Raw genomic sequence first — 56613 nt, forward strand, 5'->3', positions numbered from 1 at the left:
CACCATCGACCACACCGCCCCCGCCAACCCGACCGTCCGCTCCTCCCACTTCCCGCCGCCCGGCCCTGACGGCGCCGAGTGGAGCCTGAACCCCGCCAGCACCCCCGACCAGTGGATCGAAATCCTCGGCAACGGCACGGCTGCCGCGGACATCCGCGAGTACCAGTGGAGCCTGAACCACCCCACCTATGAGAACAAGGTGGGGCCGTGGCAGAACGACCTGGCCTCCATCAAGCTGCAGGTCGACACCGCCGGTCCGAACGTCCTGTACGTCCGGACGGTCAACAAGGCAGGCAACATCTCGGTGCCGACCGAGTACCTCTTCTACGTCCAGGCCCGCCCCGGCACCGACACCCCCGGTGACGTCACCGGTGACGGCTCGCCTGACCTGCTGGCCATCGACGCCGCCGGAAACCTGCGTACCTACGCGGGTGACAAGGTGGGTGACACCGACGCCTACATCCCGGGCGCCGTGGAGAACGGCAAGGTGGTCGCCCCCGGGTACTGGAAGGACCCGACGAGCGGCAAGGCCGCGCTGATCGGGCACGCCACCGACTGGCATCCGGGCGACGGTCTGACCGACCTCATCGCGGTGATGCCCGACGGGAAGATGTACATCTACCCGGGCACCGGCACCGGCCAGTTCGACGTCGGCCGCCGCCAGGAGATGCAGCTCCCGCTGTCCGCGCCCGATCCGGCCACGTTCCGGCAGATCGTGGTCACCGAGGACATCGACGGCGACGGACTCGGCGACCTGTTCGCCCTGGACGCCGATGGCTTCTGGGCGTTCTCCGGCTACACCGGATCCAGCTTCGCCTCCTACCGCAAGATGGCCACCGGCTGGGCCGCCCGCGACATCGTCGGCGTCCGCGACGTCTCCGGCGACAAGATCCCCGACCTCCTCTTCCGCGACAACGCCAACGCCAACCGCGGCCTGGCCCTGCGCAAGGGCAAGGCCGGCACCAACGGCGGAGCCGACCTCACCTCGCTCCAGTTCGCGGCGAACGCCGAAGGCTGCGTCGACTACACCTACGCCACCACCGGCTGGAGCAGGACCGACATCCCCAGGATCCTCGGTACCGCCGACGCGACCGGTGACGGGATCCCCGACATCTGGGGTGTGAACTCCGTGGGGTTCGAGTACCTCTTCGCCGGCGGCGCCACGACGGCCGGCGGCCCCACGGGCCGCGACGAGGACGGCTGGAACACCTTCCTCACCATCGGCTGACCCGCACACGGGAAAACCCGGAAACAGCGGCGCCCCGCCCCGGCCCACAGGCCGGAGCGGGGCGCCGCCCGCGTACCGCGCGGCGGACCAGGGCGGGTCCTACCGGCGCCTCATGTCGGCCACGCGGGCCCGTTCTCCCGCCTGCTGCTCGTGGAGGGCCGCCGCGGACGAACCGGCGCTGCGGAGCTGCGCCGTCGGGCCGCCCCGCCGCTGGACGGGCAGCGGGGACTCCCGGCGCGGACGGCGCCCTGCCATCCCCTCGCCGGAGCCGGAGCCGGCGCCGGAGGCACCCGTCCCGCCCGCCACGGTGATCTGTACGCCCTGGTCCGCCAGCGCCTGCAACTCCGTACCGGCCCGGTCGTCGTGCGGCGGCGGCTCGTCCGTCACCAGCCGCGTGATCACGTCCGTCGGCACGGTCTGGAACATGGTGTCCGTCCCGAGCTTCGTGTGGTCGGCCAGGACCACCACCTCCGCGGCCGCCTGTACCAGCGCCCGGTCCACGCTCGCGGAGAGCATGTTGGACGTGGACAGCCCGCGCTCGGCGGTGAGACCGCTGCCGGACAGGAAGGCCCGCGAGACCCGCAGCCCCTGGAGGGACTGCTCGGCACCGCTGCCGACCAGCGCGTAGTTGGACCCGCGCAGCGTTCCGCCGGTCATCACCACCTCCACCCGGTTCGCATGGGCCAGCGCCTGCGCGACGAGCAGCGAGTTGGTGACGACGGTGAGTCCGGGCACCCGGGCGAGCCGGCGGGCCAGCTCCTGGGTCGTGGTGCCGGCGCCGACGACGATGGCTTCGCCTTCTTCGACGAGACCGGCCGCGACATCGGCGATGGCGGTCTTCTCCGCCGTCGCGAGATGGGACTTTTGCGGAAAGCCGGACTCCCGCGTGAACCCGCCCGGCAATACCGCACCGCCGTGTCGGCGGTCGAGGAGTCCTTCTGCCTCCAGTGCCCGCACGTCCCGCCGTACGGTCACTTCGGAGGTCTGGACGACGCGGGCGAGCTCCCGGAGCGATACCGCTCCGTTGGCCCGCACCATTTCGAGGATCAATTGGCGACGTTCTGCAGCGAACACGAAACTGACAGTAACCCCAACGACCGTCTGCTTTCAGCTCTTTGCGCCGGAATTCCGAAGTTGTCCATACCGTGTGCCAACTAGTGGTATACGCGGTCGGCCCGTCGCGCACTTGCTCCACGACGGGCCGAAGGTCCGCTCCAAAACCCTTGCGCACAAGGGTCGTTATCGGTACTTACGCCTCGCCCGCGGCCTTCCGCGTGTGCAGCTGGCGGGCGACCTCCGCGATCGAACCCGACAGCGAGGGGTACACGGTGAACGCGTTTGCGATCTGCTCGACCGTCAAGTTGTTGTCCACGGCGATCGAGATCGGGTGGATGAGCTCGCTCGCGCGCGGCGAGACGACGACGCCGCCGACGACGATCCCGGTGCCGGGGCGGCAGAACATCTTCACGAAGCCGTCCCGGATGCCCTGCATCTTGGCGCGCGGGTTGCGCAGCAGGGGGAGCTTGACGACCCGGGCGTCGATCTTGCCGGAGTCCACGTCGGCCTGGGTGTAGCCGACGGTGGCGATCTCGGGGTCGGTGAAGACGTTCGAGGAGACCGTCTTCAGGTTCAGCGGGGCCACCGCGTCGCCGAGGAAGTGGTACATCGCGATGCGGCCCTGCATGGCGGCCACGGACGCCAGCGCGAAGATCCCGGTCACGTCGCCGGCCGCGTACACGCCGGGCGAGGAGGTACGGGAGACCTTGTCGGTCCAGATGTGCCCGGACTCCTTGAGCTTGACCCCGGACTCCTCCAGGTTCATGCCGGTGGTGTTGGGCACCGCGCCGACCGCCATCAGGCAGTGCGTGCCCGTGATGACCCGGCCGTCCGAGAGGGTGACCTCGACCCGGTCGCCCACCCGCTTGGCGGACTCGGCGCGGGAGCGCCCGATGACGTTCATGCCGCGGCGGCGGAAGACGTCCTCCAGTACGGCGGCGGCGTCCGGGTCCTCGCCGGGCAGCACCCGGTCGCGGGAGGACACGAGCGTCACCCGGGAGCCGAGGGCCTGGTACGCGCCGGCGAACTCGGCGCCGGTCACGCCGGAGCCGACCACGATGAGCTCCTCGGGGAGCTCTTCGAGGTCGTAGACCTGGGTCCAGTTCAGGATCCGCTCGCCGTCGGGCATCGCGTCGGGGATCTCGCGGGGGTGCCCGCCGGTCGCGATGAGCACGGCGTCGGCGGTCAGGATCGTCTCGCTGCCGTCGGCGGCGGTGACGATGACGTCCCGCGTGCCGTCGATGCCCTGCGGGCCGCCGAGCTTGCCGCGGCCCCGTACGACGCGGGCGCCGGCCCGGGTGACGGAGGCGGTGATGTCGTGCGACTGGGCGAGCGCGAGGCGCTTGACGCGCCGGTTCACCTTGCCGAGGTCCACGCCGACGACGCGCGCGGCGTGCTCGATGTGGGGGGTGTCGTCCGCGACGACGATCCCGAGCTCCTCGTACGACGAGTCGAAGGTCGTCATGACCTCGGCGGTCGCGATGAGGGTCTTGGAGGGTACGCAGTCGGTGAGCACCGACGCGCCGCCCAGACCGTCGCAGTCGACGACGGTCACCTCCGCGCCGAGCTGGGCCCCCACGAGGGCCGCCTCATACCCGCCTGGTCCGCCGCCGATGATCACGATCCGGGTCACGAAAACTCCGCCTCACGTCTACCCGGCCGGCTGCCGCCCCGGCCGGGGCTTCCGGGGGGTCTCCCCGGGGGATGCATTCCGTGCCCCATTGTCCCGCACGCATCAAGGTGCTTCACGCCCGGTCCGCCATCCGGGCGGGAGCCGGGGCAGGGCCCCTGGCCAAGGGCCGTGCGGGGTCGGGGAAAGGTCCGGGAACGCGGCCGGGGCCGCCCCTCCCGTACTCTCGACCCCATGTCGCTCTACGCCGCGTACGCCGGCAACCTCGACCCGCGGCTGATGACGCGCCGCGCTCCGCATTCGCCGCTGCGCGGCACGGGCTGGATCAACGACTGGCGGCTGACCTTCGGCGGCGAGCAGATGGGCTGGGAGGGCGCGCTGGCGACGATCGTCGAAGCGCCCCGCCACCAGGTCTTCGTCGCGCTGTACGACGTCGCTCCGCTGGACGAGGACTCCTTGGACCGGTGGGAGGGTGTCGGGCTCGACATCTACCGCCGCATGCGGGTGCGCGTGCACACGCTGGACGGCGAGGAGGCGGCCTGGATGTACGTCCTGAACGGCTACGAGGGCGGCCTGCCCTCCGCGCGCTACCTGGGCGAGCTCGCCGACGCGGCCGAGTCCGCGGGCGCCCCGCACGACTACGTGATGGAACTGCGCAAGCGGCCCTGCTAGCCGGCGCGCGTCCGGCCCCGCCGGCGGTCCCCCGGGCCGCGGCGCCCGGGCCCCCACGGCCATCCGGGACAATTCGTGGGAAACGACAAGGCAACGATCCGAACACCGTGAGCTGCGCCATCTACGCGCGTAGGCCATCACCGGCTACGCTCTTCTGCGTGAACGCATCTGTTACCGACCCCTTCGCCGCCGCCGACGCCGCAGCCGCCCGCCTCCGTGAGCTGACCGGCGCCGAGACCCACGATGTCGCCCTCGTGATGGGCTCCGGCTGGGCCCCCGCCGCAGAGGCGCTCGGTGCGCCCGAGGCCGAGTTCCCGGTCACCGACCTGCCCGGATTCCCGCCGCCCGCCGTCGAGGGCCACGGCGGCAAGATCCGCTCGTACAAGATCGGCGACAAGCGCGCGCTGCTCTTCCTCGGCCGGACCCACTACTACGAGGGCCGCGGCGTCGCCGCCGTCGCCCACGGCGTGCGCACCGCCGTCGCCGCCGGCTGCAAGACCGTCGTCCTGACCAACGGCTGCGGCGGTCTGCGCGAGGGCATGAAGCCCGGCCAGCCCGTCCTGATCAGCGACCACCTCAACCTGACGGCCACCTCGCCGATCGTCGGCGCGAACTTCGTGGACCTCACCGACCTGTACTCGCCGCGCCTGCGCGCGATGTGCAAGGAGATCGACGAGACCCTCGAAGAGGGCGTCTACGTGCAGTTCCCCGGCCCGCACTACGAGACCCCGGCCGAGATCAACATGATCCGCGTCATGGGCGCCGACCTGGTCGGCATGTCCACCGTGCTGGAGGCCATCGCCGCCCGTGAGGCCGGCGCCGAGGTGCTCGGCATCTCCCTGGTCACCAACCTGGCGGCGGGCATCTCCGGCGAGCCGCTGAACCACGAAGAGGTCCTCCAGGCCGGCCGCGACTCGGCCGCCCGCATGGGCACGCTGCTGACCCAGGTCCTCGCCCGGATCTGATCGAGCGACCCGACCGACCGACGAGAGGTAGTGCAGGACGTGCAGGACGATCTGATCGCACGGGCCCAGGCCTGGCTGGCCGAGGACCCGGACCCGGAGACGGCGGACGAGCTCGCGAAGCTCATCGGAGCCGGTGACACGACCGAGCTCGCGGACCGCTTCTCCGGCATGCTCCAGTTCGGCACCGCAGGGCTCCGCGGCGAGCTGGGCGCGGGCCCGATGCGGATGAACCGCAATGTGGTCATCCGGGCCGCGGCCGGCCTCGCGGCCTACCTCAAGGCCCAGGGGCACGCCGGCGGCCTGGTCGTCGTCGGCTACGACGCCCGCTACAAGTCGGCGGACTTCGCCCGCGACACCGCCGCCGTGATGATCGGTGCCGGGCTGCGCGCGGCCGTCCTGCCCCGCCCGCTGCCGACGCCCGTCCTCGCGTACGCCATACGGCATCTGGGTGCCGTCGCCGGCGTCGAGGTGACCGCGAGCCACAACCCGCCCCGGGACAACGGCTACAAGGTCTACCTCGGCGACGGTTCGCAGATCGTCTCCCCGGCGGACGCTCAGATCGCCGCGGAGATCGACGCGATCGCCGCGCTGGCCGACGTGCCGCGACCGGACAGCGGCTGGCAGGACCTCGGCGACGAGGTCCTGGAGGCCTACCTGGAGCGTACGGACGCCGTCCTGACCCCCGGTTCCCCCCGGGGCGTGCGGACCGTCTACACGGCCATGCACGGCGTCGGCAAGGATGTCGTCCTGGCCGCCTTCGCCCGCGCCGGCTTCCCCGCCCCGGTCCTCGTGGCCGAGCAGGCGGAGCCGGACCCGGCCTTCCCGACCGTGGCCTTCCCCAACCCGGAAGAGCCCGGCGCGATGGACCTGGCCTTCGCGACGGCCGCCCGGGCGAACCCGGACATCGTCATCGCGAACGACCCGGACGCCGACCGCTGCGCGGTGGCCGTCCCGGACGACGCGTCCGCCACCGGCTGGCGGATGCTGCGCGGCGACGAGGTCGGCGCGCTGCTCGCCGCCCACCTGGTGCACAAGGGCGCGCAGGGCGTCTTCGCGGAGTCCATCGTCTCCTCCAGCCTCCTGGGCCGGATCGCGGAGGCGGCGGGCGTCGGCTACGAGGAGACCCTCACCGGCTTCAAGTGGATCTCCCGGGTCGAGGGCCTGCGCTACGGGTACGAGGAGGCGCTCGGCTACTGCGTGGACCCCGAGGGCGTCCGCGACAAGGACGGCGTCACGGCCGCCCTGCTCGTCGCCGAACTGGCCTCGGAGCTCAAGGAGCAGGGCCGGACCCTGACCGACCTGCTGGACGACCTGGCGATGGCCCACGGGCTGCACGCCACGGACCAGCTGTCGGTCCGCGTGCAGGACCTGTCGGTCATCGCCTCGGCGATGGCGGCGCTGCGCGCGGAGCCCCCGGTCTCGCTGGCGGGCCTGCGGGTCGCCTCGGCGGAGGACCTGAACCAGGGCACGGCGACCCTCCCGCCCACGGACGGGCTGCGCTACTACCTGGAGGGCGACTACAAGGCCCGGGTGATCGTCCGCCCGTCCGGCACCGAGCCGAAGCTCAAGTGCTACCTGGAGGTCGTCGTCCCGGTGGCTGAGCCCTCCGACCTGCTCCCGGCCCGCGCCCGCGGCCAGGAGGTCCTCGACGCGATCAAGAAGGACCTCGCGGCGGCGGCGGGCATCTAGTGCTGTGGCTCATGTGAAAGGCCCCGGACCCATGGGTCCGGGGCCTTTCACGTCGCGGGCGGACGGCCGCCGCTCAGCTCTTCGTCGGTACGGGCGTGGGCGCTCCCGTCGTCGTCCCGGGCCGCACCACGTCGCCCAGCGTCGGGACCGCCTCCGGCCGCGAGCGGACGGCGTCGCTGCACTCCCAGGCCCTCGGCGGATCCGAGTCGGGCCCGCCCAGCACCACCGGCCCGGGCCCCGCGGACAGCGCGTCGCTCTCCGAGAGCGTGCACACGATCTGCGACAACGCCACCGGCGGCAGGTCCTCGGGCTTGCGGCTGAGCCGTACCGTGCCCGCCGGATCGCCCGGCCGCGGCGCCCCCGCCGTCAGCCCGGCCGGGACCTCGGTCGTGAAGCCCGCCTCCCGCTCCTCCGCCGACGGCTCGCGCTGCAGCGCCTCCAGCAGGGCCTGGCCCACCAGCACCACCGCGTCCCGGGACGGCTTCTTCTCCGGGATCGGCACCAGTCGCTCGACCCCCACCAGCTGGGCCCCGCAGACCATTTCCACCGTGGCCCGGATGCCCTGCACCCCGCTCGGCCCCGTCGGCGTCGACGGCGGTTTCTTGCACGACACCCGCGAGGGCGCCGCGCCCACGTCCACCGGAACGGTGGTCGCCCGGATCCCGCACCCCGGCAGGGCGCCCAGGGCGAACAGGCCAAGGGCCGCCAGTACGGCCGCGCTACGCCTCGTCACCGGCGATCACCTTCCCCACGTCCACCGGCAGCCGCAGTGTGAACAGCGCACCGCCCTCCGGCCCGTTCTCCGCGGTGATGTCCCCGCCGTGGATGTGCGCGTTCTCCATCGCGATGGACAGGCCCAGACCGCTGCCGTCCGACTTGGGCCGCGACGCGCTCGCCTTGTAGAACCGGTCGAAGACGTGCGGCAGCACGTCCTCGGGGATGCCCGGCCCGTTGTCCCGTACCGCCATGACCAGCCACTCCCCCTCCACCCGGATGGAGACGCGTACCGGCGACCCGCCGTGCTTGAGCGCGTTGCCGATCAGGTTGGCCAGGATCACGTCGAGGCGCCGGGGGTCGAGGCGCGCCACGATCCCGCGCTCCGCGTCGAGTTCGACCGCGTCGAGCCAAGCCCGCGCGTCGATGCACGCCGTCACCTGGTCGGCGACGTCCACGTCGTCCAGCACGAGGCGTGCCGTCCCCGCGTCGAAGCGGGTGACCTCCATCAGGTTCTCCACCAGGTTGTTCAGCCGCCTGGTCTCGCTGACGACCAGTGCCACCGCCGGTGCGATCATCGGATCGAGGTCGTCGACCTCTTCCTCCAGCACCTCGGCGACCGCCGTCAACGCCGTCAGCGGCGTGCGCAGTTCGTGGGACATGTCCGCGACGAACCGCCGGCTGGACTCCTCCCGCGCGCTCATGTCGGCGACCTTCTTCTCCAGCGCCTCCGCCGTCTTGTTGAAGGTGTGCGCCAGATCGGCGAGTTCGTCCGTCCCCGACACCTCGAGCCGGTGGTCCAGCTCCCCCTCGCCGAGCCGCCGAGCCGCGTCGCCGAGCCGCTGCACGGGCCGGAGCACCGTACGGGCCGCGGCCTGCGCGAGCAGCGCGGACCCGAGCAGCGCGAGCCCGGTGGCGATGGTCAGCGACCAGGCCAGGGCGTTGAGGTCGTCGCGCTCCTGGGCGAGGGACTTGTACATGTAGCCCGTCGGCCCGCCGCCCACGATCCGGGTGCCGCCGACCAGGTACGGGTTGCCGTGCGGCTTCGTCCGCTGCCAGTACATGTGGTACTCGGCGTCGTTGGCCGATGTCGTCTTCTGCCGGTCGTCGATCGCGTGCTGCAGCGACTTCGGTACGTCGGCCAGCGAGAAGGCGTCGGGGCCCGCCGCGCCGGCCACCTTGCGGCCGTCCTTCAGCTCGTCCACCAGCAGCACGCTGTAGCCGGGGCTGCTGCCCGCCATCATCTCGGCGGCGTGCTGCAGCTCGTCCTGCGTCGGGTCGGCGGGGAGCGCCGCGGCCCGGTTCTGCATCTCCTGCCGGAAGTCGCCGAGGGCGGCGTCCTGGGTCCGGGTCAGGACGGCCTCGCGGTTGAGCCAGTACGCGATCCCCGACGCGGAGACCGCGGCCGTCAGGGCGACCAGCGCGAACACGACGAGGAGCCGCAGCCGCAGGCTGGTCCAGCGCCGGCCCGCGAACAGGGCTTTGATCACTGAGGGGAGTCCAGTCGGTAGCCGACGCCCCGGACCGTACGGATCAGGGTGGGCGACGAGGGCACTTCCTCCACCTTGGCGCGCAGCCTCTGCACGCAGGCGTCCACCAGGCGCGAGTCGCCGAGGTAGTCGTGCTCCCAGACGAGCCTCAGCAATTGCTGGCGGGAGAGCGCCTGGCCGGGCCGGCGGCTGAGCTCCAGGAGCAGCCGCAGCTCGGTCGGGGTGAGTTGGAGGTCCTCGCCGTTCTTGGTCACCGTCATGGCGGACCGGTCGATGACCAGCGAGCCGAAGACGGCCGAGTCGGTGGACTCGCGCTCGCCACGGCGCAGCACGGCCCGGATGCGGGCGTCGAGCACCCGCCCCTGGACGGGCTTGACGACGTAGTCGTCGGCTCCCGACTCCAGGCCGACCACCACGTCGATGTCGTCGTTGCGCGCGGTCAGCAGGATGATCGGCAGCTGGTCGGTGCGGCGGATGCGCCGGCACACCTCGAAGCCGTCGATCCCGGGCAGCATCACGTCCAGCACGATGAGGTCCGGCCGCTGCTCGCGCAGCAGCTTCAGGCCGTCCTCGCCCGTCGCCGCGGTGGCCACACGGTGGCCCTGGCGGGACAGGGAGAGTTCGAGGGCCGTGCGGATGGCGTCGTCGTCCTCGATGAGCAACAGGAAGGGCACGGGCTCATTCTGTCCCATCGCCCAGCGGGACTTCGACCGCCCTGCGCCCCCAATCCCGAGCGGGGGTCCGGCGGGGTCCGGCGGGGAGGTCGCGGGGGCCCGGGGCGCGCCCCGGGCGGAAGCCTGTGACAGGCCTGTGACAGTCGAAGGACACCCCGGTTATGTCGGGCAGGCAGTCTTCTAGCAACGAACAGACAGACTCCACGACGGGGGGCGCGAGATGAGCACGCTGCACAGCACCACGACCAGCGCGGTTGTCACGCGGCTGCACGATGTGAACCGCCGGACGGCCGTCCGTACGACGACGGCCCCGTCCCGGCGGCCGGCGCACGTGGTGGCCATCGACGCGAAGACCTACGAGCGCCCCTCCGTTCCCACGCAGCGCACGGCGAACCCGTCCTGCGACTCCGAGGCCGAGTTCACGGCGTACGTCCAGGAGCGCCGGGCCGCCCTCTACGCGACGGCCTTCCACCTCACCGGCGACCGCTACGAGGCCGAGGACCTGCTGCAGACCGCGCTGTTCTCCACGTACCGCGCCTGGGACCGCATCAGCGACAAGGCCGCCGTCGGCGGCTACCTGCGGCGCACCATGACGAACCTGCACATCAGCGCCTGGCGTCGGCGCAAGCTGAACGAGTACCCGACGGAAGAGCTGCCGGAGACGGCCTCGGACACGGACGCGATGGGCGGTACGGAGCTGCGCGCGGTGCTGTGGCAGGCGCTCACCCGCATCCCGGAACCGCAGCGCACGATGCTGGTCCTGCGCTACTACGAGGGCCGCACGGACCCGGAGATCGCGGAGATCCTGGGCATCAGCGTCGGCACGGTGAAGTCGAGCATCTGGCGCTCGCTGCGCCGGATGCGCGAGGACGACGCCCTGAGCTTCGGCCGCAACGAGTCGGAGTCCTTCGAGGACCTCGTCGCGTAGTCCCTGCCGGGGCGCGAGCACACGGATCGAACAGACCAAGGGGCCAGGGGGCCCGTCCTACGGGGGTGGGACGGGGGTCACGGGGGCGAAAGGCGGGATCAAGCGGCCGGGGGTCCGCTTGATCCCGCCTTTTGGCGTGCTCCACGTCGTCCGGGGCGCCTGCCGGGGCCCGAAACGGCCTACCGCAGGGTGGTGGCGGCGGCCCGGTGCCGGCCGGCCGCCGCGGCGGCGAGCCGCCCGAGGGCCTCGTCACGGCCACACGCGTGTGCGCCCAGCGCGGTGTGGCGGGCCACGATGCCCCGCTCGGCGCGCATCAGCCGCCATCCCCGCCGCAGCAGGAAGAGCACCGACTTGCGGCCCTCGCGCAGGTCGCGGGCGAGACGGCGGCGGAAGGTGGTGCTCGGCCGCCCGCGCAGGCAGATCGCGTCCGCCAGCAGCCCCAGCTCCTGACACCGCTCCGCGACGTCCGCCGCGAAGATCCCCTCGGCTATGAACAGCGGCGTCCGGGAGATGTCCAGCGCCTCCGTCCCGGTCCGCGAGGACGTGGCGATGTCGTAGACGGGAACCTCGGTCCGGCCGGCGGCGCAGAGCTGCGCGATCGCGGCCACGGCCGACTCCGCGTCCCAGGACAGCGGGGAGTCCCAGTCGATGTCGGCACTTCCCTCGACCAGCGGAAGGGAGGGGTCGTCGCCGTCCTTGTAGAAGTCGTCCAGTCGCAGCACGGGCAGCCCGGAACGGGCCGCCAGCGACGACTTGCCGGACCCCGAGGGTCCGGTCAGCAGCACGACACGCGTAGGCAAAGGAGAGGAACAGCTCACAGGACATCAGTGTGAACCATTACCTCGCGTAGGGGACCTACCCAGAGGCCCGTTGGTATCCAGGATCACACCTCCACTACGCTGCGTGCGCACGCGACTACGACCACAGGCGGGAATCCATGGCACGTCACGCAGCCCCCAAAGCACCCCACCCCAAGGCGCTGCGCACCGCAGGCCTGACGCTCTCGATGGCGGGCGCCGCGCTCGCGATGGCCGCCGGCGGCGCCCAGGCCGGTGAGCTGTCGGTTCCGGCGGCCCTGGCCGGGGTGGCCGATCCGATCGCGAACCTCAAGGTGAATCCGCTGGCCAACACCGGTGTGGACCCGCTGGACAACGGCATCGCCACGAAGGTCGCGGACTTCCCGTCGGTCGGCACGGGCATGCTCACGGGCAGCCTGACCCGCGGCTCGTCGATCGGCGAGCTGCCCACCGCGGCGGCGTCCTCGCTGCTCGGTCCGCTGCTGCCGGGCGGCGTGAAGTAGCGCGGGGGGCGTTCAGGGCACGAAGCGGCCCCGGCAGCGCGGGGGACACTGCCGGGGCCGGTCTTCGGAAGGGCTGGGCCTCGTACGGGTCTAGTACGAGGACCCGCCCGCGCCCAGCGACCCGGTCGGGTGCCAGACGGTCTTGGTCTCCAGGAAGGGCGTCATGCGCGCCGTGCCCGGGTCGGCGCTCCAGTCGTCCACAGGCTGTGGACGCAGGACGCGCTTGAGGTTGTCCGCCGCCGCGATCTCCAGCTCCTTGGCCAGCGCCACGTCGGCGCCCGCCAGGTCGATCGCGTTGACGTCCTGGTGGGACGCCAGGTGCGGGCCCATCTCGGCGGCCTTGCCGGACAGGATGTTGATCACGCCGCCGGGCAGGTCGGAGGTGGCCAGCACCTCGCCGAGGGAGAGCGCCGGGAGCGGCGCCTTCTCGGAGGCGATCACGACCACCGTGTTGCCGGTGGCGATCACCGGGGCGATCACCGAGACCAGGCCGAGGAACGAGGAGTCCTGCGGGGCGACGACCGTGACGACACCGGTCGGCTCGGGGGTGGAGAGGTTGAAGAACGGGCCCGCGACCGGGTTGGCCCCGCCCACGATCTGGCCGATCTTGTCGGTCCAGCCCGCGTACCAGACCCAGCGGTCGATCGCCGCGTCGACGATCGCGGCGGCCTTGGACTTCGACAGGCCTTCCGCCTCGCCGACCTCGCGGACGAACTGGTCGCGGCGGCCCTCCAGCATCTCGGCGACGCGGTAGAGGATCTGGCCGCGGTTGTACGCCGTCGCGCCCGACCAGCCGCCGAAGGCCTTGCGGGCCGCGACGACCGCGTCACGGGCGTCCTTGCGGGAGGACAGCGGGGCGTTGGCCAGCCACTTGCCCTTCGAGTCACTCACCTCGTACACCCGGCCGCTCTCGGAGCGGGGGAACTTGCCCCCGACGTACAGCTTGTAGGTCTTGAAGACGCTCAGACGCGTCGAAGGAGACTCAACGGTTCCCATTAGCGCTCACCCTTCGGGTTCGACGGGGCGAGGTAGCCCTCCAGGCCGTGACGGCCGCCTTCGCGCCCGAAGCCCGATTCCTTGTAGCCGCCGAAGGGCGAGGCCGGGTCGAACTTGTTGAACGTGTTGGCCCAGACGACACCGGCGCGGAGCTTGTTCGCGACCGCGAGGATGCGCGAGCCCTTCTCCGTCCAGATGCCGGCGGACAGGCCGTACTGGCTGTTGTTGGCCTTGGCGACGGCCTCGTCGGGCGTACGGAAGGTCAGCACGGACAGCACCGGGCCGAAGATCTCGTCGCGGGCGACGGTGTGCGCCTGCGAGACGTTCGTGAAGAGCGTCGGGGCGAACCAGTAGCCGGAGGACGGCAGGTCGCAGGGCGCGGTCCAGCGCTCGGCGCCCTCGGCCTCGCCGGTCGCCGCGAGCGCGGTGATCCGGGCGAGCTGCTCGGCGGAGTTGATCGCGCCGATGTCGGTGTTCTTGTCGAGCGGATCGCCCAGGCGCAGCGTGGACAGGCGGCGCTTGAGCGAGCCGATCAGCTCGTCGTGGACCGATTCCTGGACCAGGAGTCGCGAGCCCGCGCAGCAGACCTGGCCCTGGTTGAAGAAGATGCCGCTGACGATGCCTTCGACGGCCTGGTCGAGGGGGGCGTCGTCGAAGACGATGTTGGCGCCCTTGCCGCCCAGCTCCAGGGTGACCTTCTTGTCGGTACCGGCGACCTGGCGCGCGATGGCCTTGCCGACGGCGGTGGAGCCGGTGAAGGCGACCTTGTTCACGTCCGGGTGCTCGACGAGGGCCGCGCCCGCGTCTCCGTACCCGGTGAGGATGTTGACGACGCCCTTGGGGAGGCCCGCCTGGCGGCAGATGTCCGCGAAGAAGAGCGCGGACAGCGGGGTCGTCTCGGCCGGCTTCAGCACGACCGTGTTGCCGGTGGCGAGCGCCGGGGCGATCTTCCACGCGAGCATCATCAGCGGGAAGTTCCAGGGGATGACCTGGGCGGCCACGCCGAGGGGGCGCGGGTTCGCGCCGTAGCCGGCGTGGTCGAGCTTGTCGGCCCAGCCCGCGTAGTAGAAGAAGTGCGCGGCGACGAGCGGGAGGTCCGCGTCGCGGGTCTCCCGGATCGGCTTGCCGTTGTCGAGGGTCTCCAGGACGGCCAGCTCACGGCTGCGCTCCTGGATGATCCGGGCGATGCGGAAGAGGTACTTGGCGCGCTCGGAGCCGGGCAGCGCGGACCACTTCTCGAAGGCCTTGCGGGCGGCCTTGACGGCGCGGTCCACATCGGCGGCGCCGGCCTGCGCGATCTCGGCGAGGACCTCCTCGGAGGCCGGGGAGACGGTCTTGAATACCTTGCCGTCCGCCGCTTCGGTGAACTCGCCGTCGATGAACAGCCCGTAGGAGGGGGCGATGTCGACGACGGAACGCGACTCCAGGGCGGGCGCGTACTCGAATACAGATGCCATGGTGATCAGTCCACCGTCACGTAGTCGGGACCGGAGTAGCGGCCGGTGCTCAGCTTCTGGCGCTGCATCAACAGGTCGTTGAGCAGGCTGGAGGCTCCGAAGCGGAACCAGTGGTTGCTCAGCCAGTCCTCGCCCGCGGTCTCGTTGACCAGGACCAGGAACTTGATCGCGTCCTTGGTGGTCCGGATGCCGCCCGCCGGCTTCACGCCGATCTGGATTCCAGTCTGCGCCTTGAAGTCGCGGACGGCTTCGAGCATGAGGAGCGTGTTCGCGGGGGTCGCGTTGACGCCGACCTTGCCGGTGGACGTCTTGATGAAGTCGGCCCCGGCCATCATGCCGATCCAGGAGGCGCGGCGGATGTTGTCGTACGTGGACAGCTCGCCGGTCTCGAAGATCACCTTGAGGCGGGCCGCGCTGCCGTCGGGGCGGACGCAGGCCTCCTTGACCGAGCGGATCAGCTCGTAGGTGTCGAGGTAGCGGCCGGCGAGGAAGGCGCCACGGTCGATGACCATGTCGATCTCGTCGGCGCCGGCCGCCACGGCGTCGGCCGTGTCGGCGAGCTTGACGGGCAGGGCCGCGCGGCCGGCCGGGAAGGCGGTGGCGACGGAGGCGACCTTGACGTCGGCGCCGTTCAGGGCGGCCTTGGCGGTGGCCACCATGTCCGGGTACACGCAGACGGCGGCCGTCATGGGCGTGGTGCGGTCGGTCGGATCGGGGTGCACGGCCTTGGCGGAGAGCGCCCGGACCTTGCCCGGGGTATCCGCGCCTTCCAGCGTCGTCAGGTCGATCATCGAGATGGCGAGGTCGATGGCGTACGCCTTGGCCGTCGTCTTGATCGAGCGGGTGCCGAGGGAGGCCGCGCGGGCCTCCAGGCCGACAGCGTCGACGCCGGGCAGCCCGTGCAGGAAGCGGCGCAGCGCACTGTCGGACGTCGTCACGTCAGCGAATGCGGTGAGGGTGGTGGGCATGGTCACCACATGAGCATATCTACGCGCGTAGCGGCCTGTCACCCCCCCTACCCGAATCCACCGAAATCACAGGGGGTGGGAGAAGGCGTCGGTGCTGGTGGGCGCTGTTACCTGACCATGACAGGAATCCCACGTTCCGGCCGATCATGATCCGTAGATTTCTCATCAGCAGCCCCGCAGACCTGACCGGACGAAACCCCGACAGCGACATCGCGGCATGCGGCTCTCCTCCCCTTCCGAGACAATGCTCCAAGGAGTCGTTATGCGTACCGCCCTCCGTACCTCGATCGCCACCGCCGCCCTCGCCGGGGCGCTCCTGGCGCCTGCCGCGACCGCGTTCGCCGCACCCGCCGCCGCTTCCTCCGTGCCGGCCGTGACGTCCGTGTCGGCGTCCGCGAACACGTCGGACAACGACCGCTACGACGGTGAGACCGTCCTCGTCGGCGAGGGCCGGATCGCGGTGCTGCGCAACAAGTCCGAGGGCCCCGAGGCCTGGATCCGCGCCGTCGCCGCGGACTGGAAGCCCGGCGACGGCTGGGCGGGCCGCGTGCTCGCGAAGCTGGACCTCGCGCACCCCCGCGCCGTCGTCGAGGGCGTCCAGTACGACCTGAAGAAGGTCGAGGTCGGACCGGACAAGGACCGCTACCTCCTCAACGTCTACGTGCTGGGCGAGGGCGCCTCGAACGGCTGGTACCTGCTGCCGAAGGCCGCGCCGGCCACCAAGCCGTCCGCCAAGCCCTCCGCGAAGCCGAGCGTCGCGCCCTCCGCCAAGCCCTCCGCCAAGCCCTCCGCCAAGCCGAGCGCCGCGCCCACCGCCGACGTGAAGCCGCAGACGGCCGTCGTCCCCAAGGGCCCGGTCGCCGCGGGCGCCGAGCTCGCCGGCGAGGAGACCGCCGACACCACCGCCACCACCGCGGCCGCCGGCGCCGGGCTCGTCGCGATATTCGCCGGGCTCGGTACGGCCCTGATGGTCCGCGCCCGCCGCGCCCGCGACCACGGCTGATCCCCGCCCTGCGGGCAGCGAACGCGGGGGGCGCAGTGGGCTCCCGGGCTCTCCCGACTCCCCGTCCGTCCCGTTTCCTTCGGCGGGCCACCTTCGCGGTGGCCCGCCGAAGGCCGTCCCCGTCCCGTCCCGTCCCCGTCCCCGTCCCCGGAGCATCCACATGGCCCACCGCGTACGCCGCCCCCTGCTCGCCGCCGCCCTCCTCGGCCCGCTCGCCCTGGCGTCCCTGACCGGCTGCGGCGGCGCCGCCCCCGAGGCCGCCGCGCCGCCGTACGTCGCCGAGACCTCCGCCGCCCCGGCCCCGGCAACCGCTTCGGCGCCGGCCGCCGCCACGCCCGTAGCGCCCCTGCCCGCCTCGGAGCCGGTCCGCGTACGGATCGCCTCGGCCGGCGTGGACGCCTCCCCGGTGCTGAAGCTGGGGCTGGCAGCCGACGGCTCGGTGCAGGTGCCCTCCGTGGCGGACGGGGACAAGATCGGCTGGTACGACAAAGGCGTCACGCCCGGCGAGACCGGTCCGGCCGTGCTGATCGGCCACTTCGACACCGCTCGCGGCCCGGCCGTCCTGCGCGACGTCTCCCGCGTCCACACAGGCGACCAGATCACGGTGACCCGCGCGGACGGCACCGACGCGGTCTTCCGGGTGCGCGAGCTGGAGCAGGTCGACAAGGGGCACTTCCCCACCGCGAAGGTGTACGGGGACACCGCGCGCCCCGAGCTGCGCGTGATCACCTGCGGCGGCGAGATCGCGGACGGCCACCGCCCCGACAACATCATCTTGTATGCCGATCTCGTGGGCTGATCCACCCGACTCGGCACAGTGAGGCAGAATCGGCGCATGAGCAGCGAGCAGCCCACTGACGAGCCGGCGTACGCAGACCGTGTCTACCGCTCACCCATGGCCACCGTCACGGGCGTGCTGATGCTCGCACTGCTCGCGTGGCTGTGCGGGGACGCCGTCGTACGCGGCGGCGGGAACGCTCCGTGGATCGGCCTCGCCGCCGCGCTGTTCCTGGTACCGCTCGTCGTGGCGTTCACGATCCGGCCGGCCGTCTTCGCCAACGCCGACCGGTTGCGCGTGCGGAACCCGTTCCGGGTCATCGAGCTTCCCTGGGGCGCCGTCGACTCCGTGCGCGCCACGTTCTCGACCGAGGTGCGGGCTGAGGGCGCGAAGTACCAGCTGTGGTCGGTGCCCGTCTCCCTGCGGGATCGCAAGCGGGCGAACCGGGCCCAGCAGGGCCGGCCCAGCAGGCTCGGCGGGCTCCTGGGCCGGAGCATGACCGCGCCCGGGCAGGGCGGGACGCAGCCGGACGAGGTGCGCCGGGCCGCGGCGGACCAGACCGTGGACGAACTGCGCGAACTGCGCGAGCGCGGGGCCTCGCGGGCCGGCGCCCAGGGCAGCGTGAAGGTCACCTGGTCCTACGAGATCATCGCGCCCGCCGTGGTCGGCGCGCTGATCCTGATCGTGCTGCTCGCCACGGGCTGACCGGCGCTTTCCCCGGAACCACGGGCACCGCACGGCGCGTCCCCACAGGTGTGCACCGTCTCAAGGGCAGCGGCAACGCCGCTCATCTCCTGCGGATCCGGCTTCTCGCCAGGGTCCTGCTGGCCGCTCACCTCCTCCTCGTCGGCTGGCTGATGCTGCGCCCACTGGACGTGCCCTGGGCGGCCGCGGCCAATCTGACTCCGCTGGAGGGGATCCGGGCGGACCTCTCCGCCGGACCCCTGGAAGCCGCCCGGCGGATCGGCGGGGGGCTGGCCCTGCTGGCCCCGCTCGGGGTGCTGCTGCCGCTGATCGGCGGACGGTTGGAACTGTCGCCGCTGGCCGCCTGGTCCTCTTTGGCCCGGACCGCCGCCGTGGGCGCGCTGGTGTCGGTCGGCGTGGAGATGTTCCAGACCGCGGTCCCGGGGCAGGTGGTCGACGTGGATTCGGTGCTGCTGAACACCCTCGGCGTGATGCTCGCGCACGTGACCGTCGTACCGGCGCTGCGGGGCCGGCTGCGGCGGTCCCAGGCGGCTTCCGCTTCCGCGAGGGGCGCCGGGACCGCTTCCCCCGGCGGTTCCCAGGTCGGCTCTCAGGTCGGTTCTCAGGGGGCGACCCCGAGAATTCCCAGGGTCGGGCTCGGCCCCTGGACCGACGTTCTCTCCGCGATTCAGCGGGAGTATTGAGACATCGCGGGAAAACTTCCCGCGACAAAGACTGAGGAGAGACCATGAGCGCCCTTGCCCGCCCCCGTGACGGACGATGGATCGGCGGAGTCTGTGCCGGTCTGGCGCGTCGATTCGGAATATCCGCGAACACGATGCGCGCCATCTTCGTCGTCTCGTGCCTGCTCCCCGGACCGCAGTTCCTGATCTACCTGGCGCTGTGGGTGCTCCTGCCGAACGACAAGACGAGCGCGTCCGGCACCGCCGGCTGGTAGTCGGACGGGCACGGCGTTCGGCGGGGTCCACGTTCGGCGGGGTCCACGTTCAGCGGGCGGCGCGGACCTTCTGGAGCTGCTTGTCCGTGACCTCGTGCGGGACCTGGGGCGTCTGCCGGCTGCCCGTCACGTTGAGGGCCATGAGGCGCACGACGGAATCGCCCTGGCGTACGACGACCAGGTGCACCTGTGCGGTGACACCTTCGGCGGACGCCGTGGTGGTCCAGCTGACGCTTTCGTCGCCGTCCGTCTTGTAGTCGGCCGCCTTCACGTCGCGGTAGATGCCGCTCTGCTTCTCGACGGTGGCGGTGAAGCCCATGCCGCAGACGGCGACGGCGTCCCTGAGCCGGTTGATCAGCGCCTTGGCGTCGGACTCGGCGTAGGAGCTGACGGAAGCGGAGACGGCGAGGCCCATCTGCTTCTGGGAGCCGACGCCCCGGTTGACCGTCTCGCGCGCCGCCGGGTCGGGCTCATCCCCCATGACGTCGGCGAGCGGCTGGCAGGCCTTGCGGTCGGACTGGGGCTGGCCGTCGGGAGCGGCGGGGTTCTTGCCGTCCGCGGAGATCTGATAGCCCGCCAGGTCGCCCTGTTCCAGGGCGGAGCGCTCCAGCCTGCTGCCGGCCCGCTTGGGCGCGGCGGAGGACCCCGGGGATCCGGGGGAGCCCGCCGCTCCCGAGGAGCCGGCCGACGCGGTCTGGCCGGGTGCGCTCGCGGAGCCCTTCGGGTCCGGGGACTTGCCGGGCGCGGGGGTGTGCGTACTGCTGCAGCCCACTGCCGCGAACAGCAGGGCGGGGAGCAGCGCGGCCGTGGCCGTTCGTGTCTTCATGCGCATGATCGAGACCTCATACCCCATGAGTCGGCGGGCAGTTGGCGGTGATCCTGGCACATGCCGCGACGCGGCACACACCTGCTCGAAGAGGTGTGCACCGCGCGGGCGTGCGTACGAATCGCGTACGGATCGCGTACGGATCGCGTACGGATCGCGTACGGATCGCGTACGGATCGCGTACGGATCGCGTACGGATCGCGTACGGATCCGTCGGGGGGCCGGGAGCGGATCAGGCGCCGAGGCCGCTGGTCGGCAGACCGCCGAGCAGACCGGTCACCGTGCCGAGCGCGGCGGCCGGGTCGGTCGCCTGCGGGGCCTGCTGGCCGTCCTCGGCGCTCACGTGCTGCTGGCTGGTGAGGCCCTGGACGGCGCCCAGCGCGTCACCGAGGCCGACGGCGGGGACGGAGGCCGAGGCGGTCCCGGCGGCGACGGCGGCGAAGGCGGCACCGAGAGCGGCGACACCGAGGGTCTTGGCAGCTGACTGCTTCATGAAGGATTCGTCCTTGCGACGGGGAAATGAGCGGCTCCGCAAAAAACTAGTCACTTCAAACCCCCGGCCGCAAACATCATTAAATACGAGAAAGCGCCCGGGAATTGCTCCTCCCGGGCGCTTTCAGGCCGTCACGCCATGGCCTATGTCGATACGGAACCGCTGGTGGAAGCGGTCTGACGGAACAGCCATTCCGACTTCAGCTCCGCGTAGCCCGGCTTGATCACGTCGTTGATCATGGCCAGTCGTTCATCGAAAGGAATGAACGCGGACTTCATCGCATTGACGGTGAACCACTGCATGTCCTCGAGCGAGTAGCCGAAGGTGTCGACCAGGTGCTCGAATTCGCGGCTCATGCTGGTGCCGCTCATCAGCCGGTTGTCGGTGTTGACGGTCAGCCTGAAGTGCAGCTTCCGCAGCAGGCCGATCGGGTGCTCGGCGTACGAGGCGGCCGCGGCCGTCTGCAGGTTCGAGGTCGGGCACATCTCCAGGGGGATGCGCTTGTCCCGGACGTAGGACGCCAGGCGCCCCAGCGTCACGGAGCCGTCCTCGGCGACCTCGATGTCATCGATGATCTTCACGCCGTGCCCGAGCCGGTCGGCGCCGCACCACTGCAGCGCCTGCCAGATCGACGGCAGGCCGAAGGCCTCGCCCGCGTGGATGGTGAAGTGGTTGTTCTCGCGCTTGAGGTACTCGAAGGCGTCGAGGTGGCGGGTGGGAGGGAACCCGGCCTCGGCGCCGGCGATGTCGAAGCCGACCACGCCGTTGTCGCGGTAGCGGTTGGCCAGCTCCGCGATCTCCAGCGCGCGGGCGGCGTGCCGCATGGCGGTCAGCAGCGCGCCTACGCGGATGCGGTTGCCGTTGGTCCGTGCGCGGCGCTCGCCCTCGCGGAAGCCCTCGTTGACGGCCTCGACGACCTCTTCGAGGGTCAGGCCGGCTTCGAGGTGCTGCTCGGGCGCGTAGCGGATCTCGGCGTACACGACGCCGTCCTCGGCTAGGTCCTGGGCGCACTCGGAGGCCACCCGGAAGAGGGCCTCCTTCGTCTGCATGACGGCGCAGGTGTGCGCGAACGTCTCCAGGTAGCGCGGGAGGGAGCCGGAGTCGGCGGCTTCGCGGAACCAGATGCCGAGCTTGTCGGCCTCGGTCTCGGGAAGGTTCTCGTAGCCGACCTTGTGGGCCAGCTCGATGATGGTCCCGGGGCGCAGTCCACCGTCGAGGTGGTCGTGCAGGAGCACCTTCGGGGAGCGGCGGATCTGATCCGGAGTGGGCAGGTTGGGGGTCTCGCTCGTCATCTGCGCACTCTAGCTCCTACGCGCGTAGAGCGGTGAGACGGTGCCCGGACCCGATATGTAACAGTGACCGCGCGGACGGGTGGCGTACACCTCGGCGTCTGAGACTGTTCCGTCATGGCACAGCATGCGCCGTCGGCGCGCGGGGCCCGCCTGGGGCGGGCGGCAGGCGCGACCGGCTCGGTCTCTACGGTCAGTGGTGTGGTGCTCCTGCTTCCCGGAGCGTCCAGATTGTCCCCCGGTCCGGTACGTCCGCTCGCGCGGGCGCTGGCCCGCGCGGGAGTGGCGGACGGGCTGGTCACGCACCAGGTCGTCCACGGCGAGGGCAGCCGGGAGGCGGACGCCGAGTGGGCGGCGGACGAGGTGGTCCGCCGGTACGGGGACGTGCCGGTGTGCCTGGCCGGATACGACGCGGGAGGCCGGGCGGCGCTCGCCGCCGCGGGCCACGACGCCGTCAACTCCGTGCTGGCACTGGCCCCTTCGTTGACGTACCAGTCCGCCACGGACTCCCCTGAACCGGTGAAACAGCTGGCGGGCCGCCAGGTGTTGATCGTGCACGGCACCAACGACGCGCACAGCGACCCGGAGCTGTCGTTCCGGCTGGCGACGCGGGCGAAGAAGGCCAACCGCACGACGTGCCGCTTCGAGGTGCACTCGGACGGGCACGGGCTGCGCGAGCACCAGGCGGAAGTCGTCGCACTGTCCGTGGACTTCGTCCTGGGCTCGGTGTTCTCCGGCCGCTACTCCCGCCCGGTCACCGACGCGCTGGCGGCTCCGCCGCCGCTGGGCCTGCGGATGCCGCTGGCCTCAGGGTACGGACGGTCGCTGCGCGGCTGAGTGCGCTCCGGCCCTGGTGGTCCGGCTCCGGTGTTCCGGCTCTGATGTTCCGGCTCTGATGTTCCGGCTCCGGTGTTCCGGCTCTGGTGTTCCGGTGGTCGCGCGGGTCGTCCGCGCCGGCCGCGCCGTCCCCTCACGGTCGGATGGCGGGGTCGGATCCGGCGCGACCACCAGAGGCACGCACCCGCGAACGGGCGCGACGCCATGACGGCGAAGCGCGGGCTGAAAGGTGCCCGCGCCCTCCCCCGAGAACGCCGTGGTACCACTGTGCCGGTTCGGCATATGCTCGCGAAGATCCAGGGGCATCGTCTTGGTGCCTTGCGGGAACACGAGGGGTTTACGAATCGGTACAGGCCGGGACGAATATGCACATGCCAGCGGATGAAGCGGAGCGGTTGAGCCCTGCGGCCCTGCGTCTGTACGGGTACGCGGCCGAGCGGCACACCTTCACCGAGGCGGAGGCGGCCGAGGTCCTCGGCGAACCCGCAGCGGCCGCCGTCGCCGAGCTCGCGGCCGCCCACCTGCTCCAGCCGCGCCCGGAGACCCGCGGGAACGGCACCGTGCGGGAGCTCCGCTGGAGCGCCGTGTCCCCGCGGGCCGCCACCGCCCGCACGCTGGCCCCGCTGGCCCTGCGGGTGCGCGAGACCCACGACGAGATGGACCGGCTGCGCGCCCGGCTGGAGTCGCTGATCCCGCAGTACGAGGCCGGCAGCACCCAGCGCGACCGGGACGGGGTGGACGGCCTGGAGCTGATCACCGACCAGACCGCGCTGCAGAACCTGATCCGGGAGCTCATCGGCACGGCCGAGTGCGAGGTGCTGACCTGCCACCCGGGCGGCGGCCGGTCCCCGGAGATCCTGGAGCAGGCGGTCGGCCGGGACGAGGCGATGCTGGCCCGGGGCGTCCGGCTGCGCACGATCTACCAGCACACCGCCCGCTACTCCCGGCCCACGGCCGCCTACGTCGAGCGCGTGGCCGCGCTCGGCTCGCAGGTCCGTACCGTCGGCGACGGGCTGATGCGGATGATCCTGGTCGACCAGCACACCGGCCTGCTGGAGGTCCGCGACGACGACAAGGCCGCACTGGTGGTGCGCGAGCCGAACGTCGTGCACTTCATGCTGCAGACCTTCGAGCGCTCCTGGGCCCAGGCGGAGCCCTTCGCCACCACCGTCGGACCGGATCAGGCCCGCTCCATCTCCGAGGAGCTCCGCCAGACCATCGTGCGGCTCCTCGCGGAGGGGCTGGAGGACAAGGCCATCGCGCGGCGGCTCGGCATGTCCGAGCGGACCTGCCAGCGTCACATCGCGGAGGTCATGCGCGCGGTGGGCGCCAAGTCCCGCTTCCAGGCGGGGTTCTTGCTGTCGGCGGCGGTCGGCGCGGCAGCAGCGGGAGGCGCGGGAGCCGCGGCGGGCGCGGGCGCGCCGGCCGGGGCCCCGGTCACGCGTCCGGCCGGGACTCAGGAAGCTCCGGGATCAGCCGGCCCCGACGGGACAGCAGGAACCGCTTGAACTCCGCCACCGGCGGCGTGTCCGGGTGCCCGTCCAGCCAGGCGACCCCGATCTCGCGGACCGCGCGCGGAGCGGTCACCGTCAGCTCGACCACCCCGGGCCGGGCCACGGCGGGCGGCGGCAGCAGCGCGACGCCGAGTCCGGCGGCGACGAGCCCGCGCAGGGTCTCCGCCTCCTCCCCCTCGAAGGCGACCCGGGGCGTGAACCCGGCCTCGGCGCACAGGTCGTCGGTGATCCGGCGCAGGCCGTAGCCGGGCTCCAGGGTGACGAAGGTTTCCTCGGCCGCCTCGGCCAGGCGGATCCGCTTGCGGGTGGCGAGGCGGTGGTCGTCGGGGACCACCAGGCGCAGCCGCTGCTCGTCCAGGCGGCGGGCCACCAGGTCGGGGGCGTCGGGCAGCGGCGAGGTCAGGCAGAGGTCGAGCTCGCCGCCCCGCAGCTTCTCCAGCATGGCTTCCCCGTAGTTCTGGACGAGGGAGAACCGTACGCCCAGGTGGTCGGCCCGGAAGGCCCGGATCAGGCCCGGGACGGTCTCGGAGCCCAGGGTGTGCAGGAACCCGAAGGCGACCTTGCCGAAGGCCGGGTCGGCGTCCTGCTGTACGGAGCCGGCGGCGCGGGCGATCTCGGCCAGCGAGCGCTCCGCGGAGGCGAGGAAGGTGCGGCCCGCGGTGGTGAGCGCGACGGTACGGCCCTTGCGGGCGAACAGCGTGACGCCCAGGTCCTGTTCGAGCCGGACCATGGCCCGCGACAGGGTGGACTGGGGAACACCCAGCTCGTGGGCGGCGCGGGTGACGTGCTCGTGCCGGGCCACGGCCGCGAAGTACGCGAGGCGCGGGGCCAGCGCTTGTGTCACAGCCATGTCTTCTTCGTAACGACTCATCGATATGCGCCCATCTGACCTGCGGTGATGCGGGGATGGATTGATTATCGCGAATCTGTGCATTGGACGCATGAAACGGGCCGCTCTACGGTCGTACACATGCCTCCCGCTCATACCGGGGCACCCGTCACCGCGGGTGCCTCCACCTCGTCGTCTCCCGAAGCGCCCGCCGCCCAGGCGCCTGCCACCGAAGCCCCCGTCGTCGAAGCCCCCGCCGTCGAGGCGCACGCGCCCGGCCGCCCCGGCTACCGCCGTCTCAGCCTCGCGCTCTTCGCCGCCGGACTGGCCACCTTCGCCCTCCTCTACTCCACGCAGGCGCTGCTGCCCGCCATCTCCGCCGGCTTCGGCGTGACGGCGGGTCAGGCCAGCTGGACGGTCTCGGCGGCCACCGGGGCGCTCGCGCTCTTCGTCCTGCCGCTCAGCGCGCTCTCGGAGCGCTTCGGCCGGACCCGGATGATGACCTGCTCGATGGCGGTCGCGGTAGGCGTCGGCCTCCTCGTGCCCCTCGCGCCGAGCCTGGAGTGGCTGATCGCGCTGCGCGCCGTCCAGGGCGCGGCGATCGCCGGCATCCCGGCCTCCGCTATGGCGTGCCTGGCGGAAGAGGTCAAGCCGAAGGCGCTGGTCGCCGCGATCGGCCTGTTCGTCGCGGGCAACTCCATCGGCGGCATGAGCGGGCGCCTCGTCACCGGCTGGGCGGCCCAGGTGTGGGGCTGGCGCGGCGGGCTGCTGGCCGTCGGCCTGCTGTCGCTGGCCTGCGCGGCGGTGTTCCTGGTCCTGCTGCCCCGGGCCCGGTTCTTCCGGCCGGCCTCGCTGAACCCGCGCGCGGTGGGGCGTACCGTCGCCGGCCATCTGCGCGACCCGCTGCTGCTGCGGCTGTACGGGATCGGCGCGCTGTTCATGACCGTCTTCGGGGCGGTGTACACCGTGATCGGCTACCGGCTGGTGGACGAGCCGTTCTCCCTCGGGCAGGGCGTCATCGGCTCGATCTTCCTCATCTACCTGGTCGGTACGGTCTCCTCGGCGGCCGCCGGACGGCTGGTCGCCCGCACGGGCCGGCGCGGCGCGCTCTACCTGGCGGTGACCACGACGGCGCTGGGCCTGTTCCTGTCCCTCGCGGACTCGCTCGCCTCGATCCTGCTGGGCCTGGTCCTGATCACCGCGGGCTTCTTCGCGGGGCACGCCGTGGCCTCGGCGGCGGTGAGCCGTACGGCGAAGACGGGCCGCGCGCAGGCCTCGGCGCTCTACCAGTCGGCGTACTACATCGGCTCCAGCGCCGGCGGCACGCTCGGCGCCCTGGCCTACCACTCGGCGGGCTGGGCGGCCACGGTCACCATCGCGCTGCTGGCGGTCGTCGGCGTCGTCTCGATCACCCTGTACGGGTCCCACGCGGCCCGCGCGGCCCACGCGGCGGCGCTGCCCGCGCGCTGACCCGTCGGGGAGCGGTCGGGGACGGTCGGGGACGCGGCCGGACGCGGATGGCATGATCGCCGGTCATGCCCATAGTCAACTTTCACCTGATCCTCGGTGACACGGTCAGCATGATCTGTCCGGCCCGCGTCGTGGAGGACCGCGCCGACGGCCTGCTGCTGTGGATCGCCCCGGGCACGCCGGTCTGGCGCGCCGCGCTCCCGCCCGGTGCCCACCTGCGGGACCTGCCGCCGGGCGGCTCGTACCCGCTGCGGGCGAGCCGGTGGCGGCGCGGGGGCGCGCTGATCCTCCAGCCGGCCGGGGCCGGGCACGCGGTGTGGTGGACCTTCACCGAGGAGCAGGAGTTCCGGGGCTGGTACGTCAACCTCGAGTCCCGCGGGCGCGAGGGCGCGGACGTCCACGTGACCGACCAGGAACTGGACATCACCGTGGCCCCGGACCGCCGGTGGGCGTGGAAGGACGAGGAATCCTTCGCGGAGAAGACCGGCCACCCTGTGTACTGGACGGCGGCCGAGGCGGCCGGGATCCGCGCCGAGGGGGTGCGCGTGGCGACGCTCGTCGAGTCGGCGTCCTATCCCTTCGACGGCACGTGGTGCGATTTCCGGCCGCCCGCCTCCTGGACCCTCCCGGAGCTCCCGGAACTGCCCATCGGACCGGTCACCGCCCCCTCGGGCGTGCTCGTGCTGGGCAAGGCGGGCTGGATCGGCCGCCGTCAGGACGGTGCCCCGCCCCGGTCGGAGAGCGCCTTCGCGGTGGCGGCGACGGGCGGCGGCCACCTCCACGACGGAGGGGCCGAAGAGCCCGAGCCGTACGGGTACGAGGCGGTCGCCGTCCCGGCCGCCGCCGACCGGCCGCTGCCGGTACGGGCCCGGACCTCGCCCTCCCCCTTCGACGGCGAACTGGTGGTCTGCGCCCTGGAGATATCTCTCGGCCTCCCCTGGGACCACGCGGCCCACGGAGCCGGCCCGGTCGCGCTCGGCGACCTCCCGGTCGACCGCCGCGGCATGCTCCTGGGCGACGCCCGCGCACTGGACGCCTTCGAGGGCCTGGACGGCGAGTCCGTGGACGGGCCGGCCGGCCGCTTGCGGCGCGCCGGCCGGGACCACACGCTGCTGGCCGGTGTCGTCGAGGTCGGTGGCTGCCGGGTGCTGGGGCTCGGGTGGGATCCCGGGGACCATTCCATGCGGCACCGGGGTGAGCGGGCGTCCGGGCGGGTGCATCCGGCCACGCTGGAGGAGCGCGCGGGTGAGGCCGTCCTGCGCTGGGCCATCCCGCCGTACGAAGCGCATGGCGAAGCGCCCTGGGCAACGGAAGACGAGGCCTGACATGCCGCTGCCCCACGCGTACCGGGTGACCAAGTACGACCCCGCCGACCGGGCTCCCAACGGCACCTACGAGGGGGCGCAGGACACCGACAGCGACCACGGGCCGGTCGAGGCCGCGTACCTGGCCGCCGTCGCGGCCTTCGCCGAGGAGAGCGGGGTCGAGCGGCTCACCGTGCGGGATCCGCAGGTCACCGGGTTCGTGCACTTCGGGCGGGAGCCCGCGCTGGAGGGGCACGGGCTGGCCGGGCTGTTCCCGGACGGCCTGACCGGTTTCCACGACGGCGCGCCGGTGGCCGTGCCGCTCGCGCTGGAACTCGTACGCGGCATGCTCCGCGACCACGGCCTCTGGTGCCGGCTGGAGGCGGAGGGCGTGTTCGCCGTGCACGTGGGGTGGGACCAGTACGTCTACGTCGCCACCCGCACGCCCTGCGAGGCGGCCGTGGCCCGCACCCATGAGCTCGGGATCTTCGCCGAGCCGATCGAGGTCTCGCCGTACGATCCCTCGCTCGACGAGGAGTACGAGCTGCGGCCCGCCGACGACGGGTTCTGGGAGCGGGTGCGGGAGAGCGCGGCGCGCGGCGAGGCGGGGCTGATCGAGGAGAACCCCGTCTCGAACCTCTCCCGCTGGCACCGCGTCGGTGACGGCGGGCGGCTCGACGCCGTCCGGGCCGGGCTCGGGCCGCGCGCCCTGCTGAACGTCTGGCCGGGGCTGTCCACGGACACCGCCGGCCTGCTGGCCGGGCTTCCCGAGGAGTTCACGCTCGAGTGCGTGTGGGAGGACGCGGACGGCCGGATCACGAGCGTTGCCGTCGACGAGGACGACCGCGCGGAGCTGGCGGAGGTGCTCGCCGGCGCCCGGGCCGCGGCCCTGCTGGCGGTGGACGCGGACGAGTGGAAGCCCCTGTTCACCGGTGTGGTGCCGGACGCGGACGGGGTGGTGCGGGCCCGGTGGCGGCTGTAGGGAAACGATCCGCCGCCGCGTGCCGCGCAGCGTGCCGGGCTGCGGTTGTCAGTGCCCTCGGGTAGGTTCCGAAGTATCGGGAACTACCTGGGGGATCAAGGGACATGACGGAAACCGCCGACCTCTCGCCCGAGCTGGACGCCGCGCTGGACCGGTACCGCGTCGAGCTCACCGGCTACTGCTACCGGATGCTCGGTTCCTCCTTCGACGCCGAGGACGCGGTGCAGGACACGTACATCCGTGCCTGGCGCAGCTTCGACAAGTTCGAGGGGCGCTCCTCCCTGCGCTCGTGGCTGTACCGGATCGCCACCAACGTCTGCCTGGACCTGCTGAACGCGGGGAACAAGCGGGCGCGCCCGATGGACCTGAGCGCCCCGCAGCACCAGGCCTCCGCCGTGCTCAACGAGCGGCCCGAGGTGACCTGGCTGGAGCCCGTCCCGGACGGGCGGGTGCTGCCGCAGACCGCCGACCCGGCGGAGATGGCGTTGGCCAAGGAATCCGTACGCCTGGCCTTCGTCGCGGCCCTGCAGCACCTGCCGGCCAAGCAGCGGGCGGTGCTGATCCTGCGCGAGGTGCTGGCCTGGAAGGCGGACGAGGTCGCGACCCTGCTGGAGACCACCGTCGCGTCGGTGAACAGCGCCTTGCAGCGGGCCCGCGCGACGCTCGCCGCCACCCGCATCCGCGAGAGCGAGTCCGCGGACCCGCTGGACACCGACCAGGCGCGGCTGCTGGAGCAGTACCTCTCCGCCTTCGAGACGTACGACATCACCCGGCTCACCTCGCTCCTGCACGAGGACGCGGTGCTGTCGATGCCGCCGTACGACCTGTGGCTCCAGGGCCACGAGGACATCGCGGCCTGGCACCTGAACCAGGGCATCGGCTGCAAGGGCTCGCGCCTGCTCCCGACCACGGCGAACGGCATGCCGGCCTTCGGCCAGTACCGGCCGCGCGAGGACGGGGAGCCGGGCTGGACCCCGTGGGCGCTGCAGGTCCTGGAGGTCTCAGACGGGAAGATCGTCGGGCTCAACGCCTTCCTCGACACCTCCCGGTGGTTCCCGCTCTTCGGGCTCCCCGAGCAGCTCGACGAGGCCTACGAGGTCCAGCAGGGCGCGTAAGGCGGGCCCGGCCCCGGTCACGGTGAAGGCTCCCCGCCCCCGGGCGGTGAGCCTCAGCCGGGCCAGCACCTCCACGGCGGCCAGGCCCGGCGCGGTGACCGCTGCGGCATCGCACACCACCGCGGTCGCCCCGCCGTCGTAGAGCCGGGCCAGGCGCGCGCACAGCCGCGCCGCGTCCTGGCGGTTCGGGCCGGGTCCGGGCAGTGCAAGTCGTTCGGTCTCCACGAGGGGATGACTGCCGGGCCTACCGGAAATCATCGGCGCGCGCACAGAATGGGCCGGTGATCACTGCTTATTGGGACCCGGTGCCCACCGCCCGGGGCCTCGTCCTGCCCGAGGCCGCCGGCTTCGTCCGCTTCGCCGTGTTCGGCTACCCCATGTTCCAAGGGGTCTGGGCCGAGCGGAACTGGCGCAACGTCCCCGGCCCGTTCTACGGAGCGGACACCGACTGCCTGATGATGAGCCGGGACCACGCGCTGGAGCACGTCGCCTATGACGGCCTGAACGAGTTCGTCTTCCGCCAGCCGGTGAACGAGCGGGAGACCGAGGCCCTGGTCACCGCCGTCGGCTGGGAGCTGTACAACGGCTACGGCTGGGACGGCGACGACCACTGGACGGTGGAGGGTGTACGCGACTGGTGGCGGGACCGGGGCCGCGTGCGGGAATGGGCCCTGGAGACCGGCGCGGAGTGGGCCGCGTGGGACGAGACGTCGGAGTACTCCGACTTCTACCGCGCGCACGCGCAGGGCCACCGGGACTACGTCGCGTACATCGACGAAGGCCTGGAGGCGTACCTGCGCGGCTACCTGTTCTGGCTGGAGCACCGGCGCGAGCCGGAGCCCGGGGAGGCCTTGCCGGGCCTGTGAAAAGACGCCGGCGCGGCTCCGGACGGGGAGCCGCGCCGACGCGACGGGGGGCCTGGGATCAGGCGATGCGGTCCAGGACGATCGGGGACGGCGTGAAGGACGTGCCCGCCGCGGCGATGTCGAAGGTGCCGTCCAGCGCCGCCAGGGCGTAGTCGAACTTCTCCGGGGTGTCCGTGTGCAGGGTCATCAGGGGCTGGCCGGCCGTGACCGTGTCGCCGGGCTTCGCGTGCAGCTCGATGCCCGCGCCCGCCTGCACCGGGTCCTCCTTGCGCGCGCGGCCCGCGCCCAGGCGCCAGGCGCCGACGCCCACCCCGTACGCGTCCAGCCGCGTGAGCACGCCCGACTCGGGAGCCGTCACCACGTGCTGCTCGCGCGCGACCGGCAGGGCCGCGTCCGGGTCGCCGCCCTGGGCCGCGATCATCCGGCGCCAGACGTCCATCGCGGAGCCGTCGGCCAGGGCCTTCGCCGGGTCGGCGTCCTTGATGCCCGCGGCGTCCAGCATCTCCCGGGCCAGGGCCAGGGTCAGCTCGACCACGTCCGAGGGGCCGCCGCCCGCCAGGACCTCCACCGACTCGCGGATCTCCAGCGCGTTGCCGGCGGTGAGGCCGAGCGGGGTCGACATGTCGGTGAGCAGGGCGACCGTCTTGACGCCCGAGTCGGTGCCCAGGCCCACCATGGTGCGCGCCAGCTCGCGCGCGTCCTCGATGTTCTTCATAAAGGCGCCGGTGCCGACCTTCACGTCCAGGACCAGCGAGCCGGTGCCCTCGGCGATCTTCTTCGACATGATCGAGGAGGCGATCAGCGGGATGGCCTCGACGGTGCCGGTGACGTCGCGCAGCGCGTACAGCTTCTTGTCGGCCGGGGCCAGGCCGTCGCCCGCCGCGCAGATGACGGCGCCGGTGGTGTCCAGGACGTGCAGCATCTCCTCGTTGGAGAGCAGGGCGCGCCAGCCGGGGATGGACTCCAGCTTGTCCAGGGTGCCGCCGGTGTGGCCGAGGCCGCGGCCGGAGAGCTGGGGCACGGCCGCGCCGCAGGCGGCGACGAGCGGGGCCAGCGGCAGGGTGATCTTGTCGCCGACGCCGCCGGTGGAGTGCTTGTCGGCGGTCGGGCGGGAGAGCGAGTCGAAGTTCATCCGCTCGCCGCTCGCGATCATCGCGGCGGTCCAGCGGGCGATCTCGGCCCGGTTCATGCCGTTCAGCAGGATGGCCATCGCCAGCGCCGACATCTGCTCGTCGGCGACCACACCGCGCGTGTACGCGTCGATGACCCAGTCGATCTGCTCGGGGCTCAGTTCGCCGCGGTCCCGCTTGGTGCGGATGACGGAGATGACGTCCATGAGGTGACTTTCCTTCCGGCGGTGCTGCGTACGTCCGAAAACTCTACGCGCATAGAGGCAGAAATGAGGGAAGTGAGAAGGGCAACGGCCCTTCCGCACACGGGCGGAAGGGCCGTCACGAGGCTCCTGCTTACCTGAGGTGGTCCGGCCCGAAGGCCTGCGGCAGCATCGCGGACAGCGGCAGGACGCCCTCGGGCGTATCCACCTGGAGTCCGGGGCCGCCGAACTCGAACAGCAGCTGGCGGCAGCGCCCGCACGGGACGAGGGTCTCGCCCTTGCCGTCGACGCACGTGAAGTGCGTCAGCCGTCCGCCGCCCGTGGCCTGGAGGGAGGAGACCAGGCCGCATTCGGCGCACAGGCCGAGCCCGTAGCTGGCGTTCTCCACGTTGCAGCCGACGACGGTGCGACCGTCGTCGACCAGCGCGGCGACGCCCACCGGGAAGCCCGAGTACGGGGCGTACGCGCGGGACATGGCGTCCCGCGCGGCCGTCCGCAAGGTCTCCCAGTCCACGCTCTGCGCCGTCGTCACTTGCCCTGGCCCTTGCGGTACGGCATACCGTCCGCCTTGGGCATCCGCAGGCGCTGAGCGGACAGCGCGAGCACCAGCAGCGTCGTCAGGTACGGGGCCGCGTCCACGAACTGGCTGGGCACCGCGTCGGTCAGCGCGTACCAGACGAACAGCAGCACGGCGAAGACCGCCGAGACACCGGCCGGGACGTAGCGCTTCTTGTAGACCTGCCAGGCCACGACCAGGACGAGCAGGATGGCGATGAGCAGCAGCATCGCGTGGACGTTCTCGGCACCGCCGCGCAGCTTGAGGCTGTCGGTGAAGCCGAAGAGGCCGGCGCCCAGCGCCATGCCGCCCGGCATCCAGTTGCCGAAGATCATCGCGGCGAGGCCGATGTAGCCGCGGCCGCCGGTCTGGCCCTCCTGGTAGATCGGGCTGGCCACGATCGACAGGAACGCGCCGCCCAGGCCCGCGAGGGCGCCCGAGACGATCACGGCGATGTACTTGTACTTGTAGACGTTGACGCCGAGCGATTCGGCGGCGACGGGGTTCTCGCCGCAGGAGCGCAGCCGCAGGCCGAAGGTGGTCCGCCACAGCACCCACCAGGTGCCGGGGATCAGCAGCAGCGCGAGGACCGTCAGCAGCGACAGGCTGGTGACCAGACCGCCGACGACGCCCGCGAGGTCGGAGACGAAGAACCAGTGCTTGCCCTGGAGGGTGCTCATCCAGTCCGAGAGCCCCGGCACGGTGATCTCGTAGATCGGCTCGACGCGCGGGGACTGCTTGGAGGAGCCGCCGGGCGCCTCGGCGAAGGTGAAGTTCGACAGGTACTGGGTGAAGCCCAGCGCCAGGATGTTGATGGCCACACCGGAGACGATGTGGTTGACGTTGAAGGTGACCGTGATGATCGCGTGCAGCAGGCCGCCGATGGCGCCGCCGATCAGGCCGGCGATGACGCCGGTCCAGGGGCCCCACTGATAGCCGGCCCAGGCACCGAACCAGGTACCGAGGATCATCATGCCTTCGAGGCCGATGTTGACGACGCCCGCGCGCTCGGCCCACAGGCCGCCGAGGCCGGCGAGGCCGATCGGCACGGCGAGGGAGAGCGCGCCGGAGACCTGGCCGATCGAGGTCAGGTCGTCGGCACCGCTGATCACGCGGACCAGCGAGACGAGCGCGAGGCCGCCCGCGATGATCAGCATGATCCACGGAAGGGTGAGCTTCTTGCGGCCGCCCTGCTTCTTGGGGGCGGCGCTCGTCGCGGAAACGGTACTGGTGCTCACGCCGCGACCTCCTTGTCGGTCTTGATGGCACCGCCGGCGGCGAGTTCCTCGCCGACCTTCTGCTGCTGGCGCCGGATCCCGTAGCGGCGGACGAGCTCGTAGGACACGACGACCGCGATCACGATCAGGCCCTTCATGATCGTGCCGATTTCCTTGGCGTACCCGGCCTGGTCGAGCGAGGCCGAGGCCTTGTCGATGAAGGCCATCAGGAACGCGGCGAAGAAGATGCCGACCGGGCTGTTGCGTCCGAGCAGCGCGATGGTGATGCCGGTGAAGCCGACGCCGGCCGGGAAGGACAGGTTGTACGTGTGGGTCTCGCCCAGCAGCTGCGGCATGCCGGAGAGGCCGGCGACCGCGCCCGAGATGAGCATCGAGGTGATGATCATCTTCTTGGCGTCCACACCGGAGGCCTGCGCCGCGGACTCGCTGGCTCCGGTGGCGCGCAGGTCGAAGCCGAAGCGGGTCCGGTTCAGCCCGAACCAGTAGACGATGCCCAGCGCGAAGGCGACGAACGTGAAGCCGTAGATCTCCAGGCCGTTGCCGAGCGAGACGGCCGGGAACCAGCCGGACGAGGCGATCTCGCCGGTGGTCAGGTCGTTCGAGCCCGCGGGCTGGACGCCGAGGTTCTTCGGCAGGATCAGCCAGGCGATCAGGCTGGTCGCGATGGCGTTCAGCATGATCGTGGAGACGACCTCGCTGACTCCGCGCTTGGCCTTCAGGATGCCGGCGACGCCGGCCCAGAAGGCACCGGTCAGCATGGCGACGACCACGATCAGCAGGATGTGCAGCGGACCGGGCAGGGCCACGGCCGCGCCGACCACCGCGGAGATCATCGCGGCGAGGCGGTACTGGCCGTCGACGCCGATGTTGAAGAGGTTCATCCGGAAGCCGATGGCCACGGCCAGGGCCGCCAGGTAGTAGGTGCCCGCCTGGTTCACGATGAGGACCTGGACGTCCTCGTAACCGGCGTTCTCCACCATCAGGCGCAGGGGTTCGATCGGGTTGATGCCCGTCGCGCCCAGCACGGCCATGGTCAGCGCGAAGGCGGTGACCAGCGCGAGCGCGGGTCCGGCGAAGCCGAGGAGCAGCCGGTCCTTGTCGAGTTTCTTCATCGGGCCTCGTCCTCCGGAGAGTCGGTACGGGCGTCCGTACCGGCGGCGGAGTGGTTGTCGGTGGCTTCCAGGTGCCCGGAGGCGGCGCCCGTCATGGCGGTGCCGAGCTCCTCCGGGGTGACGGTCGCGGGGTCCGCGTCGGCGACCAGACGGCCGCGGTAGATGACGCGCAGGGTGTCGGACAGGCCGATGAGCTCGTCCAGGTCGGCGGAGATCAGCAGGACGGCCAGGCCCTCGCGGCGGGCCTCGCGGATCGCGTCCCAGATCTGCGCCTGCGCGCCGACGTCCACACCGCGGGTGGGGTGGGCGGCGATGAGGAACTTCGGGTTGTGGCTCATCTCGCGGCCGACGATCAGCTTCTGCTGGTTGCCGCCGGAGAGCGAGGCCGCGGTGACCTCGATGCCGGGCGTGCGGACGTCGTACTCGCGCACGATCCGCTCGGTGTCCTGGCGTGCGGCCTTCGGGTCGAGGATGCCGCGCTTGGAGTTGGGGGCCTCGGTGACGTGGCCGAGGATGCGGTTCTCCCAGAGGGAGGACTCCAGCAGCAGACCGTGCCGGTGGCGGTCCTCGGGGATGTAGCCGATGCCGCCCTCGCGGCGCTTGCGCACCGGGGCCTTGGTGATGTCCTTGCCGTCGAGGGTGATGACGCCCGCGTCGGGGGTCAGCATGCCCATGAGGGCCTCGATGAGCTCGGTCTGGCCGTTGCCCTCGACGCCGGCGATGCCGAGGATCTCGCCCTTGTGGATCGTGAAGTCGATCCGGTCGAGCAGCAGGCGGCCGACGTCGGCGCCCGGGTCCTGCACCTTGTCGGTGAGGAGCATCAGGCGGGCCGAGGTGTCCTTGCCGACGCCGACGAGACCGGTCTCGAGAACCGTCAGGTCCTTGACCTCGAGCATCGGGGTGGCGGTCACCGTGGACTCGCGGGTCTCGGGCGACGGGAGTTCGGAGCCGACCATCAGCTCGGCGAGCTGCTTGGTCGTGGTGCTGCGCGGGTCGGCGGTGCCGACCGTCGTGCCGCGCCGGATGACGGTGATGTCGTCGGCGACCTTCAGGACCTCGCCCAGCTTGTGCGAGATGAAGATGACGGTCAGGCCCTCGGCCTTGAGCTCGCGCAGGTTGTCGAAGAGCGCGTCCACCTCCTGCGGCACGAGCACGGCGGTCGGCTCGTCGAGGATGAGGATCTTGGCGCCGCGGTAGAGGACCTTGAGGATCTCCACGCGCTGCCGGTCGGCGACACCGAGGTCTTCGACCAGGGCGTCGGGGCGCACGCCGAGGCCGTACGCGTCCGAGATCTCCTTGATCTTCTTGCGGGCCTTCGCGCCGATGCCGTAGAGCTTCTCGCCGCCGAGAACCACGTTCTCCAGGACGGTGAGGTTGTCGGCGAGCATGAAGTGCTGGTGCACCATGCCGATGCCGCGGGCGATGGCGTCGCCAGGGCTGTGGAAGGAGACCTGTTCCCCGTCGATGGCGATGGTGCCCTCGTCCGGCTTCTGCATGCCGTAGAGGATCTTCATCAGGGTCGACTTGCCGGCGCCGTTCTCACCGACGAGGGCGTGGACCGTGCCCTTGCGGACGGTGATCGCGATGTCCTTGTTGGCGACGACGCCGGGGAAGCGCTTGGTGATGCCGTGCAGTTCTACGGCGGGGGGCGGGCTGGACGCGTTGATGACGCACTCTCCTTGGCGCGGAAGGAGCGGAGGCAGGGGGGACAGGGCGGGGGAGAGAAAGTATCGCGTCCACGATGCTTCTACGCGCGTAGCACTGTCGGAAGTGAAAACTTGCGGCCAACCGGCCACAAGATCACATGAAACCACGTGACACGTATCGGGGCCCGGGAGCGATAGAGACCGCTTCCCGGACCCCGGAGTTCACGCTGACCGCAGGTCAGACGACGCCTTACGGCGTGGTCTTGACGGTGATCTTCTTGGCGATGATGTCGGCCTTGGCCTTCTCCACCGCGGCGATGACGTCCGCCATCTTCTTGTAATCGGGGTTGGAGTCGGCCAGGCCCACGCCGTTGGTGTCCAGGCCGTAGCGGACCTCGCCGCTCTCGGGCTTGCCGTCCTTGACCGACTTGATCAGGTTGTAGACGGACTGCGAGACCTGCTTGGTGACCGAGGTCAGGATGTGGTCCTTGTACTTCGCCAGACCGGCCTGGCTGTACTGGTCGGAGTCGACGCCGATGGCCCACTTGCCCTTGGCGGCGGCGGCCTCGATGGCACCGGAACCGGCCAGACCGGCGGCCGCGTAGACCACGTCGGCGCCCTGGTCGATCTGACCCTGCGCGGCGGCCTTGCCGAGGTCGGGCTTGGAGAAGCCGTCGTAGTTCGGCGGCTGGGTCAGGTACTGGACCAGGACCTTGGCGTTCGGGTTGGTCTCCTTGACGCCCTGGACGTAGCCCGCCTCGAACTTCTTGATCAGCGGGGTCTCGACACCGCCGATGAAGCCGATCGTGCCGGTCTTGCTCACCTTGGCGGCGGCGACGCCGGCCAGGTAGGAGCCCTGCTCCTCGTCGAAGACCAGGTTGGCGATGTTCTTCGCGGTCACCGAGGTGTCGTCGACGATGCCGAACGTGGTGTCCGGGAACTTCTCCGCGACCTTCTTGATGGCCGGGGCGTAGGCGAAGCCGACGCCGATGACCGGGTTGTTGCCCTTGCGGGCCAGCTCGGTGAGGCGCTGGACCTTGTCGGCCTCGCCCTCGCCATCGGTGGGCTCCGCCTCGGCGCCCTTGATCTGCAGATCCGTCTCGGCCTTCTTCAGGCCCTCATAAGCGGCGTCGTTGAACGACTGGTCTCCGCGACCGCCGACGTCGTACGCGATGGCAGCGCCGGCCTCCTTGGAGGAGGTGTCCGACGACTTCTTACCGCCACAGGCGGTGGCCGAGAGGGCCAGCGCCGCGGACGCGATGCCCACGGTGGCGATCCTGGTGATCCGGCGCAAGGGGAGGCTCCTTCAAAACCTGACCGAAGCGCCACGACCGGCGCTGGTTTCGCCGCGATCGTAACGCGCGTAGATGTCAGTTAAAGGCCCGTTCATGAGTCGTTATCGGATCGTCGTGAACCAGACAGTGACCGGCCGGTAACTCCCGACTCGCCCAGCCCTTGCGTACCAAGGGCTGGACGCTCCCGCCGGATCATCCGCCGATGCTGTAGGGATTTCTACGCCCCGGACGCCCCGGACGCCGCGGGCCTGGCGCGTCGCCCTTCGAGCGGCCTGCCGTCGAGCAGCACGGCGGCCGTGAAGAATTCCACGCCGACCCCGATCGCGGCCTCGTCCACATCGAAGTCGCCCCGGTGCAGGTCGCGCTTGGCCGTGTCGCCGGGGGTACGGACCCCAAGGCGCGCCATGGCTCCGGGCACGTGCTCCAGGTACCAGGAGAAGTCCTCGCCGCCGAGGCTCTGATCGGTGTCCTCGACCGAGTCGATGCCGCGCCGGGCGCTCATCGCCTCGCGCAGCAGTTCGGTGACCACCGGATCGTTGACGACCGGGGGGACCCCGCGGACGTAGGTGATCTCCGACTTGGCGCGGTGCATCGAGGCGATCTCGTCGATGACGGCGTGGATCTGGTCGGGGGCCTCGTGCCAGGAGTTCAGGTCCAGGCACCGAACGGTTCCGGACAGCTCCGCGTGCATCGGGATGACGTTGCAGGCGTGCCCGGCCTCGATCCGGCCCCAGGTGACCGACATGCCCGAACGGGCGTCCATCCGCCGGGCCAGGACGGCCGGCAGGTCGAGGGCGAGCCGGGCGGCCGCCGTCACGAGGTCGGTGGTCAGGTGCGGGCGGGCGGTGTGTCCGCCGGGGCCGCCGAGGGTGACCTCCAGCCGGTCGCAGGCCGAGGTGATGGGCCCGCTGCGCAGGCCGATGCGTCCGGCGTCGACGCGCGGGTCGCAGTGCACTGCGATGATCTTGCCGACGCCGTCCAGCACGCCGGAGTCGATGGCCTCGGTGGCGCCGCCCGGCAGGACCTCCTCGGCGGGCTGGAAGAGCAGCCGCACCGGCCGGGGCAGCAGCCCCTGGCGGTCGAGCTCCGCGAGGACGAGGCCGGCGCCGAGGACGACGGCGGTGTGCACGTCGTGGCCGCAGGCGTGGGCGCGGTCCGCAACCGTCGAGCGGTACGAGACGTGCGTCTTGGCATCCGGGATGGGCAGGGCGTCGATGTCCGCGCGCAGGGCCAGCATCGGCTGGACTCCGTCCCACGCTCCCACGTCGCAGATGAGCCCGGTGCCCGACTTCAGCACCTTCGGGCGCAGGCCCGCCTTCTCCAGCCGGGCCTTGATCGCCGCCGTGGTGCGGAACTCCTGGTGTCCTAGCTCGGGATGCATGTGCAAGTCCCGGCGGAAGGCGATCAGTTCGGCACGCAGGTGGTCCGGAAGCTTGCCGGGCAGCTCGGGCCGGTCGGGCGCGGCGGGCTGGGCGGTCTGGGACTCGCGGGACATCAACTGGTTCACCCGTTTAAGGGTAGGCGCACCCGTGGGTCAACTGGCCGGAGATCACCAAAAGTTCATGCCGTTAGGGGAAAGAAACCCGGCCTCTGGACGCATGACCGGATGTGCGCGGGGGTAAACTCGCGCGCTCATCCGGCCGCCGGAGCCGCCTGAGCAGGAAGTCTCTGCACATCGCGGGCCGTGTCGGTGACTCCGGCGAGGAAACCGCGGGCCCGCTCCGAGGTGGACGGCGTGAGCCAGCCCGGATCGACATCGCATACGGCCACCGTGACGCCCGTGCCGGTCAGGGCGTACGGCAGCGTGTGGACGACCGTGGACGGAAAGCTGACGATCGTACGGCCGACCGGGCCCCGACGGGCGATCAGCTCCAGTGGCAGGTCCGGGCGTACGATCTCCAGCCCGGTGGCCTCGCTCAGCGCGCGCAGCTTCCCCGGGGACTCCCGGCGGTGCGCGAAGTAGCGGGTGGCACCGTGCTCCAGGGCCAGGGCGCGCACCGCGTCCAGATAGCGGTCCGGATCGACCACGCCGGTCTCCACCAGCGAGGTCCCGACCAGGTCGGTGCCCTTGGTCAGGCGCGGCGGGCCGAAACGGGCCCGGGTCCAGGCGAAGTCGTTGAGCCGTACGGTCATCGTGCCGTGCGCGGTGACCGGCATCGAGCTGAACACCTCGACGCGGCGGCCGGTGGCGGCGGCCGGGGTGAACCTGCGCCGGGCGGTCGCCGAGACCGGCGCGTACGCCAGCTCGCGCAGCCGGCCCGGCAGTCCGCCGCCGCCGGCCCGGTGCCAGCGCACGAGGCGCTCGCCGCGGGCCGTACGGGCGACGAACTCCATGGTGGCGGTGCCGTCGTCCACGACGACGAGCTCCTCGGCACGGACCAGGGTGAGCAGGAGCTGCACGTAGCGGGAGAAGGGGTCCCCTATGACCACCCGCCGGGCCGCGCGCACGTCGCGCGCGAGCGCGGCGAGCGCCTTGACGGGCGCGAACCGGCCGCCGCGCGCCTCCTGCCACCGCACCTCGTGCCCCTCGTCCCGGGCCAGGGCCGCCATCCGGCGCAGCTGGCCCCGGGACATGGGGTCGGTGGGCGGGAGCACGACGATCCGGAGCCCCGCGACGTCGGGCCCGTCTCCGGCCGCGCGGCCGGTCCCCCGGTCGGGCTGGCTCGGGACGGCGGCGAGGAGCCCGCCGCGCCGCGCGTACGCCCACTCCAGGACGTTGAGGAGCTGGACCGGACTTTCGACGAAAGCCAGGGTGGGGGTGGGGGCTGAGGGGGTCACCACGAACTCCTCGTCAGAGGGCGGAGGGGAACGGCGCGTCGGGGGCCTCACACGGTGGCGAGTTCGCCCTGTACGCGGCGCAGCTTCTTCATCGGGCCGAGCTCGGAGGCGTAGACCCGCTTGACGCCGTCGCCCAGCGCGGTCTCGATGGTGCGGATGTCGCGGACCAGGCGCGTCAGGCCGCCGGGCTCGACGGAGGCCGCCTGGTCGGAGCCCCACATCGCGCGGTCGAGGGTGATGTGGCGCTCGACGAAGGAGGCGCCGAGCGCGACGGCGGCCAGGGTGGTCTGCAGGCCCGTCTCGTGGCCGGAGTAGCCGATGGGGACGTTCGGGTACTCGTCCCGCAGGGTGTTGATGACCCGCAGGTTGAGCTCCTCGGCCTTGGCGGGGTACGTCGAAGTGGCGTGGCAGAGCAGGATGTTGTCGCTGCCGAGCACCTCCACCGCGTGCCGGATCTGCTTCGGGGTGGACATGCCGGTGGAGAGGACGACGGTGCGGCCGGTGGCGCGCAGGGCGCGCAGCAGCTCGTCGTCGGTCAGCGACGCGGAGGCCACCTTGTGGGCGGGGACGTCGAACTCCTCCAGGAAGGCGACGGCCCCGGTGTCCCACGGGGAGGCGAACCAGTCGATGCCGCGCTTGGCGCAGTGCTCGTCGATGGCCCGGTACTCGGCCTCGCCGAACTCGACCTTGTGGCGGTAGTCGATGTAGGTCATCCGCCCCCAGGGGGTGTCGCGCTCGATGTCCCACTGGTCGCGCGGTGTGCAGATCTCCGGGGTGCGCTTCTGGAACTTCACGGCGTCGCAGCCGGCCTCGGCGGCGGCGTCGATGAGGGCGAAGGCGTTGCCGAGGTCGCCGTTGTGGTTGATGCCGATCTCGCCGACGACGTAGACGGGGTGGCCGGGGCCGGCGGTGCGCGAGCCGAAGGCGCGGAGGCGGGGGGCGGGGGTGACCGTCATGGCAGGGCTGTCCTTCGGTGCGGGAGGAGAGGTGAGTACGGGTACGAGCGCGCGGGCGCGGGCCAGGTCGTGGGGGTCGTCGATCTCCAGCACCCGGGCGGGGTCGGTGGCGACGGGTACGGTCCGCCCGAAGAAGCGGTGGCGGGCGGTGCGGAAGCCGGCGGCGTTCATGGCGTAGGCGGCGCCGGTCTCCAGCAGGTCCTGGGGACGGTCCTGGCGGCGGGGGCGGTACGAGGTGTCGTGGTTGACCCCGGCCCCGGAGCCGTCGGGGGACGTCCGCCAGAGGAAGCCGTGGAAGGGGGCCGCGGTGAGCGCGCAGTCGGCGGCGCCGGAGGCGACGGCGGCGGCGACCGACTCGACGTCGCAGGCGGTGACGAAGGGGCTGGTGCACTGGACGAGGAGGACCACGTCGACGGTGACCGAGTGCAGCTCCTCGAAGGCGTCGAGCGCGTGCAGCAGGGCGGCCTCGCTGGTGGCGGTGTCCCCGGAGATCCGGGCGGGCCGCCGCAGCACCACGGCCCCGGCTCCCCTGGCCGCGGCGCCGATCGCCTCGGAGTCGGTGGACACGAGGACGTCGGTGACGCTGCCGGCCCCCAGGCAGGCCCGTACGGCCCGCACCACGAGCGGTACCCCGCCGACGTCGGCCAGGTTCTTCCCCGGCACCCCCTTGGAGCCCCCGCGGGCGGGGATCACCGCCAACACCCTTGGCGTGCACGGGCGTTCCGCGAGGGCGAGCCCGGCCCGTGCCGGGCGGGCGCTCACAGCTCCCCCAGGCGGCGGATCGCCGGAGCGACGCGCTGGACGCCGTGGCGGTAGGCCCCCCGGGCGGCTTCGCGCAGGTGGGCGCGGAGCCTTCGGCGCAGCCGCGACTCCTCCTTGTCCGGGCGGAGCGCTCCGGGCGACGGGCGTCCGTCGGGGCCGAGATGGTGCCGGGCCAGGATCCCGGGCAGGTAGCCGGGGGCGGTGGCCTGCGTGTAGTAGGGGGCGATGGGCGGGAGTCGATCGCGCCCGGACAGCTCCGACAGCTCCGAGAGGCGCGCCCGGGCGGCGGCGTAGGCGTCCCCGCCGGCGGTGTCCGGGCCAGGAGCCGCGGCGGGGTCCAGGGCGGGGGCCACGCCCTGTGCCGCCAGCCAGTCCGGGTCCCCCTTCGGCAACAGCCCCGCGTCGAGCTGGGTCCAGGAGGCCAGGCAGCCCGAGCCGAGGAAGTGGTGGTTGCCCAGGGTCTCGCGGACGCCGAGGTCGGTGAGGACGGCCGTCGGGATGCCGCGGTGCAGGGATTCCAGGGCGGCCGTGGAGGAGACGGTGACCAGCAGGTCCGTCGCGTCCAGGACCTCGCCCATGTTCCCGTACACCAGGCGGCAGTTGGCGGGCAGTCCGTCCGGCAGCCGCTGCGCCAGGCGCTGGTAGGGGAGCTCCTCCAGGTGGGTGGTGTGCTCCCCCGGGCGGCTGCGCAGTTTGACCAGCACCTCGCGCTCCGGGTGCAGCCTGGCGTGCTCCGCGGCCCGCCGCAGCAGGTACGAGCGGTCCGCGCGGGACTGCGGCACGGACGGCTGGACCGCGAAGACGACCCGGTGGGTCCGGTCGCCGACGGGCGAGTACGGCGCCCCGTCGAGGAACGGCAGCGCCGTCTCCACGACGGCGTCCGCGTCCGCCCCCACGCCCTCGTACACGGCGCGGAACCGCTTGGCGTCGTGGCGGGAGTTGGCGAGGACGAGGTCGGCCCCGTGCCGCAGCAGCAGCCCGTCGGCGAGCTTCTCGTACACGACGCCGACGTAGCCGGTGACGAACACGGGGCGGGCGCCCGGCTCGGGCCACAGGGCGCGGGCCCCGTGCAGGACGGCCGCCACCGCGCCGCCGACCAGCGCGAGGACGACCACGTCGTAGCGCTCGCGCTCCAGTTCCGCGAGGAACTCGGCGCAGGTCACCTCGGTGAGCCGGTCCGCCTGGACCCCGACCTCGCCGAGCTGGCGCGCGGTGGGCGTGGCCCGGCCGCGCAGCAGGTATCCGGTCAGGTGGGCGGAGCCGGGCTCCGGGGCGAGGCGGCGCGCGGTGAGCGCGCCCCATTTCCAACGGGTGTCGGAATCGGCGAGTACGGCCACACGGAGGACGGCGCTTCGGTTCGCGCGGTTGCTTGCTGGCACGCGGCCGAAGCTATTCCGCCTTTTCGGTGATCGGCCCAACGAGCGCACAACAGCGGATTAACAACGCGTCGACGAAATGCGAAAGCGTCCGGGTTAACGCGCCCGCCGCGCGTCGTTCACACGGAATACTCGCCCGGGCCACGGTGAATGACGAACGGCGCCCTAATGTCTCGCGGGTGCTCAAGCTCTCAGTTGTCGTGCCGTTCTACAACGTGCAGACATACGCGCCGGATGCCCTGAAAAGTCTCGAACTCAACGCCCGGGGCGATTTCGAGTTCCTGCTCGTCGACGACGGCTCGACGGACGGGACGACCGCGCTCCTGGAGCGGGCGGCGCGCGAGCTGCCCGGCGCCGTACACCTCAGACACGAACGCAACGCCGGCCTGGCGACGGCCCGGAACACGGGCCTGGACGCGGCCCGCGGCGAGTACATCGCCTTCCTGGACGGGGACGACTGGCTGGCGCCGGGCCACCTGGCCCGCACGCTCGCCGCCATCGAGGCCCTGAGCTGCGATTTCGTCCGTACCGACCATGTCCGCTGCACGGGCAGGGCGCGCAGCGTGCAGCGCGTCCCCTACGGCCCGGAGTCGGTCGTGGCCGATCCGCGCACCGGGATCCTGCCCGCCGGCCGCACGACCTCGGTGGACTATCCGTACGCCTGGGCGGGGATGTACCACCGGCGGCTGCTGGACCGCGGGCTGCTGCACTTCACGGACGGTCTGCGGACGGCGGAGGACCGGCCGTGGATCTGGCGGCTGCACCGGGAGGCGGAGTCCTTCGCGCCGGTCGGGCTGCCCGGGATCTTCTACCGCCAGGGAGTTTCCACCTCGCTGACACAAATCGGGGACGAGCGCCGGCTCGATTTCGTTCACGCATTCGACCAGGTGCTGGCGGAAACGGCTGCCGACCGGGAATTCGATCTCCTTCTCCCGAAAGCCGTTCGAACATATTGCGCGATCATCGCGCATCACGTCGGGTCCATCGAAAGGTTCCAACCGGCCGTGGCCAAGAAACTCCGTTCGATGAGCGCGGCCGCGCTCGGCCGAATGCCGCAGGACGTCCTGGACCATGCCCTGGACTCGATGGACGCCGACCGCGCCACCCTGCTCCGCCGGCTGCGCCGCCGCGCTTCCGGCGCCTCCGCCGCCCCCGTGGCGACCCCCGCCGGGGTGAGGGCATGAGCGCGGGCGTCACCCAGATCTTCCTGGCCTCCACCCTCTACGGCACGGCCACCCTCGCCGCCGCCCTCGACGCGGACTGCTTCCCGCCCGCCGGCCGCCGGATCCTGCTGACCAGCAACCACTCCGTCACCGCCGAGATCGCGCCCGCGCTGACCGCCATGCCCGGCTTCGCCGCCCTGCGCACCCGCTTCGACGAGGTGCTCGACTGGAACGCCGTCATCGCCCCGCAGCACCCCAGCACCTGGGCCCCGCGCCCCGACGACGTCCCGCTGTGGGAGCGGCAGTTGCGCGCCTCCTGGGGCCTGGGCTCCGACCGGGTCGAGCTGATCGTGGAATCGCTGCAGGTCCCGCCCGCGCAGAGCCTGTGCCGGCTGTTCCCCGGGGCGGCCATAGAGGTCTACGCCGACGGGCTGATGAGCTACGGGCCCACCCGCTTCCGCCTCGACCCGCAGCTCGGGATGCGCGTACGGCGGGTGCTGCACCTGGACCTCGTACCGGGCCTGGAGCCGCTGCTGCTCACCGAGTTCGGCGTACGGGCCGAGACGATCCCGGCCGCGGCCTTCCTCAAGGTCGTCAAGGTCCTCGCCGAGCTCGACGCTCCGGTCCTCCCCGAGCCGGTGGACGAGGCCCCCGCGCTCCTGCTCGGCCAGTACCTCTCCGCGCTCGACCTCATGCCGGCCCGCGAGGAGGAGGAGCTGCACGTGGCGATGGTCCGGGGCGCGCACGCGCTGGGCCACCGCGAGCTGGTCTTCAAACCGCACCCCAGCGCCCCCGCCGCATACTCGCGCCGGGCGCGGGAGGAGGCCGACCGGCTCGGCGTCCGGCTCACCGTGCTCGGCGCCCCGGTGCTCGCCGAGACCCTCTACGAGCGGCTGCGCCCGGCGCTGGTCGTCGGCTGCTTCTCCACCGGACTGCTGACCGCGGCCACCCTGTACGGGCTCCCGGTCGCCCGGACCGGCACCGAGGCCTTGCTCGCGCGCCTGAACCCGTACCCGAACAGCAACCGGGTCCCCCTCGCCCTGGCCGACGCCCTGCTGCCGGACCTCGACGACGCGGCGGCCGTGCGCTCCTGGACCCCGCCGGGCCCGGAGCGGGCCGCGGCCGAGGCGGGCGGTCTGCTCACGGCGGTCGGCTTCACGATGCAGCCCAGGATCCTGGCGGCGCGCCGGGCGGAGGCCGAGCGCTGGCTGGCCGGGCAGCTGACCCCGCGCACCTGGCGCTACTTCACCCGCCGCCGGCTGACCGCCTTGGGCCTGCCTGGCGGCATCCCGTCCCAGATGTCCTTCCTGCCCCGCAGCCGCACGGCCCGCCGCGTGGCCCGGCTGCTGCGCAGGGCGGTCAGCTGACGGCGAGCTTGGCGGCGAAGCCCAGGAACAGGACTCCCGCCGCCGAGCTGGCCCCGGCCGAGAGCCGCTTGCGGCTGCGGAAGGCGGCCGCCAGACGGGTTCCGCCGAAGATCAGCGTGGTCAGGTACAGGAAGCTGCCGATCTGCAGCAGACCGCCCAGCAGCAGGAAGGACAGCGCCGGGTAGGCGTAGGAGGGGTCCACGAACTGCACGAAGAAGGACATCAGGAAGAGGATGGCCTTCGGGTTGAACACGCTGATCAGCAGCGCCCGCCGGTAGGGCCGCTCCACCTCGCCGCCGGCCCCGGCCGGCGCGGCCGGGGCCGCGTCCTGCGCCGCGGCCCGCTCGCGCCTCGATCGCCACATCGTCCACGCGCCCCGCAGCATGCCGATGGCGAGCCAGGTCAGGTATCCGGCACCGAGCAGTTTGACGACGCCGAAGAGCATCGGGCTGGTCTGGAGCAGGGCCCCGGCGCCGACAGCGGCGAGGGTCATGAGCACGGCGTCCCCGGTGAACACGCCGCAGGCGGCCTTGTACCCCTCGCGGACCCCGCCGCGCGCGGCGACGGACAGCGTGTAGAGCGAGTTCGGGCCCGGCAGCAATATGACCAGCACGAGGCCGGCGAGATACGTCGGTAGATCTGTGACACCCAGCATGTGCAGGAGTGTCCCATGAGGACGCACCTGTCGCGCCAGTGGGTTTCACAGGGTGGGCACGGAACCCCGCCCAGGCATCACCCCTGGTCACGGGCGGTCACCAGGTGGAATCAGCGGGCACGTACGTCCCCCACACCTCCCGCAGCGCACCGCACACCTCCCCCACCGTGGCCCGCCTCCGCAGCGCCTCCCGGATCGGGTACAGCACGTTCCCGGTGCCCCCCGCCGTCTCGCGGACCGCCGCCAGCGCCGCGGCCACGGCCGCCCCGTCGCGCCCCGCCCGCAGCGCTGCCAGCGCCGCCCGCTGCCGGTCCTCGATCGCCGGATCCACCCGCAGCGGCTCGTACGGCTCCTCCTGTGCCAGCGCGAACCGGTTGACCCCGACCACCACCCGCTCGCCGCTCTCGGTCTCCCGCGCGATGCGGTAGGCGTTCTTCTCGATCTCCCCCTTCTGGAAGCCCGCCTCGATCGCGGCGACCGCCCCGCCGAGCTCCTCGACCCGCCGCATCAGGGCGAGCGCCGCCTCCTCCACGTCGTCCGTCATGCGCTCCACCGCGTAGGACCCCGCGAAGGGGTCGACGGTGTGCGGCACATCCGTCTCGTACGCCAGCACCTGCTGGGTCCGCAGCGCGAGCCGGGCCGACTTCTCGGTGGGCAGCGCGATCGCCTCGTCGAAGGAGTTGGTGTGCAGCGACTGGGTGCCGCCCAGCACGGCGGCGAGCCCTTGCACGGCCACCCGTACGAGATTCAGCTCCGGCTGCTGCGCCGTCAGCTGCACCCCCGCGGTCTGGGTGTGGAAGCGCAGCATCAGCGACTTCGGGTCCCGGGCCCCGAACTCCTCGCGCATGACGCGGGCCCAGATCCGCCGGGCCGCCCGGAACTTGGCGACCTCCTCCAGGAGGGTGGTGCGGGCGACGAAGAAGAACGACAGCCGGGGCGCGAACTCGTCGACCCCCATCCCGGCGGCCAGCGCGGTGCGCACGTACGCGATGGCGTCGGCGAGCGTGAAGGCGATCTCCTGCACGGGCGAGGCCCCGGCCTCGGCCATGTGGTAGCCGGAGATGGAGATGGTGTTCCACTTGGGCATCTCCGCCCGGCAGTAGCGGAAGGTGTCGGCCGTCAACCGGAGCGAGGGGCCGGGCGGGAAGATGTACGTCCCCCGTGCGATGTACTCCTTCAGCACGTCGTTCTGGACCGTGCCGGTCAGCAGGCCGGCCTCGATCCCCCGCTCCTCGGCGACCAGCTGGTAGAGCAGGAGCAGCAGCGCGGCCGGCGCGTTGATGGTCATCGACGTGGAGACCCGGTCGAGCGGGATCCCGTCGAACAGCACCCGCATGTCCTCGACCGAGTCGATCGCGACGCCCACCTTGCCGACCTCGCCGTGCGCGAGCGGGGCGTCGGAGTCGTGGCCCATCTGGGTGGGCAGGTCGAAGGCCACGGACAGGCCGGCGGCGCCGCTTTCGATGAGCTGGCGGTAGCGGGCGTTGGACTCGGTCGCGGTGCCGAAGCCCGCGTACTGGCGCATGGTCCAGGGGCGTGCGGTGTACATCGTGGGGTAGACACCCCGTGTGTACGGGTACGCCCCGGGTTCGCCCAGTTCGTTGGCCGGGTTCCAGTCCGTCAGATCGCCCGGCCGGTAGACCGGCTCGATGGGGATGCCGCTCTCGGTGTGCCGGTCCATGTGCCGCGCTCCTTCGTAGCTCCGAGGGGCCCGGGGCTGATAAAACGTCCCCGCGACGGCCGCTGGTCACAATGGCGCAACATCGCGGCCTTCCATGCAACTCTCCACGCCTGCCAGGCATCACCTAGATACACACGTAGAGAAATCGGGGGACCGCAATGCACCGCCAGAAAGTCATAGTCCGCGCACTGGGCCTGGCCACCGCCGTCGCACTCGCCGCGACCGCCTGCGGTCCGCAGAAGTCGGAAGCCACTGGCTCCGGTTCCTCCGCGCCCGCGTCGCCCACGGCGGTCGCCTCTCCCGAGACCTCGCCGTCCACGGACGCCAAGCCCGGCGACGCCTCCCCGTCCCCGTCCGCTTCGGCGTCCCCCTCGGCCTCCGCCTCGCCGTCGCCGACGGTGAAGCAGGTCATGGCCAACGGCGACGACAGCGAGCAGGTGCGCGAACTGCAGGCCCGGCTGCGCCAGCTCAAGCTGATGACGGTCGCGCCGACCGGCTTCTACGGTTCGAAGACGACCGCCGCGGTCAAGTCCTTCCAGTCGAAGAACAAGCTGACCGCCACCGGCGGCGTGGACGAGCCCACCTGGAAGAAGATCCAGAGCCTCACCAAGAAGCCGACCGCCGACGAGCTGCGCCCGCCGGCCGTCAACGAGGCCGACGCGCCCGACCCGCGCTGCATGACGGGCCGCGTCATGTGCATCAGCAAGGAGAGCCGCACCCTCGCCTGGATGATCGACGGCAAGGTCGTCTCCACCCTGGACGTCCGCTTCGGCTCGGAGAACACCCCGACCCGCGAGGGCGAGTTCAAGGTGGAGTGGAAGGCCAAGGACTGGACGTCGACGATCTACCACACGCCGATGCCGTACTCGATGTTCTTCAGCCGCGGCCAGGCCGTGCACTACTCGGCGGACTTCGCCGCCCGGGGTTACGCCGGCGCCTCGCACGGCTGCGTGAACGTCCGGGACAAGGGCAAGCTGGCGGCGCTGTTCGACGCGGTCCAGGTCGGCGACAAGGTCGTCGTCTACTGGTGAGCCGCGGGTGGGCCGTCTGCCGGCGGGTCGTCCGCCGGCCTCTCGGCGGCGAGTCGGACGTTGAGGGCGCGGGCGGGATCGGGGGAACGAATCCCGCCCGCGCCGGTTGCGCAGAGCCCAGGGGTACGGGGGGAACCCCTGCTCATGCGCGGCCGATGACCAGTCGGCTCGTTATGTACTGCGCCGTCGGTTCGAAAAGTGTTACAGCCGCGTCGGGGTCTCTTTCAGGACAATGTCCGATACCCGATCCCCGGGCCGGCCGGGCCGCTCTCAGCGGGCTCCGCCCGACCCCACTGACGCGTCGGTGAGCGGCCGGGACGGTTCCAGCGTCGTCATCGGCGATTTGCGTCCCGACGAGACGGGCGATTCTTCCTTCGTACCGCCGCTCGGGATTTCGTCGAGCACCACCTGGCAGTAGCGCGGGATCCTCAGGAGCCCGCTGGCCAGGCTCACGAGCTTCTCCCGGCTGTCGTTGTCGAGCCGGCCCGCCCGGAAGTCCTTGCAGAGCGCCACCGACCGGATCCGGTTCGCCGATTCCTTCTCCGCGGCGTCCTCGGTGCCGCCCGCGGCGAAGCGGTCCCTGCCCTCCCGGTCGCCCGTGGAGCCGGTCCCGCCGGTGGAGCCGCCCGTGGAAGGTCCCGTGGTGGCCGCGCCGCTCGCCCCGGTCGAGCCGCCGCCGGGCGCCGTCGTCGTACGTTCCTCCGCGCCCGGGGTGTTTCCCGGATCCGGGCTGGTCCCGCGGCTCTCGCCGGCGCGCGGCGGGGTGGTCGGCCCGGGCCGCGGGACCGACTTCGGGTCCGCGCCGCCCGAGCCCGCCGGGGAGAACCCGGTGGTCACCGACACGGCCGGGAGCCGGCCCGCGCTCTCGTGGGTGTCCCGGTCCAGCAGGCCGGCTCCTGCGGCGGCCGCGAGGCCGCCCACGGCGACGCTCGCCAGGGCGGCGGCGAGGGCGAAGCGGGCCGGACGGGCCCGCCGGGAAGCGGAAGCGTGATCTGCGGCGGGGCCGGAGCCCGGTCCCGCGCGGTGGCCAGGGGATCCGGCGCCGGCCGGCCGGCCGAGCTCGACGAGCGTGTCGCCCTCGGCGAACGCCTCGGCTCCCACGGCCCGGCCCTGGGGCACGTCGCCGCGCGCCGCGCGGAAGGCCGCCACGGCGGCGGCCTCTCCGGGCAGCTCCCCGGCGACCGTCGGCGGCGCCTCGGCCAGTGCGTCGAGGGCAGCGCGCAGCCGCTCGGCCCGCGCTCGGGCATGGTGCTCGGCGCCAGGTGCGGCCGGTTCGCCGCGCAGCAGTCTGTCCGCCGCGGCTTTGTCCAGCCACCTGTCGCGCTCGTCGGCCATCACATGTCCTTCTGCGTCCGCCAACGTGAATGCGTCACACCGGTTTGTTCTACGAGTCCCCCACCATGGGCGCGCTGCGCCGGGACGGCGTCGAGATCCCTCTCGCCCCCTGCGCCCCGTGCCTGGCCACCGCCATTATCGCCGAGGCCGCGCCCCGATCCGGAGCCGATGTCGGAGTCGGGCTCGAAACCGCCCTCCGCGCCGAGCAGCTCGGCCAGTTTCTTCAGGCCCCGGTGCGCGGCGGTGCGTACCGCGCCGGGCCGCTTGCCCAGGGTCTCGGCCGCGCTCTTGGCGTCCAGGCCGACGACGACCCGCAGGACGACGGCTTCCGCCTGGTCCTGCGGGAGCTGGGCTATGAGTTCCATCGTGCGGCAGGTGGAGAGGGACTCCATGGCTTCGACGGCGGTGTCGGACTCGGCGGCGTGGCCCGTCAGCTCGGTCTCGTCGCCGCCGACGGCCGGGCGCCGGCCGCGCATCCGGATGTGGTCGAGGGCGCGGTTGCGGGCGATCCGGGCGGCCCAGCCGCGGAAGCGGTCGGCGTCGCCGGTGAAGGAGTCGAGGTCGCGGGCGATCTGCAGCCAGGCCTCGGAGGTGACGTCCTCCGCGTCGCCGTCGCCGACGAGGGTGCGGACGTATCCGAGCAGGCGTGGGTGCACGGCGCGGTACACAGTACGGAACGCGTTCTCGTCGCCGTCTTGTGCCGCGAGCACCGCGGTGGTCAGCTCCGCGTCGTCCCCCAGCAAAGTCCCCAACCCGTTCACTGTCCTGTATGTGTGGCGCAAATCAGCACGTTACGGGTTTCAAGCACCTTCGTCCACGAGTTGTACAACGAGCAACCAACCCTGCGCGGAGCGAGGTGTGACACAAAACGCACCGCGGGCGCTGACAGGGGTACGGGCTTGTCGCACGAGTCCGTGACGGATGGCGGCCGGGGCCTCTCCTGTGGGGGGTGGCGGCCTCGGTCGCCCTCCCCTTTCCGGCCGGTCCCCCTGCCGCCCTCGCAGCCATCATGCCCGGCAGCCCGCTCGCGCCGCAGGCGGGCCCCACATGCGACCTTGTCATCCTTTCGGCTCACTTCCGGGTGAAAACCCGGGATGGGTACGACACACTCCGCCCCACGTCGATAGCGTGGCGGGACACCCGCGCCACGCCACGAGGAGCCCCCCGCTGTCCAGCCACCTTCCGGCACAGGCCCGCGGAGGCTCCGACCCTTCCCGCGGCTCAGGGCTCGCGCGCTTCAACGCCCTGTCCCCCGAAGCCGCCCACTCCGTCCTGCTGCACTGCTGCGGCAGCCGGCGCTGGGCCCACCGGGTGGCCGCCCACCGCCCCTACCCCGACCACGGCACGCTGCTCGCCGCCGCGGACGAGGCCTCGTACGACCTCTCCCAGGCGGATCTCTCCGAGGCGCTGGCCTGCGAGTTCCCGCCGGAGCTGGAGCAGGGGGCCTCGTACGCCGCCCTGCTGGCGCTGGACGCGGCCCACTCGGAGTACGAGCGGACCTTCGGCCACGCCTTCGTGATCTGCCTCGACGGGCACACCCCGGAGGAGCAGGCGGACGAACTGCTGGCCGCGATCCGTCGGCGGATGCACCTGGAGGTGGACGAGGAGCGCGCGATCTCCGCGGACGAGCTCCGTCGTGTCGCGCAGGCCCGGCTGGCCGATCTGACACGCTGGCTGACCTCGACAGATGGTGTGTCCGCTGTCGAATTCGGGCTATTCGCCCCTGTGGGATAGTCCGTCCGTGCCTGTTTGATCACACCGATGGCCCCCGCGCGAGGGAACCGACAAAGCGTCGCTACGATGTCCGGGGCCGGAGGACCGTACCCGGCCGGGCCCGACCGACAAAGAAGCCGGCTGGCCCCCGCCCCGCTTCCGGAGGGTTTTCCGTGCCGGCTGGAACGTTGTACCGCGGCCGGGAAGGAATGTGGTCCTGGGTGGCTCATCGAGTCACCGGCGTCCTCATCTTCTTCTTCCTGTTCGTACACGTCCTCGACACCGCTCTCGTACGCGTCTCTCCCGAGGCGTACGACGATGTCGTGGCTACCTACAAGACTCCGATCGTCGCGCTGATGGAGTACGGCCTCGTCGCCGCCATCCTGTTCCACGCGCTCAACGGTCTCCGTGTCATCGCCGTGGACTTCTGGTCCAAGGGCCCGCGCTACCAGAAGCAGATGCTCTGGTCCGTCGTGGGCATCTGGGTCGTACTGATGGCCATGGCCTTGTACCCCGTACTGGGGCACGCGTACCTCGAACTGTTCGGGAAGTGACACGCATGTCTTCTGACACTTCTCCCGCCAACATGACCAAGGCCGTCGGCGACGTCGAGGCCGTCTCCCTGTACGACGTCGACAACCCGGCGCCGTTCATCGAGGCACCGCGCAAGCGCACGAGCAAGACCCCGCGCTCGACCCGCGGCAACTTCGAGATGGCCGCATGGCTCTTCATGCGCCTCTCGGGCATCGTGCTCGTCGTCCTGGTCATCGGCCACCTGCTGATCCAGCTCGTTCTGGACGGCGGCGTCTCCAAGGTCGGCTTCGCCTTCGTGGCCGGCCGCTGGGCCTCCCCGTTCTGGCAGGGCTGGGACCTGCTGATGCTGTGGCTCGCGATGCTCCACGGCGCGAACGGTCTGCGTACCGTCATCAACGACTACGCGGAGCGCGCCAACACGCGGCTGTGGCTCAAGGGCCTGCTCTACACCGCCACCGTGTTCACCATTCTTCTGGGCACGCTGGTGATCTTCACCTTCGACCCGAACATCCGCTAGGCAACGGGGCTGAGGCGAAACCAATGAAGATCCACAAGTACGACACCGTCATCGTCGGCGCGGGTGGCGCGGGCATGCGCGCCGCCATCGAATCGACGAAGCGCAGCCGCACCGCCGTGCTGACGAAGCTCTACCCCACCCGCTCCCACACGGGCGCCGCGCAGGGCGGCATGGCCGCCGCGCTCGCCAACGTGGAGGACGACAACTGGGAGTGGCACACCTTCGACACGGTCAAGGGCGGTGACTACCTGGTCGACCAGGACGCCGCCGAGATCCTGGCGAAGGAGGCCATCGACGCGGTCCTCGACCTGGAGAAGATGGGCCTGCCGTTCAACCGCACCCCGGACGGCACCATCGACCAGCGCCGCTTCGGCGGCCACTCCCGCAACCACGGCGAGGCGCCGGTCCGCCGGTCCTGCTACGCCGCGGACCGCACCGGTCACATGATCCTCCAGACGCTGTACCAGAACTGCGTCAAGGAGGGCGTGGAGTTCTTCAACGAGTTCTACGTCCTGGACCAGCTCCTGGTCGAAGAGGACGGCGTCAAGAAGTCGGCCGGCGTGGTCGCGTACGAGCTCGCCACCGGCGAGATCCACGTGTTCCAGGCGAAGTCCGTCATCTACGCCTCCGGCGGCACCGGCAAGTTCTTCAAGGTGACCTCCAACGCGCACACCCTCACGGGTGACGGCCAGGCGGCCTGCTACCGCCGCGGCCTGCCGCTCGAGGACATGGAGTTCTTCCAGTTCCACCCGACGGGCATCTGGCGCATGGGCATCCTGCTGACGGAGGGCGCCCGCGGTGAGGGCGGCATCCTCCGCAACAAGGACGGCGAGCGCTTCATGGAGAAGTACGCGCCGGTCATGAAGGACCTCGCGTCCCGTGACGTCGTCTCGCGCTCCATCTACACCGAGATCCGCGAGGGCCGCGGCTGCGGTCCCGCCGGCGACCACGTGTACCTGGACCTGACGCACCTTCCGCCGGAGCAGCTCGACGCGAAGCTCCCGGACATCACCGAGTTCGCGCGCACCTACCTCGGTATCGAGCCGTACACGGACCCGATCCCGATCCAGCCCACCGCGCACTACGCCATGGGCGGCATCCCGACCAACGTCGAGGGTGAGGTCCTCATGGACAACACCACCGTCGTCCCCGGCCTGTACGCGGCCGGCGAGGTCGCGTGCGTGTCGGTGCACGGCGCGAACCGCCTGGGCACCAACTCGCTGCTGGACATCAACGTCTTCGGCAAGCGCTCGGGCATCGCGGCCGCGGCCTACGCCCACGCGAACGACTACGTCGAGCTGCCCGAGAACCCGGCGCAGCAGGTCATCGACCTGGTCGAGCACCTGCGTGCCTCCACGGGCAACGAGCGGGTCGCCGACCTGCGCCTGGAGCTCCAGGAGACGATGGACGCCTGCGTGATGGTGTTCCGCACCGAGCAGACCATCAAGACCGCGGTCGAGAAGATCGCGGAGCTGCGCGCGCGCTACAAGAACGTGTCCGTCCAGGACAAGGGCAAGCGCTTCAACACGGACCTGCTGGAGGCCATCGAGCTGGGCAACCTGCTCGACTTGGCCGAGGTCATGGCCGTGTCCGCGCTGGCGCGCAAGGAGTCCCGCGGCGGTCACTACCGCGAGGACTACCCGAACCGCGACGACGTCAACTTCATGCGCCACACCATGGCGTACCGCGAGGTCGTCGGCGACGGCGAGAACGCCACGGACACTGTCCGCCTGGACTACAAGCCCGTCGTCGTCACCCGCTACCAGCCGATGGAGCGTAAGTACTGATGGCCACCCCCACCCTGTCCAAGACGGACGAGATGGAGGCCGCGGCCGCGGCCTCGCCGTTCATCACGGTCACGTTCCGGATCCGCCGCTTCAACCCCGAGATCTCGGACGAGTCGCAGTGGCAGGACTTCCAGATCGAGATCGACCCGAAGGAGCGCGTGCTCGACGGTCTCCACAAGATCAAGTGGGACCTCGACGGCACGCTGACCTTCCGTCGCTCGTGCGCGCACGGCATCTGCGGCTCCGACGCGATGCGGATCAACGGCAAGAACAGGCTCGCCTGCAAGACGCTGATCAAGGACATCAACCCGGAGAAGCCGATCACGGTCGAGGCCATCAAGGGCCTGACGGTGATGAAGGACCTCGTCGTCGACATGGAGCCCTTCTTCCAGGCGTACCGGGACGTCATGCCGTTCCTGGTCACCAAGGGCAACGAGCCGACGCGCGAGCGCCTGCAGTCCGCCGAGGACCGCGAGCGCTTCGACGACACCACCAAGTGCATCCTGTGCGCCGCGTGCACGTCCTCGTGCCCGGTGTTCTGGAACGACGGCCAGTACTTCGGCCCGGCGGCGATCGTCAACGCGCACCGCTTCATCTTCGACTCGCGTGACGAGGCCGGCGAGCAGCGGCTGGAGATCCTGAACGACAAGGACGGCGTGTGGCGCTGCCGCACGACCTTCAACTGCACCGACGCGTGCCCGCGCGGCATCGAGGTCACGAAGGCGATCCAGGAAGTGAAGCGGGCCCTCATCACCCGCCGCTTCTGATCACCTCGCAGGTGTGACGCGTACGAGGGCCCCGTCCCCGGATCCGTTCCGGGGGCGGGGCCCTCGCCGTGTCAGGCCCGTCAGGCCCGGCAGCGGTCCGCGATCGCCAGCCTCGGCACCAGCCGCTCCAGCAGCGTCCGCCGGGTCTCGGCGCTCTGCCCGAGCTCGCCGAAGCCGTACGAGGTCCAGTACGCGCGGTACCGGCCCTGGGGGCCGCCGTCGGACCAGGTGGCGTCGTTGCCCACGCTGGCGACCCCGACGAACAGGTCGAGTACGCGCCGCCGCCGCAGTGCGCC

Annotated in this window: 55 protein-coding genes and 1 pseudogene (1 of these 56 running past the window's edge); 26 read left to right on the plus strand and 30 right to left on the minus strand. The window is 71.7% G+C overall.

All coding sequences use genetic code 11. The annotated features are described in order from the left end of the window. On the plus strand, positions 1–1228 hold a 1228-nt coding region (locus tag J7F03_RS01055), incomplete at its 5' end, for an FG-GAP-like repeat-containing protein (protein ID WP_214946702.1). Between the two features lie 99 nt (positions 1229–1327). Here the strand turns inward: J7F03_RS01055 and J7F03_RS01060 are convergent. Beyond that, positions 1328–2266, minus strand: coding sequence for a DeoR/GlpR family DNA-binding transcription regulator (locus J7F03_RS01060; RefSeq protein ID WP_251071264.1), 939 nt, complete (start codon positions 2264–2266; stop codon positions 1328–1330). Positions 2267–2477: 211 nt separating this feature from the next. Next, complete coding sequence (locus J7F03_RS01065) at positions 2478–3917, minus strand: NAD(P)H-quinone dehydrogenase (RefSeq protein ID WP_214946704.1); 1440 nt, start codon at positions 3915–3917, stop codon at positions 2478–2480. Positions 3918–4148: 231 nt separating this feature from the next. Here J7F03_RS01065 and J7F03_RS01070 point away from each other — a divergent pair, with 231 nt between their 5' ends. The 3 genes from J7F03_RS01070 (at position 4149) to J7F03_RS01080 (ending at position 7240) form a co-directional block, all read left to right on the plus strand. After that, complete coding sequence (locus J7F03_RS01070; RefSeq protein ID WP_214946705.1) at positions 4149–4586, plus strand: gamma-glutamylcyclotransferase; 438 nt, start codon at positions 4149–4151, stop codon at positions 4584–4586. 158 nt (positions 4587–4744) lie between these two features. After that, entirely contained in the window at positions 4745–5551 is an 807-nt protein-coding gene (locus J7F03_RS01075; protein WP_214946706.1) for a purine-nucleoside phosphorylase, read from the plus strand. Between the two features lie 39 nt (positions 5552–5590). Then, positions 5591–7240 (plus strand): phospho-sugar mutase, encoded by a 1650-nt coding sequence (locus J7F03_RS01080; RefSeq protein WP_214946707.1) that lies wholly within the window; start codon positions 5591–5593, stop codon positions 7238–7240. Positions 7241–7313: 73 nt separating this feature from the next. Here J7F03_RS01080 and J7F03_RS01085 read toward each other — a convergent pair whose 3' ends face one another. Genes J7F03_RS01085 through afsQ1 form a run of 3 tightly spaced genes read right to left on the minus strand, consistent with a single transcriptional unit; the run spans position 7314 to position 10118 of the window. Continuing rightward, on the minus strand, positions 7314–7973 hold the full coding sequence (locus tag J7F03_RS01085; protein ID WP_308378887.1) for a hypothetical protein: 660 nt from the start codon (positions 7971–7973) through the stop codon (positions 7314–7316). Next, the gene (locus J7F03_RS01090; RefSeq protein ID WP_374104255.1) at positions 7960–9543 is read right to left on the minus strand and encodes an ATP-binding protein; all 1584 of its coding nucleotides are present in this window, start codon (positions 9541–9543) and stop codon (positions 7960–7962) included. The genes J7F03_RS01085 and J7F03_RS01090 overlap by 14 nt, the downstream gene beginning before the upstream one ends. After that, the gene (afsQ1, locus tag J7F03_RS01095) at positions 9441–10118 is read right to left on the minus strand and encodes a response regulator transcription factor (protein ID WP_204358054.1); all 678 of its coding nucleotides are present in this window, start codon (positions 10116–10118) and stop codon (positions 9441–9443) included. The genes J7F03_RS01090 and afsQ1 overlap by 103 nt, the downstream gene beginning before the upstream one ends. Before the next feature lie 220 nt (positions 10119–10338). Here afsQ1 and J7F03_RS01100 point away from each other — a divergent pair, with 220 nt between their 5' ends. Further along, on the plus strand, positions 10339–11046 hold the full coding sequence (locus J7F03_RS01100; RefSeq protein WP_214946709.1) for a SigE family RNA polymerase sigma factor: 708 nt from the start codon (positions 10339–10341) through the stop codon (positions 11044–11046). Between the two features lie 179 nt (positions 11047–11225). On the opposite strand, the gene J7F03_RS01105 is transcribed toward J7F03_RS01100, so the two are convergent. Next, positions 11226–11864, minus strand: a complete 639-nt coding sequence (locus J7F03_RS01105; protein WP_308378889.1) for a hypothetical protein — start codon at positions 11862–11864, stop codon at positions 11226–11228. Positions 11865–11983: 119 nt separating this feature from the next. Here J7F03_RS01105 and J7F03_RS01110 point away from each other — a divergent pair, with 119 nt between their 5' ends. Beyond that, on the plus strand, positions 11984–12346 hold the full coding sequence (locus J7F03_RS01110) for a hypothetical protein (protein WP_214946711.1): 363 nt from the start codon (positions 11984–11986) through the stop codon (positions 12344–12346). 90 nt (positions 12347–12436) lie between these two features. Here the strand turns inward: J7F03_RS01110 and J7F03_RS01115 are convergent, their stop codons facing one another. From J7F03_RS01115 to deoC, 3 genes are read right to left on the minus strand one after another with little or no spacing between them, the layout of a single operon-like run. Continuing rightward, positions 12437–13342: an aldehyde dehydrogenase family protein gene (locus tag J7F03_RS01115; protein ID WP_214946712.1), complete on the minus strand. Its 906-nt coding sequence runs from the start codon at positions 13340–13342 to the stop codon at positions 12437–12439. After that, positions 13342–14799 (minus strand): aldehyde dehydrogenase family protein, encoded by a 1458-nt coding sequence (locus J7F03_RS01120; RefSeq protein WP_214946713.1) that lies wholly within the window; start codon positions 14797–14799, stop codon positions 13342–13344. The genes J7F03_RS01115 and J7F03_RS01120 overlap by 1 nt, the downstream gene beginning before the upstream one ends. A gap of 5 nt (positions 14800–14804) precedes the next feature. Then, positions 14805–15767, minus strand: a complete 963-nt coding sequence (gene deoC, locus J7F03_RS01125; protein ID WP_214946974.1) for a deoxyribose-phosphate aldolase — start codon at positions 15765–15767, stop codon at positions 14805–14807. Between the two features lie 262 nt (positions 15768–16029). Here deoC and J7F03_RS01130 point away from each other — a divergent pair, with 262 nt between their 5' ends. The 5 genes from J7F03_RS01130 (at position 16030) to J7F03_RS01150 (ending at position 19190) form a co-directional block, all read left to right on the plus strand. Continuing rightward, on the plus strand, positions 16030–16770 hold the full coding sequence (locus J7F03_RS01130; protein WP_214946714.1) for a PT domain-containing protein: 741 nt from the start codon (positions 16030–16032) through the stop codon (positions 16768–16770). Between the two features lie 160 nt (positions 16771–16930). Then, positions 16931–17569: a class F sortase gene (locus J7F03_RS01135; protein ID WP_214946715.1), complete on the plus strand. Its 639-nt coding sequence runs from the start codon at positions 16931–16933 to the stop codon at positions 17567–17569. Positions 17570–17605: 36 nt separating this feature from the next. After that, on the plus strand, positions 17606–18253 hold the full coding sequence (locus J7F03_RS01140) for a PH domain-containing protein (protein WP_214946716.1): 648 nt from the start codon (positions 17606–17608) through the stop codon (positions 18251–18253). Between the two features lie 50 nt (positions 18254–18303). Next, complete coding sequence (locus J7F03_RS01145; protein WP_214946717.1) at positions 18304–18936, plus strand: VanZ family protein; 633 nt, start codon at positions 18304–18306, stop codon at positions 18934–18936. 44 nt (positions 18937–18980) lie between these two features. After that, complete coding sequence (locus tag J7F03_RS01150) at positions 18981–19190, plus strand: PspC domain-containing protein (RefSeq protein WP_214946718.1); 210 nt, start codon at positions 18981–18983, stop codon at positions 19188–19190. A 49-nt stretch (positions 19191–19239) separates the two neighbouring features. On the opposite strand, the gene J7F03_RS01155 is transcribed toward J7F03_RS01150, so the two are convergent. The 3 genes from J7F03_RS01155 to J7F03_RS01165 form a co-directional block, all read right to left on the minus strand. Then, on the minus strand, positions 19240–20016 hold the full coding sequence (locus tag J7F03_RS01155) for a hypothetical protein (protein ID WP_251071232.1): 777 nt from the start codon (positions 20014–20016) through the stop codon (positions 19240–19242). A 232-nt stretch (positions 20017–20248) separates the two neighbouring features. Further along, on the minus strand, positions 20249–20509 hold the full coding sequence (locus J7F03_RS01160) for a hypothetical protein (protein WP_214946720.1): 261 nt from the start codon (positions 20507–20509) through the stop codon (positions 20249–20251). A gap of 143 nt (positions 20510–20652) precedes the next feature. Next, positions 20653–21801: an adenosine deaminase gene (locus J7F03_RS01165; protein ID WP_214946721.1), complete on the minus strand. Its 1149-nt coding sequence runs from the start codon at positions 21799–21801 to the stop codon at positions 20653–20655. 114 nt (positions 21802–21915) lie between these two features. Here J7F03_RS01165 and J7F03_RS01170 point away from each other — a divergent pair, with 114 nt between their 5' ends. Both J7F03_RS01170 and J7F03_RS41860 read left to right on the plus strand, forming a co-directional pair. Next, entirely contained in the window at positions 21916–22635 is a 720-nt protein-coding gene (locus tag J7F03_RS01170; protein ID WP_214946722.1) for an alpha/beta hydrolase, read from the plus strand. A 371-nt stretch (positions 22636–23006) separates the two neighbouring features. Further along, positions 23007–24143, plus strand: coding sequence for a LuxR C-terminal-related transcriptional regulator (locus tag J7F03_RS41860; protein ID WP_285440371.1), 1137 nt, complete (start codon positions 23007–23009; stop codon positions 24141–24143). On the opposite strand, the gene J7F03_RS01180 is transcribed toward J7F03_RS41860, so the two are convergent. Further along, on the minus strand, positions 24073–25020 hold the full coding sequence (locus J7F03_RS01180; RefSeq protein ID WP_214946723.1) for a LysR family transcriptional regulator: 948 nt from the start codon (positions 25018–25020) through the stop codon (positions 24073–24075). The genes J7F03_RS41860 and J7F03_RS01180 overlap by 71 nt on opposite strands. A gap of 99 nt (positions 25021–25119) precedes the next feature. Here J7F03_RS01180 and J7F03_RS01185 point away from each other — a divergent pair, with 99 nt between their 5' ends. The 4 genes from J7F03_RS01185 (at position 25120) to J7F03_RS01205 (ending at position 29849) form a co-directional block, all read left to right on the plus strand. Further along, positions 25120–26448 carry an MFS transporter gene (locus tag J7F03_RS01185; protein ID WP_214946724.1) on the plus strand — a complete coding sequence of 443 codons (1329 nt, stop codon included), beginning with the start codon at positions 25120–25122 and terminating at the stop codon, positions 26446–26448. 65 nt (positions 26449–26513) lie between these two features. Continuing rightward, entirely contained in the window at positions 26514–27773 is a 1260-nt protein-coding gene (locus J7F03_RS40655; protein ID WP_251071233.1) for a DUF402 domain-containing protein, read from the plus strand. A gap of 1 nt (position 27774) precedes the next feature. Further along, positions 27775–28734 (plus strand): RNA-binding protein, encoded by a 960-nt coding sequence (locus J7F03_RS01200; RefSeq protein ID WP_214946725.1) that lies wholly within the window; start codon positions 27775–27777, stop codon positions 28732–28734. Between the two features lie 104 nt (positions 28735–28838). Then, positions 28839–29849: a sigma-70 family RNA polymerase sigma factor gene (locus J7F03_RS01205; RefSeq protein ID WP_214946726.1), complete on the plus strand. Its 1011-nt coding sequence runs from the start codon at positions 28839–28841 to the stop codon at positions 29847–29849. Here the strand turns inward: J7F03_RS01205 and J7F03_RS01210 are convergent. Beyond that, positions 29736–30107, minus strand: coding sequence for an STAS domain-containing protein (locus J7F03_RS01210; RefSeq protein ID WP_214946727.1), 372 nt, complete (start codon positions 30105–30107; stop codon positions 29736–29738). The two genes, J7F03_RS01205 and J7F03_RS01210, sit on opposite strands and share 114 nt — an antisense overlap. Positions 30108–30130: 23 nt before the next feature. Between J7F03_RS01210 and J7F03_RS40660 the strand changes: the two genes are divergently transcribed. Then, positions 30131–30715, plus strand: coding sequence for a ferredoxin (locus J7F03_RS40660; protein ID WP_308378894.1), 585 nt, complete (start codon positions 30131–30133; stop codon positions 30713–30715). A gap of 58 nt (positions 30716–30773) precedes the next feature. Here the strand turns inward: J7F03_RS40660 and J7F03_RS01220 are convergent, their stop codons facing one another. The 11 genes and pseudogenes from J7F03_RS01220 to J7F03_RS01265 all read right to left on the minus strand — a co-directional run bounded on the left by J7F03_RS01220 (position 30774) and on the right by J7F03_RS01265 (position 43770). Further along, positions 30774–32051, minus strand: coding sequence for a thymidine phosphorylase (locus J7F03_RS01220; RefSeq protein WP_214946728.1), 1278 nt, complete (start codon positions 32049–32051; stop codon positions 30774–30776). Positions 32052–32181: 130 nt separating this feature from the next. Next, complete coding sequence (locus J7F03_RS01225; RefSeq protein ID WP_214946729.1) at positions 32182–32580, minus strand: cytidine deaminase; 399 nt, start codon at positions 32578–32580, stop codon at positions 32182–32184. Further along, positions 32577–33842: an ABC transporter permease gene (locus tag J7F03_RS01230; RefSeq protein WP_214946730.1), complete on the minus strand. Its 1266-nt coding sequence runs from the start codon at positions 33840–33842 to the stop codon at positions 32577–32579. Before J7F03_RS01230 ends, J7F03_RS01225 begins: the two co-directional genes overlap by 4 nt. After that, positions 33839–34954 (minus strand): ABC transporter permease, encoded by a 1116-nt coding sequence (locus tag J7F03_RS01235; protein WP_214946731.1) that lies wholly within the window; start codon positions 34952–34954, stop codon positions 33839–33841. The genes J7F03_RS01230 and J7F03_RS01235 overlap by 4 nt, the downstream gene beginning before the upstream one ends. Beyond that, positions 34951–36621, minus strand: a complete 1671-nt coding sequence (locus J7F03_RS01240) for an ABC transporter ATP-binding protein (protein WP_308378952.1) — start codon at positions 36619–36621, stop codon at positions 34951–34953. Before J7F03_RS01240 ends, J7F03_RS01235 begins: the two co-directional genes overlap by 4 nt. Before the next feature lie 229 nt (positions 36622–36850). Continuing rightward, positions 36851–37894, minus strand: a complete 1044-nt coding sequence (locus J7F03_RS01245; protein WP_214946732.1) for a BMP family protein — start codon at positions 37892–37894, stop codon at positions 36851–36853. A 218-nt stretch (positions 37895–38112) separates the two neighbouring features. Then, complete coding sequence (locus J7F03_RS01250; RefSeq protein ID WP_214946979.1) at positions 38113–39390, minus strand: amidohydrolase; 1278 nt, start codon at positions 39388–39390, stop codon at positions 38113–38115. 137 nt (positions 39391–39527) lie between these two features. Beyond that, entirely contained in the window at positions 39528–40673 is a 1146-nt protein-coding gene (locus J7F03_RS01255) for a hypothetical protein (protein ID WP_214946733.1), read from the minus strand. Between the two features lie 47 nt (positions 40674–40720). Then, on the minus strand, positions 40721–41629 hold the full coding sequence (locus J7F03_RS40665; RefSeq protein ID WP_251071272.1) for an N-acetylneuraminate synthase family protein: 909 nt from the start codon (positions 41627–41629) through the stop codon (positions 40721–40723). A 345-nt stretch (positions 41630–41974) separates the two neighbouring features. Then, positions 41975–42391: pseudogene (locus J7F03_RS40670) on the minus strand (cytidylyltransferase domain-containing protein); the annotation flags it as partial. Continuing rightward, the gene (locus tag J7F03_RS01265; RefSeq protein WP_214946735.1) at positions 42388–43770 is read right to left on the minus strand and encodes a DUF6716 putative glycosyltransferase; all 1383 of its coding nucleotides are present in this window, start codon (positions 43768–43770) and stop codon (positions 42388–42390) included. The gene J7F03_RS01265 and the pseudogene J7F03_RS40670, both read right to left, overlap by 4 nt. 176 nt (positions 43771–43946) lie before the next feature. On the opposite strand from J7F03_RS01265, the gene J7F03_RS01270 reads away from it, so the two are divergent. Next, positions 43947–44951, plus strand: a complete 1005-nt coding sequence (locus tag J7F03_RS01270) for a glycosyltransferase family 2 protein (protein ID WP_214946736.1) — start codon at positions 43947–43949, stop codon at positions 44949–44951. Then, complete coding sequence (locus tag J7F03_RS01275) at positions 44948–46297, plus strand: alpha-2,8-polysialyltransferase family protein (protein WP_214946737.1); 1350 nt, start codon at positions 44948–44950, stop codon at positions 46295–46297. Before J7F03_RS01270 ends, J7F03_RS01275 begins: the two co-directional genes overlap by 4 nt. Here the strand turns inward: J7F03_RS01275 and leuE are convergent. Next, on the minus strand, positions 46290–46952 hold the full coding sequence (leuE, locus tag J7F03_RS01280; protein WP_214946738.1) for a leucine efflux protein LeuE: 663 nt from the start codon (positions 46950–46952) through the stop codon (positions 46290–46292). The two genes, J7F03_RS01275 and leuE, sit on opposite strands and share 8 nt — an antisense overlap. 97 nt (positions 46953–47049) lie before the next feature. Then, positions 47050–48633: a methylmalonyl-CoA mutase gene (locus J7F03_RS01285; protein WP_214946739.1), complete on the minus strand. Its 1584-nt coding sequence runs from the start codon at positions 48631–48633 to the stop codon at positions 47050–47052. Between the two features lie 158 nt (positions 48634–48791). Here J7F03_RS01285 and J7F03_RS01290 point away from each other — a divergent pair, with 158 nt between their 5' ends. Further along, a complete protein-coding gene (locus J7F03_RS01290; protein WP_214946740.1) occupies positions 48792–49664 on the plus strand; it encodes a L,D-transpeptidase family protein in 873 nt (290 codons plus the stop codon). A 270-nt stretch (positions 49665–49934) separates the two neighbouring features. On the opposite strand, the gene J7F03_RS01295 is transcribed toward J7F03_RS01290, so the two are convergent. Both J7F03_RS01295 and J7F03_RS01300 read right to left on the minus strand, forming a co-directional pair. Continuing rightward, a complete protein-coding gene (locus J7F03_RS01295) occupies positions 49935–50999 on the minus strand; it encodes a hypothetical protein (RefSeq protein WP_214946741.1) in 1065 nt (354 codons plus the stop codon). Then, the gene (locus tag J7F03_RS01300) at positions 50999–51742 is read right to left on the minus strand and encodes an RNA polymerase sigma factor (protein WP_214946980.1); all 744 of its coding nucleotides are present in this window, start codon (positions 51740–51742) and stop codon (positions 50999–51001) included. The genes J7F03_RS01295 and J7F03_RS01300 overlap by 1 nt, the downstream gene beginning before the upstream one ends. 385 nt (positions 51743–52127) lie before the next feature. Between J7F03_RS01300 and J7F03_RS01305 the strand changes: the two genes are divergently transcribed. From J7F03_RS01305 to J7F03_RS01325, 5 genes are all read left to right on the plus strand, one after another. Beyond that, complete coding sequence (locus J7F03_RS01305) at positions 52128–52733, plus strand: 2-oxo-4-hydroxy-4-carboxy-5-ureidoimidazoline decarboxylase (protein WP_308378897.1); 606 nt, start codon at positions 52128–52130, stop codon at positions 52731–52733. A gap of 152 nt (positions 52734–52885) precedes the next feature. Then, entirely contained in the window at positions 52886–53266 is a 381-nt protein-coding gene (gene sdhC, locus J7F03_RS01310; RefSeq protein WP_214946743.1) for a succinate dehydrogenase, cytochrome b556 subunit, read from the plus strand. A gap of 5 nt (positions 53267–53271) precedes the next feature. Next, on the plus strand, positions 53272–53763 hold the full coding sequence (locus tag J7F03_RS01315) for a succinate dehydrogenase hydrophobic membrane anchor subunit (RefSeq protein ID WP_214946744.1): 492 nt from the start codon (positions 53272–53274) through the stop codon (positions 53761–53763). A 23-nt stretch (positions 53764–53786) separates the two neighbouring features. Next, on the plus strand, positions 53787–55550 hold the full coding sequence (sdhA, locus tag J7F03_RS01320) for a succinate dehydrogenase flavoprotein subunit (protein WP_214946745.1): 1764 nt from the start codon (positions 53787–53789) through the stop codon (positions 55548–55550). Continuing rightward, the gene (locus J7F03_RS01325; RefSeq protein WP_214946746.1) at positions 55550–56317 is read left to right on the plus strand and encodes a succinate dehydrogenase iron-sulfur subunit; all 768 of its coding nucleotides are present in this window, start codon (positions 55550–55552) and stop codon (positions 56315–56317) included. Before sdhA ends, J7F03_RS01325 begins: the two co-directional genes overlap by 1 nt. Here the strand turns inward: J7F03_RS01325 and J7F03_RS01330 are convergent. Next, on the minus strand, positions 56301–56613 hold the 3' end of the coding sequence (locus J7F03_RS01330) for a DUF4132 domain-containing protein (protein ID WP_308378899.1). Its footprint extends 1232 nt past the window's final position; 313 of the gene's 1545 nt are visible here — the last part of the coding sequence; its start codon lies beyond the right edge, outside the window; it ends in the stop codon at positions 56301–56303. The genes J7F03_RS01325 and J7F03_RS01330 overlap by 17 nt on opposite strands.

The organism is Streptomyces sp. ISL-43 (assembly GCF_018614195.1).
Classification (GTDB): domain Bacteria; phylum Actinomycetota; class Actinomycetes; order Streptomycetales; family Streptomycetaceae; genus Streptomyces.

Coding starts and splice junctions, on each gene's coding strand:
- J7F03_RS01315 (WP_214946744.1), top strand. CDS start 53,272: ATGTCTTCTGACACTTCTCCCGCCAACATGACCAAGGCCGTCGGCGAC.
- J7F03_RS01110 (WP_214946711.1), top strand. CDS start 11,984: ATGGCACGTCACGCAGCCCCCAAAGCACCCCACCCCAAGGCGCTGCGC.
- J7F03_RS01100 (WP_214946709.1), top strand. CDS start 10,339: ATGAGCACGCTGCACAGCACCACGACCAGCGCGGTTGTCACGCGGCTG.
- J7F03_RS01210 (WP_214946727.1), bottom strand. CDS start 30,107: ATGATTTCCGGTAGGCCCGGCAGTCATCCCCTCGTGGAGACCGAACGA.
- J7F03_RS01180 (WP_214946723.1), bottom strand. CDS start 25,020: ATGAGTCGTTACGAAGAAGACATGGCTGTGACACAAGCGCTGGCCCCG.
- J7F03_RS01140 (WP_214946716.1), top strand. CDS start 17,606: ATGAGCAGCGAGCAGCCCACTGACGAGCCGGCGTACGCAGACCGTGTC.
- deoC (WP_214946974.1), bottom strand. CDS start 15,767: ATGCCCACCACCCTCACCGCATTCGCTGACGTGACGACGTCCGACAGT.
- sdhA (WP_214946745.1), top strand. CDS start 53,787: ATGAAGATCCACAAGTACGACACCGTCATCGTCGGCGCGGGTGGCGCG.
- J7F03_RS01285 (WP_214946739.1), bottom strand. CDS start 48,633: ATGGACCGGCACACCGAGAGCGGCATCCCCATCGAGCCGGTCTACCGG.
- J7F03_RS01250 (WP_214946979.1), bottom strand. CDS start 39,390: ATGTCCCGCGAGTCCCAGACCGCCCAGCCCGCCGCGCCCGACCGGCCC.
- J7F03_RS01275 (WP_214946737.1), top strand. CDS start 44,948: ATGAGCGCGGGCGTCACCCAGATCTTCCTGGCCTCCACCCTCTACGGC.
- J7F03_RS41860 (WP_285440371.1), top strand. CDS start 23,007: ATGCCAGCGGATGAAGCGGAGCGGTTGAGCCCTGCGGCCCTGCGTCTG.
- J7F03_RS01325 (WP_214946746.1), top strand. CDS start 55,550: ATGGCCACCCCCACCCTGTCCAAGACGGACGAGATGGAGGCCGCGGCC.
- J7F03_RS01155 (WP_251071232.1), bottom strand. CDS start 20,016: ATGAAGACACGAACGGCCACGGCCGCGCTGCTCCCCGCCCTGCTGTTC.
- J7F03_RS01120 (WP_214946713.1), bottom strand. CDS start 14,799: ATGGCATCTGTATTCGAGTACGCGCCCGCCCTGGAGTCGCGTTCCGTC.
- J7F03_RS01060 (WP_251071264.1), bottom strand. CDS start 2,266: ATGGTGCGGGCCAACGGAGCGGTATCGCTCCGGGAGCTCGCCCGCGTC.
- J7F03_RS01150 (WP_214946718.1), top strand. CDS start 18,981: ATGAGCGCCCTTGCCCGCCCCCGTGACGGACGATGGATCGGCGGAGTC.
- J7F03_RS01295 (WP_214946741.1), bottom strand. CDS start 50,999: ATGGCCGACGAGCGCGACAGGTGGCTGGACAAAGCCGCGGCGGACAGA.
- J7F03_RS01070 (WP_214946705.1), top strand. CDS start 4,149: ATGTCGCTCTACGCCGCGTACGCCGGCAACCTCGACCCGCGGCTGATG.
- leuE (WP_214946738.1), bottom strand. CDS start 46,952: ATGCTGGGTGTCACAGATCTACCGACGTATCTCGCCGGCCTCGTGCTG.
- J7F03_RS01205 (WP_214946726.1), top strand. CDS start 28,839: ATGACGGAAACCGCCGACCTCTCGCCCGAGCTGGACGCCGCGCTGGAC.
- J7F03_RS01160 (WP_214946720.1), bottom strand. CDS start 20,509: ATGAAGCAGTCAGCTGCCAAGACCCTCGGTGTCGCCGCTCTCGGTGCC.
- J7F03_RS01185 (WP_214946724.1), top strand. CDS start 25,120: ATGCCTCCCGCTCATACCGGGGCACCCGTCACCGCGGGTGCCTCCACC.
- J7F03_RS01130 (WP_214946714.1), top strand. CDS start 16,030: ATGCGTACCGCCCTCCGTACCTCGATCGCCACCGCCGCCCTCGCCGGG.
- J7F03_RS40665 (WP_251071272.1), bottom strand. CDS start 41,629: ATGACGGTCACCCCCGCCCCCCGCCTCCGCGCCTTCGGCTCGCGCACC.
- J7F03_RS01135 (WP_214946715.1), top strand. CDS start 16,931: ATGGCCCACCGCGTACGCCGCCCCCTGCTCGCCGCCGCCCTCCTCGGC.
- J7F03_RS40655 (WP_251071233.1), top strand. CDS start 26,514: ATGCCCATAGTCAACTTTCACCTGATCCTCGGTGACACGGTCAGCATG.
- J7F03_RS01165 (WP_214946721.1), bottom strand. CDS start 21,801: ATGACGAGCGAGACCCCCAACCTGCCCACTCCGGATCAGATCCGCCGC.
- J7F03_RS01200 (WP_214946725.1), top strand. CDS start 27,775: ATGCCGCTGCCCCACGCGTACCGGGTGACCAAGTACGACCCCGCCGAC.
- J7F03_RS01115 (WP_214946712.1), bottom strand. CDS start 13,342: ATGGGAACCGTTGAGTCTCCTTCGACGCGTCTGAGCGTCTTCAAGACC.
- J7F03_RS01220 (WP_214946728.1), bottom strand. CDS start 32,051: ATGGACGTCATCTCCGTCATCCGCACCAAGCGGGACCGCGGCGAACTG.
- J7F03_RS01235 (WP_214946731.1), bottom strand. CDS start 34,954: ATGAAGAAACTCGACAAGGACCGGCTGCTCCTCGGCTTCGCCGGACCC.
- J7F03_RS01290 (WP_214946740.1), top strand. CDS start 48,792: ATGCACCGCCAGAAAGTCATAGTCCGCGCACTGGGCCTGGCCACCGCC.
- J7F03_RS01170 (WP_214946722.1), top strand. CDS start 21,916: ATGGCACAGCATGCGCCGTCGGCGCGCGGGGCCCGCCTGGGGCGGGCG.